Here is a 53,380-nt window from a genome sequence, read left to right on the forward strand (position 1 = left end):
ATGGAACACCCAGAAGGCGCGGTCATCGTCGGTCCACGCGATGATGTCAGTGAATCCCGCCGCGCGCAGCAGCGATTCAAACTCGTCGCGAGCGTACTTGTAGGAGTTTTCGGAATGAATGCGCTCGCCCGCCGTGAACACGCGCGGCACCCCGTCAATCATCACCGTCTGCGGAGTGAGTGCTTCAAGATGCATCTCGATTCGCCCGCGCGTTTCGTCATAGGCCCCGACGTGCTGCCAGTGCGTTTCTGAAAAGTTGCTGCCGATCAGACGATTGATGTGCCGAAGACCATTGCGATTGAACGCTGCGGTCACGCCGAGGGCGTCGGCGTAAGCCGCATCGAGCCGCGCCTTGTCCTTCTTGGCATCGACGCCGATCAACAAACCGCCACCACTGGTGTAGTGACGTATTTCGGCGAGGAATCGCGTCGCCTCCTCGGGAGTGAAATTGCCGATACTCGACCCCGGATAGAACACCGTGACACGATCGGTGAGCAACTCGGCGGGAATTTCCAGCGTACGCGAAAAATCGGTCAGCAGGCCGAGCAGAGCAATTTCCGGGAAGTCGCTCGCCATGGCGGCGAGCGCCGCCGCCAGCGCCGGACCGGCAATATCGACGGCGAGGTAGCGCTCGGGCGCGATCAAGGGTAACCAGGTGCGCGCCTTGCCGCAATCGCCGGCGCCCAGGTCGACAAACGTGCCATTCTGGCCGATGGCCGCGGCGATCTCGTGTCGATATTGGTGAAAGATCGCGCGCTCGCTGCGTGTCGGGTAGTACTCGTCGAGCTGACAGATTGCCGCGTACAAGGTGCAACCCAGTTCGTCGTAAAAGTACTTCGGCTCAATCGTCGCCGGGCTGGCGCGCAGCCCGGCGATCAGGCGTCGAACTTCCACCGCTTGATCAATGTGCAGTCGGTCAACAATGCGGTAGCCTGGTTCAGTCGCCATTCTTGTCGTCGTTGCGTCTCAGCTCAGGTTCAGCTCACAATCAGCGCGTCGGCAAGCGTACCACGACTTGGAGTCCGCCGCCGGGCGCCTCGTCGAGGATCACCTCACCGCCACAGCCGGCGGCGATTCGCCGCACGATCGCCAGACCGAGTCCGCAGCTACCGTCGTTTGCGCGTGCCGGTTCGAGCTGCGCGAAAGGCTCCAGCGCTCGCCCGCGATCGGCACCGGCGATGCCGCTGCCGTGATCACGAACGCTGAGCGCGGCGAGCGAATCGCCGGCCATGGTCAGCCCGATTTCGACCGGCGGTGCGCCGTGCTGAAGGGCATTGTCGATCAGATTGCCAAGCAGACGTCGCAGGTCGCCGGCGGCAATCGCCACCCGGCACTCTCCAGCGGCAGCGCTGACCGTCAATTCGACGGCTCGTCCAAGCTCGCGCTGACGCGCGATCTCGTCACCCAGCAGTGCAGCGATGGCCACCGGCGAGGGTGTCCCGACGAGGTTTTCGCTGCGCAGGAAAGCCAGGCACTGGCCGACGATACGCTCCATGTCGTCCACATCACGCGCCAGGCCAGCGCGCTCAGCATCGCTTTCCAGTAGCGCCAGGCGCAGACGCAAGCGGGCCAGTGGCGCGCGCAGATCGTGCGTCAGGCCGGCGAGCATCTCGCGCCGCTCGGCAGCGGCGCTGGCCAACTGGTCGAGCATGGTGTTGTGGCGCTCGGCCAGGCGCCGGACTTCGCGGGGGCCTTCCGGCGTCACCGTACGCGCAGCGCCGTCGCCGGTCGCGGCAACGGCCTCGCCGAGGCGTTCCAGCGGACCGACGATTCCTCTCACGAACAGCGCGGCGATCAGGAGCACCGCGGCCAGCGTGGCGGCCAGACCCAGCCACAGATCGGCCGGCAGTTCCTGCGGCTCGAAACGCGGCGGCGGCAGAACTAGCCACCAGCGTTCGTTGCCGGCCATGAATCCGATCCACAGGCCGGTACGCTGCCGAGGGCCGCCGTGTCTGAGCAGCACCGGCTCACCGAGGCGGTCGGCGAGGTCGTCGGCGAGGCGGCGGGCAAAACCGAATTGCGGCTCCTTGCTCGGTACGCCGTTGCCGTCTGGTCGCAATTGCAGGCCCTGCTCGCCGGCCTCGGTGGCACTCAAGTGGCGACGGCCTTCACTGTCGAGCCCTGGCAGGGCGATCTGCAGCAGACGTATCTGGCCGGCGATCAACTGAACCGTCTGGTTGACGTGCGAGATACGGCGAAAATGCCCGATCAACGAGAAGGTGGTCAGTTCGGCGACGGCGATGACGGCCACCACCAGCAATACGGTTCGTCCGGCAAGTGATGCCGGCAAGAGTTTCATGGTCTCGCGGCGTCGTCGCTCGCCGCGTCCGGAACGAAGACATAGCCGACGCCCCACACCGTTTGCAGATAGCGTGGGTGCGCGTGATCGACCTCGAGCAGGCGGCGCAGGCGGTGGATCTGCACGTCGATGGCGCGGTCGAACGACTCGCTTGCCTCACCGCGCGTCAGTTCGAGCAGACGCTCGCGCTTCATCGGTCGATTGGCATTGGCGACCAGCACGTTGAGCAGCGCGAATTCACCGCTGGTCAGCGCCACCACCTCCCCCTCTCGGGACAACTGGCGGGCGCCTCGATCAAGGAGCCATTCGCCAAAGCGCACGCTGCCACCCTCGGAGTCTGGCGCGGCCGCCGAGCGTGCGCCGCGGCGCAGGACGGCCTCGATGCGGGCGACCAGTTCGCGCGGATCGAAGGGCTTGCCGAGGTAGTCGTCGGCGCCCATTTCGAGACCAATCACGCGGTCGACCGGCTCGTCGCGGGCGGTCAGCATGATCACCGGCACCGTCTCGCCACGCGCCCGCAGGCGCCGGCAGGCCGCCAGACCATCTTCGCCGGGAAGCATCAGATCGAGGACCAGCAGATGCGGTTGGTAGCGCGCGAGAAAAGCATCGAGTTGACGGGTGTCGGGCAGCAGCAAGGTGTCGAAGCCATGGCGGCCGAGATAGGTGGCGAGCAGCGGACGCAGCTCGGCATCGTCGTCAATGAGGAGAATTTTTTTCATGGTCGTGGTCCAGGTGGGTACAGTCACCAGGGTATGGCCACCATTCTATGCCGCCACCGGCGCCAGGTTGGCCGTCGAAACAATTTGCAACGACCGACGCTGGCGCCGAAATCCTTTGCAACGAGCGGAAAGGGAGAATGGATGCATCGCGAGGGTGGCAGCCAGTGGCCTTCACGAGATCGATCAACCTGACAAAACGAACTAGAGGAGTCCTGAGATGAGCATGAAAGCGAAGTTTTCACCCCGTATTCTCGTTGCCGCATTGATCCTCGCCCTTGGCGTCGGCGGCACCGCCTTCGCCATGAATCGCGGCGAGCACTGCGGCCCTGCCGGCGGCAGGATGGAACAGCGGATGGCTTACGGCCTGAAGGAAATGTCGCGGCTGCACGACGAACTCAAGCTCGATGCGCAGCAGGAAGCGCTCTGGCAGCAGGCCGAACAGTCGAGCAAGGCGAGCATGAGCGCGATGCACGACCAGCGGCGCAAGCAACATGCGGAAGTGCTGGCCGCGGTCAGCAAGCCGGGCGCCGACCTGCGCGCTGTTCTGAAACAGATGGACGAACTCCGCGAAGCCGGGCGCAAGCAGCACGAAGCCAACCGCGACCGCTGGCTGACCGTCTACGACGTTCTGGACGCCACGCAAAAGGAGAAGGCGCGCCTGTTTTTCAAGAGCAAGTTCGAGCGCATGGAGCAAGGGGGCAGGTTCGGACCTGGTGGTCCGGCAAGCAACTGAGTGGTCCCGGCGCTGTCCACTGGCTTCCGGTAGACCAGTGGACCGGGCGCCGTGCTCATGGCTGACGCAGCCACGACCCCCAACCTTTCCCGGCGGGATTGCGTTGGGGTTTCTGTGTTACCCCAAGCGGCGGCACTTGTTGCATACTAACTGCTCACTGAGGCAAAGGACTTGACTATTACCCGAACGCCCAAGGGTGCCGCAGCGGCTGACAAAAGGTTTCACCGCTTCTGCCCGGCCAGCCCTGAATCAAACGAGGATTCGCCGACATGAAATCATTAGCTCCTTTCTTTGCTGCCGCGCTGCCCCTGCTGCTGCTCGCCGGCTGCGTCACGGCGCCGACCGGCCCCACCGTGATGGCCCTGCCGGGAGCCGGCAAGAGTTTCGAGCAGTTCCGCCTCGATGACGCCGAATGCCGCCAGTATGCCTACTATCAGCTCGGCGGTAGCGAAGCGAACCAGGCCGGTGTCGACGCCGCCGTACGTAGCGCCGCGATCGGCACGGCGATCGGCGCTATCGCCGGCGCCGCCATCGGTGGGCGCAGCGGAGCCGGCGTGGGCGCCGGCGTGGGCCTCGTGATGGGTAGCGCAGCCGGCACCGGCGCCGCTCAGAGTTCCGCCTATGGAATGCAGCGGGATTACGACAACACCTATACGCAGTGCATGTACGCGAGGGGAGAGCAGGTGCCGGTGGCAGCGCGGGTTTACCGCGTCCACGCCCCAGCCCCCGTTGATCGTCCCGTCCCACCCGGTGCGTACATTCCGCCGCCACCGTACGGTTCGCCACCGCGGCCTCCGGCGGGATACCCGCCGGGACCGCCGCCGGGATATCCGCCGCCGCCACCGGATTCCCCATTACGCTGAGCGGACAGGGGAGATGAGTGAACGCATGGCCAGTGCCTTGAGATGGCCAGCGAGCATGGCCAGGAAATACCCCGGAGCCTCCAGCGTTGTCCTCGCCGTGGTCGTGTTGTCCATCGACCTCGTTACGGGCAGCGAAACGCAATTTCCGCTGGTCTGTGTTCTGCCAGTCGGCCTGGCAGCCTGGCGGCACTTGCGATATCTGGCCTATGCCCTGGCCACGACACTGCCTGTACTGAGGATCGCTTTTGAGTTCCCGTGGGGAAGCAAAGCATCGCTGGCCATTGCCGGCGTCAACGCACTGGTCGAAGTAGCCGCCATGATCCTGTATGCGTACCTGGTCGGACGAAGCGCCGCACAGACCAGACGTTTGCAGACTACTGCCACGACCAAGGAACGAGAAGTCAGCCAACTGCGCGCCTTTACCAGGATGTCGAGTGCAGCACTGCAAGGCCGGGGCCTATCCCCTGGCCTTGCAGATGGCGTGGCGTGGATCTACCTGCCGACGGAAAGTGAGCTGACCGCTGCGCACCAGCCCATTGAGCAGCATGAGGTGGAAGCGGAGATCAGCCGGCTAGACAGTGCACTGGCGGCCGCGATCCGCGAGCTGGACAATACCCAGAGGCATCTTGCCGACGACATGGCGGCGGCGGAGACCGCCTTGCTGGACGTACACCTGGCCATGCTCAACGACGCCGAGTTCTGGGACTCCTGCAAGCGGCGCGTACGTGAGGACCTGGTCAAAGTCGAACAAGCGGTTGCGGAAGAAGTGCGGACGATGGCAGAGATGCTCGAAGGGTTGAAACAGGACGTCATGCGCGAACGCAGTGCCGACATCCGTGACATCGGTCGTCGGGTATTGCGCAATGTCGGTGCCTCCGGCGCTGGTGGCGAATCGCCAGCCGACCGTCTGGCGTCACTCCCGCCAGACACGATACTTGTCGCCCGGGAACTTCTGCCGTCGGACATATTCCGTCTGGATCGTGTCAATCTGGTCGCCCTGGTCACCGAAACCAACAGTCCCGCGTCGCATGTCGCCATCCTCGCGCGGACCAGAAAGATCCCGGCGATCAGCGACATCAAGGATGCGACGGTGCTGCTGGCCACGGGCGACCGCCTACTGGTGGATGCCGAAGCAGGCACGGTCACCGTGGCACCAACGAGGATTCAGTCTGAACTCTTCGCTGAGCGCCGGAACCGACATGCCATGCATGAGCCCGCTGCTGCGGTTGAGGACCCGCCGCAGGAGGCCGTGACGAAGGACGGCGTCCGCATCGGTCTGCACGCGAACATCAGCAGGCCGGATGAAGCGCACCTGGTCTCGGAGTATTGCCTCGATGGGGTGGGCCTCTTTCGGTCCGAGTTTCTCTTTCTCGATGTCGCGCAGCCGCCGACACTTGACGAGCAAGTGGCCGCCTATTCGGCCGTGGCGAGAACGCTCGATCCGTCGCCGGTGGTCATCCGCACCATGGATTTCGGCGGCGATAAAGTCCCCCGATTCGATCGCACCGAGAGTGACCTTGCTTTCCGGACGGGCAACCGCGGCCTGGCTTTCTCGCTGGCCGAGAAGACGCTGTTCCGCACTCAGCTTCAGGCCATCCTGCGGTCAGCGCCGGAGGGCGACGTCAGGGTCATGTTTCCCATGGTCACCGGCGTGGCCGATCTGAGGGAGGCGCGCCATCTGCTCGCCGAGATGATTGAGGCCGAGCAGCCCTCCGGGCGGGTCGCTGTCGGGGCCATGATCGAGACGCCAGCGGCAGTGATACAGATCCGCGAGATCGTCAAGATGGTCGATTTTGTTTCCATCGGGACCAACGATCTCGCTCACTTCATCCTGGCTACGGACCGCCAGGCACAGGATTCTCCTGGTGTACCTGCGTTCCTGCATCCCAGCGTGCTGCGCGCCACCGAACATGTGGTGCGCATGGCGCTGAACGGAGGGGTCGGCGTCTCGGTGTGCGGTGAAGCGGCTGGGAATCCCGCTGCCGTCTGCCTGTTGATCGGAATGGGCGTCAGGCACTTCAGCATGAATCCCTTTCAGAGCGAGCGCATCCGCAGGATCTTGCAGCAGATGACGCTCGAAGAGATGGAGACCCTCGCCAGGGATGTCCTGGGCGTCGCGACGCAGGCCGAGGTTCAGCAGATCCTCACCACCGCGCTGCCCGACGCCGGAGCGTAGGTGAGCGAACGGATGGCTGAATCGCGTCGACCGAATATCGGCCGCCGCACCGAGCCAGCACCAATCTTCACGCGACTGCGCTGACCACACTACCTACTGCGGCAGCGACCGGGGACTGGCCAGCCAGATTGTTGAGCAGGTTTTGCAGGAAGGATTGCAGCGTCGGCGACTGACTGGTGGTCGCGCTGCCGGCGGCGTTGCTGTTGCCGCCGGACTGTTTCTGTACCTCGGTCAACAGGGTCGCGAAATCGGTCTGCAGCGCTGACAGTGGGCCATTGGTCGACGTGGAGCCGCTTGCCAGTTGTTGAACGAGGCCCTGCAGGCCGGAGCTGAAGTTGGCATAGCCCGCGTTCACTGCCGAGCTGGGCGAGCGATCGTGGTCGCGGTCAGCGGCCGCTCCGGCGCTGCTCTGACCCTGGCGCAAAGCCGCAAAAAGGTCATGCATCAGTTGGTGCATATCCTGCGCAATGGCTTGGCTACCCGAAACAGAACCACCACTCGCCTGATTCTGCTGGCCCGAGCTTACGGCAGATGACGGTGTCGGCAGGTTGATGCCAATCTGGCTGAACGCCTGTTGAACGGCCTGCATGAACTCTTCACCATCCCGCTGACGGTGGCGCGGGCCGGCAACGCCCCCCGCGCTGGACGACGTATCGCCCGTGGCCGCACTTGTGCGACCGGTGGAGGCAATGGCGTTGGCAAAAAGCGAACTGCTGGTGATTGACGAGAGGTTCATCTGTGGCTCCTTTTCGTGTCTGGGAGAAAGGTAAGCTGGGCTGGTCACGCGTCACCTGGACGAGGTGAATCGGCGGTGCCCGGAAGCGGTCCGATCCGTGGACTTCGTAAAGCAATTTTCCGGCCAGCTTACAATGGTAAGGAATCATGCGCCCTCCTGTTGTTTTCACGGCGATTCGGCATCGCAATGGGTCTGGTTAACCCAGGATCAGGTTCGGCAGCCGCCGGGCCGGTTCGACAACTATCGCAGCGGCAAGTATTGCCGCTTCCGAAAATCTCATGGCATCAGTCTGTTAGCGCCTTGGCCAAGGCCCTATTCTGCGCCCATGGGCAGACCGGCGGCAACTCTTGCCAGGCCAACGATGGCTGTAGGGCAGACAAAGGTATTACCAGATATTCCGGAGCGCCGGGCGCACGCGAATTCTTTGTTATATTCCGCTGCTCCCTTGCCGTCGTGCGCCTTCGTGATTCCCCGCGAAGACTCCGCTACGGCCCGGCTCGCACACTGGAATGGCACAGCATGAAGAACAAGACTCTCTGGATCGTCGTCGGTGGCTTGCTTGCCGTTGGCGCGGCGGCGGCCTTTTTCGTGAGCAGAGGCGAAGCGCCGACGGCACCGGTAACGCGTCGCGGCAGCGACGGCGGCGGTCGGCCGGTGCCGGTGCTCACCGCTACCGCGCAGCTTGGCGACATCGACGTGGTGATCAACGCCTTGGGCACGGTCACCGCACGCAATACCGTGACCGTCACGCCGCGCGTCGACGGCCTGTTGCAGCGCGTCGCTTTTCAGGAAGGACAAATGGTGAAGGCCGGCGAGGTGCTGGCCGAGATCGATCCGCGGCCTTTCCAGGCCCAACTCGACCAGGCGCTGGGCCAGTTGGTTCGCGATCAGGCCTTGCTGGCCAACGCGCAGGTCGATGTCGCGCGCTATCGCGACCTGCTGGAGAAGGATTCGATCGCCCGCCAACTGGTCGATGCTCAGGAGGCGCTGGTCCGCCAGTATCAGGGCACCGTACAGGCGGACCGGGGCGCTGTCGACAATGCCCGCCTGCAACTCGCTTTCACCCGCATCAGTGCCCCGGTTGCCGGCCGCCTCGGCTTGCGCCAGGTGGACGTCGGCAACATGGTGCATGCCAGCGACGCCAATGGCCTCGTCGTCATCACGCAGACGCAACCGATCACGGTCATTTTCTCCATTCCGGCAGACAGTCTGACGGCCGTCGCGGCGCGCGTGCAGGCGGGGGAAAAGCTGCTTGTCGAGGCCTGGGATCGCGAGGGCAAGGTCAAACTGGCGAGCGGTCGCCTCTTGACGCTGGACAACCAGATCGACCCGACGACCGGCACCATCAAGCTCAAGGCCGAGTTCGCCAACGCCGACCAGGGCCTGTTTCCGAATCAGTTCGTCAATGCTCGCCTGCGCGTCGAAAGGCGCAGCGGCGCGACGCTGATCCCGATCGCGGCGATTCAGCGCGGCACGCTGGGCACCTTCGTGTACGCTGTCAACGGCGAAGACCAGACGGTGAGCACGCGTGCCGTCACGCTTGGGCCGAGCACTGCGGCGATGGTGGCGATTGAAAAAGGCCTGCAGCCGGGCGAACAGGTGGTCGTTGATGGCGCCGACAAGCTGCGCCAGGGCGCGAAGGTTGAACTCTCGACGCCTGCGACGCGGTCGGCCGGAGGCCAGGGGCAGCCGGGTGGCGACGGCAGTGGCGCCCGGCGCGGCGAGCGCAAAGGCAAAGCCGCCAGCGCGTCACCCGCCGCGAGTGCCGGTGCAGCGGCGGTAGCCGGACCGGCAGCGCCCGCCGAGGCCGCAGCGCCAGTCGGCACGGCTCGCCAATGAACCCGTCGCGCCTGTTCATCCTGCGGCCGGTGGCGACCTCGCTCCTGATGCTGGCGATTCTGCTCGCCGGGCTGCTCGCCTATCGCTTGCTGCCGGTCTCGGCGCTGCCCGAGGTCGACTATCCGACGATCCAGGTGACCACCCTTTACCCCGGCGGCAGCCCGGAGGTCATGACATCGTCGATTACAGCGCCGCTGGAACGTCAGTTCGGCCAGATGCCCGGCTTGAACCAGATGTCGTCGGCCAGCTCCGGTGGCGCTTCGGTCATCACCCTGCAGTTCGGGCTCGACTTGAGCCTTGACGTCGCCGAGCAGCAGGTTCAGGCGGCGATCAACGCCGCGGGCTCGTTCCTGCCGACCGACCTGCCGATGCCGCCGATCTACAGCAAGGTCAATCCAGCCGATGCGCCGGTCATCACGCTGGCGGTTACCTCCGAGACCTTGCCATTGCCGAAGGTCGAGGACTTGGTCGACACGCGGCTGGCGCAGAAGCTTTCGCAATTGCCCGGCGTCGGTCTGGTCAGCATCGGCGGCGGCCAGCGGCCGGCGGTGCGCGTGCAGGCGAACCCGAGAGCGCTGGCTGCCAACGGGCTCAACCTCGATGACCTGCGCACCGCGATCGGCAACGCCAACGTCAATTCGGCCAAGGGCAGCTTCGACGGCCCGACTCGCGCCTCGACGCTGGACGCCAACGACCAACTGAAATCGGCCGCCGAATACCAGCAATTGATCATTGCCTGGCGCAACGGCGCGCCGATCCGCATCAGTGACGTCGCCGACGTCATCGACGGCGCCGAGAATGTCCGTCTGGCGGCGTGGTCGGTGGTCGGCGGAGAGCAGCGACCGGCGGTCATCCTGAATATCCAGCGCCAACCCGGCGCCAATGTCATTGCCACGGTCGATCGCATCAAGAAGCTCCTGCCGCAACTACAGGCAGCCCTGCCGTCGGCGATCGACGTGCAGATCCTGACCGACCGTACGACGACCATCCGCGCGTCGATCGAAGACGTGCGTTTTGAACTGTTGCTCTCGGTGGCGCTGGTGGTGATGGTGATCTTCGTTTTTCTGCGCAACGTTGCGGCGACCCTCATCCCCAGCGTCGCCGTTCCGCTGTCGCTGGTCGGCACCTTCGGCGTCATGTACCTGGCCGGCTTTTCGATCAACAATCTGACGCTGATGGCGCTGACCATCGCCACCGGCTTTGTCGTCGATGACGCTATCGTCATGATCGAGAACGTCGCGCGTTATGTCGAAAAAGGCGACCCGCCCTTGCAGGCGGCGCTGCACGGCGCCGAGCAGATCGGTTTCACGATCATTTCGCTGACCGTGTCGCTGATCGCCGTGCTGATTCCGCTGCTCTTCATGAGCGACGTCGTTGGCCGCCTGTTTCGCGAGTTCGCCATCACGCTGGCGGTGGCCATCCTGATTTCGGCGATCGTCTCGCTGACGCTCACCCCAATGATGTGCGCCCGACTGCTCAAGCACACCCCGGTGGCCGAACAGAGCTGGTTCTTCCGCCGCAGCGGGGCGTTCTTCGACGCCGTCATCGCGCGTTACGGGCGCCTGCTGAACTGGGTTCTCGACCGCCAGTTGGTCACGCTACTGGTCGCCTTCGCCACGCTGGCACTGACCGTGCTGCTCTACATCGTCGTTCCCAAGGGTTTTTTCCCCGTGCAGGATACCGGCGTCATCCAGGGAATCAGCGAGGCGCCGCAGTCGATCTCTTTCGCCGCCATGGCCGAGCGGCAGCAGGCGCTGGTCGACGTCGTTCTGCACGACCCGGCGGTAGACAGCCTGTCGTCGTTCATCGGCGTCGATGGCGTCAATACCACGCTCAACAGCGGTCGCCTGCTGATCAACCTGAAAGCCAAGAGCGCGCGTGACCAGGATGCCAGCGCCGTCATTCGCCGCCTGCAGCCGAAACTGGAGCAGGTGGCCGGTATTTCGGTGTTCATGCAGCCGGTGCAGGATCTGACCATCGAGAATCGCGTCAGCCGCACGCAGTACCAGTTCAGCGTCGAGGATGCCAACCCGGACGAGCTCGCCGTCTGGGTGCCGAAACTGCTCGACCGCTTGCGCCAGTTGCCGCTCCTCGCCGACGTCGCCAGCGACGTGCAGGATCAGGGCCTGCAGGCCTATATTGACATCGATCGCGCCAGCGCCAGCCGCCTGGGAATCACTCCTGCGGCGATCGACAACGCGCTCTACAACGCCTTTGGTCAGCGACTGGTGTCGACCATCTTTACCCAGTCGAACACGTATCGCGTGGTGCTTGAAGTCAAGCCGGAATTCCGGCAGGGATTGGCGGCTCTCGACGCCATCCATATTGTGTCGACGGTAGCCGCCAACGGTGCCCAGGCGCAGGTGCCGCTGTCGTCGATCGCCCGCTTCTCCGAAAGAGCCATGCCGCTGTCGGTCAATCACCTCGGACAGTTTCCTGCCGCGACGCTGTCGTTCAATCTGGCGCCCGGCGCCTCGCTCGGCGACGCGGTCAAGGCGATCCATGCCGTTGAACTCGACCTTGGCCTGCCGGCCAGCGTCAAGACCAGCTTCCAGGGCGCAGCGCAGGCTTTCCAGGCCTCGCTCGACAACACGCTGCTGCTCATTCTGGCCGCCATCGTCGTCATGTACATCGTTCTCGGCGTGCTTTACGAGAGCTTCATCCATCCGGTGACCATCCTGTCCACGCTGCCCTCGGCCGGGCTCGGCGCGCTGCTGGCGCTGCTCGTCTCGCGTACCGACCTCGACGTGATCGCGGTCATCGGCATCGTTCTCCTGATTGGCATCGTCAAGAAAAACGCCATCATGATGATCGACTTTGCGCTGGAGGCCGAACGCGAGCACGGCAAAGCGCCGCGCGACGCCATTTTCGAGGCCTGCCTGCTGCGCTTCCGGCCGATCCTGATGACCACCATGGCCGCCCTGCTCGGTGCGCTGCCGCTGATGCTCGGCACTGGCGTCGGTTCCGAACTGCGCCACCCGCTCGGGCTGGTCATGGTCGGCGGGCTGCTGGTCAGCCAGGTCCTGACGCTGTTCACCACGCCGGTGATCTACCTCGCCTTCGACCGGCTGGCCAGGCGCTTCAAGGCGCCGGATGCGAACGCCGCGAGCGAGACGAACGCGGCCTGATCGATCATGCCTATCTCAGCGATCTTCATCTGGAGGCCGGTAGCGACCACTCGGCTGGCGCAGGCCATCGTCCTGTTGGGCGCGTCGCCTTCAGGCTGCTGCCGGTTTCACCGTTGCCGCAGGTCGATCTTACCGTCGCAGAACCGGCAGTGCAGTTCGGCGCACGATGGCGAGTCGCGCACTGTGGTATCTTTACGGTTAGCGTTCCCGCTCGGAGGCAATATGTCCATCCCCGCTCATGAGCTTGAGGCTGAAGTACTGGGCTTGCCGCCTGAGGATAGGGCGCGGCTGCTTGAACGTCTGATCGAGAGCTTCGAGCCTGAATCTCGTGTCCGAGATGCGTGGATCGCGCTGTCCCTCACACGTGAAGCTGAGGTTAAATCCGGTAAGGTTGCCTTGGTACCCGGTCCCGAAGCAGTAGCTCGCGTCCGCGCAAGAATCGCGTGAGCTACTGGCTTCACCCTGAAGCTGAGTCCGAGCTTGGCGACGCTGCCGTATACTATGCCCAGCAGGCAAGCAAGGTGATCGCATCCTCCTTTGTCACCGAGTTTGAGCGTTCTTGCATATCTCCGCAATCTTCATCTGCCGCCCGGTAGCTACCACGCTGCTGACGCTGGCCATCGCGCTCCTCGGCGCGGTCGCTTTCCGGTTGCTGCCGGTTTCACCGTTGCCGCAGGTCGATTTTCCAACCATCTCGGTACAGGCGTCGCTGCCCGGTGCCAGCCCCGAGACGATGGCGGCCACCGTGGCGACGCCGCTCGAACGTTCGCTCGGCGTTATCGCCGGCGTGACCGAGATCACCTCGAGCAGCTCGCTCGGCTCGACGCGCATCATCCTGCAGTTCAACCTCGACCGGAACATCAATGGCGCTGCGCGTGACGTGCAGGCGGCGTTGAATGCCGCGCGCAGCCTCTTGCCCAGCGGTCTGCCGAGCAATCCGACCTACCGCAAGGTCAATCCGGCCGATGCGCCGATCATGATCCTCTCGCTGACCTCGGACTCATTGACGCGCGGCCAGATGTACGATGCCGCTTCGACCATCCTGGCGCAGAAGATTGCGCAGGTCAAAGGAGTTGGCCAGGTCAGCGTCGGCGGCAGTTCGCTGCCGGCGGTGCGCGTCGAACTCAACCCCGGTGCGCTGTTCCGCGCCGGCATCGGCGCCGAGGCGGTGCGCACGGCGATCGCTGCCGCCAACGCCAACCGGCCCAAGGGAGCGCTCGAAGAGGGCGACCGGCAGTGGCAGATACTCGCCAACGACCAGGCGACGAAAGCGGTCGACTACCTGCCGCTGATCGTCGCCTGGCGTAACGGCGCTGCCGTCCGCCTGGCCGATGTCGCGCGCGTCGAAGACTCGGTACAGGATCTGCGCAATGCCGGCCTGGCCAACGGCAGGCCGGCGGTGATGCTGATCCTCAATCGCCAACCCGGCGCCAACATCATTGAAACCGTCGATCAGGTCAAAGCACTGCTGCCGCAGTTGCGTGCCTCGATACCCGCGGCCATCGACCTCAAGGTGGTCATGGACCGCACGCCGACCATCCGCGCCTCGCTGCGCGAAGTCGAGCGCACGCTGCTGATTTCGATCGTGCTGGTGGTGATGGTGGTTTTCCTCTTTCTGCGCAACGGCCGCGCCGCGCTGGTGCCGATCGTCGCCGTGCCGGTATCGCTGATCGGCACTTTCGGTGTCATGTACCTGGCCGGCTACAGCCTGAACAACCTGTCGCTGATGGCCTTGACCATCGCCACCGGCTTCGTCGTGGACGACGCCGTGGTGGTGCTGGAAAACGTCTCGCGCCACATTGAAGACGGCATGAAGCCTTTTGCTGCGGCCTTGCAGGGGGCGAGCGAAGTCGGCTTCACCGTGCTCTCGATGAGCCTTTCGCTGATCGCCGTGTTTATCCCCATTCTGCTCATGGGCGGCATCGTCGGGCGATTGTTTCGCGAGTTTGCCGTCACCCTGTCGGCAGCCATCCTGATCTCGCTGCTCGTCTCGCTGACCACCACGCCGATGATGTGCGCGCGCTTGCTGCGTGCCCAGCCAAAGGATGAACGGGGGCGACTGGCGGGCTTCGGCGAGCGCGTCTTCGCCAAACTGCTCGACGGCTATCGCCGCTCGCTCGACTGGGCGCTGGAGCACAACCGCATCACGCTGCTCGTCCTGCTGGCCACGGTGGCGTTCAATATCTACCTCTATGTCATCGTTCCCAAGGGCTTCTTCCCGCAGCAGGATACCGGCCGGCTGACCGGCAACATCCAGGCCGACCAGAGCATTTCCTTCCAGGCCATGCGCGACAAGCTCGGCGCCTTTGTCGACATCGTCCGTCAGGACCCGGCGGTAGACAATGTCATCGGCTTTACCGGCGGCGGCCAGATCAATTCCGGGCAGATGTTCGTCGCCCTGAAACCGCTCTCCGAACGTGATCTGTCGGCCGACCAGGTGATCGCCCGCTTGCGCAAGAAGCTGGTGCACGAACCGGGGGCGAGTCTCTTTCTGCAGCCGGTGCAGGACATCCGCGTCGGCGGCCGCGCGGCCAGCGCGCAATACCAATTCACGCTGCAAGCCGACGCGATCGACGAACTGCGCACCTGGGAGCCGCGCATTCGCCAGGCCCTGAGCCAGTTGCCCCAACTGACCGACGTCAATACCGATCAGCAGGACAAGGGACTGCAAACCTCGCTGATCGTCGATCACGACGCCGTCGCCCGCCTGGGCCTGAACCAGAAACTGATCGACGCGACCTTGAACGACCTCTTCGGCCAACGCCAGGTTTCAACGATCTACCATCCGCTCAACCAGTACCGCGTGGTCATGGAGGCCGCGCCGCAATACGGGCAAGGCCCGGACAGCCTGAAGGAGGTCTATGTGATTGGCAGCGATGCCAAGGGGGCGCCGACGCAGGTACCGCTGAGCGCGTTTGCCCGCTGGGAGGCGACGGCGACGCCGCTGACCGTCAACCACCAGGGCCAGTTCGCCGCGTCGACGATTTCCTTCAACCTGCCGGTCGGCGTCGCGCTGTCGGACGCCAGCGCGGCGGTCGCCGCGACGATGAAGAACCTCGGCGTGCCGGCGTCGGTGCATGGCAGCTTCCAGGGGACAGCCAAGGTCTTTCAGGACTCGCTCGCCAACCAGCCGCTGCTCATTCTGGCGGCGCTGGTCGCCGTGTATATCGTTCTCGGCGTCCTCTATGAAAGCCTGATCCATCCGATCACCATCCTCTCCACGCTGCCCTCGGCGGGTGTCGGCGCGATCCTCGCCTTGCTTGCCTGCCAGACCGACTTTTCGGTCATCGCGCTGATCGGCGTCATCCTCCTGATCGGCATTGTCAAGAAGAACGCCATCATGATGATCGACTTCGCCCTGCAGGCGCAGCGGCAACACGGGCGAGCGGCGCGCGAGGCGATCCGCGAAGCGTGCCTGCTGCGCTTTCGGCCGATCATGATGACCACCCTGGCGGCTTTGTTCGGCGCGCTGCCGCTGGCGCTGGGCAGTGGTGATGGCGCCGAACTGCGCCAGCCGCTGGGCATTTCGATCGTCGGCGGCCTCATCCTGAGCCAGTTGCTGACGCTCTACACGACGCCGGTGGTCTATCTGTATATGGATAGGCTCAGCGCGCTTGGCCGGCGCTGGCGTCAGCATCGGCGGCCAGCGTCTCCGCCCCCGGTCGCCGCAGGCAGCGTGCTGCGATGAGCATGAAACGAGAAGCGAGAGCTGCCATGACACCCACCCCACCCCGGCGAATCCCGTGCACCGTGCTTCTGTGCGCGCTATCGACGCTGGCCGGATGCGCCGTCGGCCCCGACTACCAGCGGCCCGCCGTCGCTGCGCCGGCCCAGTACAAGGAACTGTCGGCTTGGAAGGTCGCCGAACCGAGCGACGAAGCGCCACGCGGCAACTGGTGGGAGATCTATGGCGATGCGCAACTGAACGCGCTGGTAGCCCAGGTCGAGGTCGCCAATCAGAATGTCGCTGCCGCCGCAGCGCAATATCGGCAAGCCCGTGCGGTGGTCGCAGCGGCGCGCGCTGCCTGGTTCCCGGTCATCGCCACCGATTTCACGCTCAGTCGTGGACAGGGGACGGTCGGCACCTCGGCGACGGCAGCGAGCAATGCGGTCATCGTCGGCGCACCGATACGCAACACCGCTCGGCTGTCGCTAGACGCCAGTTGGGAAGCCGATGTCTGGGGTCGCATCGGACGTGGCGTCGAGTCTGATACGGCGGCCGCCCAGGCCAGCGCCGCCGATCTGCAGGCGGCACTGCTCAGCGCCCAGGCGGCACTGGTGCAAGCCTACATCGAGTTGCGCATCAACGATGCCCAGCAGCGCTTGCTCGACGAAACCGTGGTCGCTTACCAACGTTCGCTGCAGATCACGCGCCACCGCTACGCGGCCGGCGTCGCCGCTCGTCTCGATGTTGCCCAGGCCGAAACGCAACTGAAAGCCACCGAAGCGCAGGCCATCGACCTCGGCGTGCAGCGCGGCCAACTGGAGCACGCCATCGCCTTGCTGATGGGTCGGGCGCCGGCCGACTTTGCACTGCCGCCGACCGACACGCTGCCATTGTTGCCCCAGATCCCGGTCGGCCTGCCGTCGGCCCTGCTGGAACGTCGCCCCGACGTCGCTGCGGCGGAGCGGCGAGCCGCCGCCGCCAACGCGCAGATTGGCGTCGCTCAGGCGGCATTCTTCCCGGCGCTGACTTTCAGCGCTTCCGGCGGCTATCAGACTTCGAGTCTGTCGCAGTTGCTGACCCTGCCGAATCGCTTCTGGTCACTCGGGCCGGCACTGGCGCTGACGCTGTTCGATGCCGGCGCGCGCTCGGCGCGGAAGGAGCAGGCAATGGCCGCCTACGACCAGAGCGTCGCCGGCTATCGTCAGGCCGTTCTGACCGCTTTCCAGGATGTCGAGGACAATCTCGTCGCCTTGCGCATTCTCGCTGAGGAGGCCGTGGTACAGCGCGAGGCAGCGCAGTTTGCCGCCGAGTCGCTGCGTTTGACCGACAATCAGTACCGCTCGGGTACGGTCAGCTATCTCAACGTGGTGATTACGCAGGCGGCGGCGCTGGCGACACAACGTAACAGCCTCGATATCACCGGCCGCCGCCTGTTGGCCAGCGCTGCGCTGCAGAAGGCACTGGGCGGCGACTGGCGGGCGGCGGAGACGACGGAGCAAGAGACTTCGTTGATGGCAAGCCATCGCATCCGCGAGGGATTGTAGGCCCCCAACAGGGTCTCGAAGAGGGGAGCACAGTGGAGGCTTCGGTCGGCACGGCCTGCGGTGCCTTAATGCTCTTGCCCTCCCAGATCTTCAAAAACCACTTCCAGCGCTATCTGGATACCCAGGCTGTTGAGTACCAGGCCGCGCGGGCTATCGCTGGTCACCAGCAGCCAGTCATCGTTGGCCTGGCGGCGATAAACCTCGATCTGGTGACTGCTTGGATCGATGAGTGCGTATTCCTCAAGGCTCGGTAGCTTTCGGTAGGCCAGGAACTTGTCGCCCCGATCATAATTCGCCGTCGCGGGAGACAGGACTTCGATGATCACCTTGGGGTGGCGCATGGCGAGGTCGGCAGCCAGGTCTTCCGGGTGGCAGGTGACGAGGACATCGGGGTAGTAGCTGTGGTCTTGATCGACGAGCACCTTCATGTCGCTGATGAAGGCCTGGCAGGGACCGCCTCTCAGCCGCTCTTTCAGCGCGGCGAAACAGTTGCCGGCGGCAATCACATGCGTCCGCCTTGCGCCGACCATGCCGTAAACCTCATGCCGATAGACCTCGCCCGCGTGCAGTTCGTACTTTTCCGCCTGTTGCGCTTCCCAGGTCATAAATTCGGCAAGCGACATCTTGCTTCGTTCGGCAGGCAGGTTCATGGCTTTGGTCCGATGCTTGCAATGGCACAGCACTGATTCTAAGCGACTTCACTAGTCATGAGGCGAGCTTGCTGCCGAAGGACAGGAAATCCAACGGCACCATTCCCGGCGCTCGTGGCAGGCCACTGTTCGGCTGGCGTGGCGAAGGCTGACGAACTGGCAGCCGTACCGAGGGCGAGGCCCTGGTCTGCACACGGTCGTAGGGCGCAATAAGCAACGCGCATTGCGCCGGCTAGAGGCGCTGCCATGCGCTTCGCTAATTTCCGCGCGCGTCGTGGCTCGCACAAACAATCGTCTTGTCGCGCAGCAATGGGCTTTGACTGAGCGCCGCGCGGCGCAGCGAATCGATGTTGGCCATGGCTTCATCAAGCAGCAGGATAGGCTTTCCGGCAGCCAGCACACCGGTCAGCGCGATCAACTGGCGCTGACCGGCGGAGAAATTGCCGCCGCCTTGCGCGAGCAGAGTGTCGTAGCCCATCGGTAAACTCTCCACGAGTATCGCCAGGCCGGTCAACTCGGCGGCCGCCATCAGCGCTGCAATGGGCATGCCGCCGGAGAACAGCCGCAGGTTGTCGAGGATGCTGGCGTTGAACAACTGCACGGACTGGGGCAAGTAAGCCATCAATTCGCGCGCTTCGTGCGGGGTACGCCCGGCGATGGAGATGCTGCCACGTTGAGGCTGGTAGAAACCGGCAATCAGCCGCAGCAGGGTCGTCTTGCCGGATCCCGAGGGCCCGTCGAGGTGATGGAAGGTGCCACCTTCAACGGTGAGGTCCAGGCCGGAGAAGATCCACGGCGAGTCGGCGCGATGGCGAAACCAGAGCTCGCGGACTTCAATCGACCCGCCGCCCGCCGCAGTCCGAGTAATCGCGGGTGCACGTGGCAGCGGCGTCTGCGCCAACAAGGATTGCGTTTCGTGCAGTAGCGGCCGAACCGTGCAAAAGGTCACCACCGTGCGGCCGAGATTGCCGAGCGCGGTGTGGAACGCTCCCGCCATCAGCGTAAACGCGATCAACTCGCCGAGTTGCAGCGACCCTTGCAGCACACACCATCCGCCCCAGATCCAGAGTCCCTGGAACTGCAACTGGCCCAGCAGGTCGAGAATGACGTGCGAAACGAGCCCGAGGCGCTCCTCACGCAGTGCCAGCCCGCGTTCGCGCCGAAACTCCTGAAGCCAGCGATCGACGCCTCGATCCTGCGCGCCAGCGGCCTTGAACATCGCAATGTGAGTGAAGATCTCGGCCGCGTACTCACGCTCACGCGTCAGCGCTTCGACAAAATGCTGCTGCACGGCCTCCTGCCGCCGCCCGACGAGAATGGTGACTGCCATTGCCAGTCCTCCGACGGCGGCCACCAGGACCGTCGGCGCCGCCATCTGCCGCGCCATCAGCACCAGGAACGCGGTCGCGGTCATGCCGCCCAGAGCGGCGGTCAGTACTTCGCCGGTCAGCAAATCGCGCGCCGTGGCAATACCCTGAAATGCCTGCAACAACTGGCCGAAGGACTTCTTTTCCAGGAATTCGTATGGCATTTGCATGACGTGCGCGAGCATCCCACGTTCGAGCAGTGCATCGAGACGGGTCTGCAGTGACTGCGCGACCCGCCGCTCCAGCCAGTTCGTCCAAGCCTGCATCACCGCCACGAGCAGCATGCCGCAAACGATCGCCCACAACAGGTTCGTCGCGCCGTCTGGCAGCGCACGATCGACCAGCACCCGTGCCAGTTGCGGTACGACAAGGCTCAGACCCTGCGCGAGAAGCGCGAACAGCGCCGTCAGATAGAACGCTCGCCGGTGCGACCAGGCAAGGCGCAGCAGCCGCGACGACAAAGACGCGCCGGCCGGCAATTCAGTGATACGGTCGAGAGCGAGACCGTCAAAGATCTCTGCGAGGCGCTCACTCGACAGCGCACACGATGTTCCCCTTTCGTCCTCGACCACCCAACCCAGACCGCGCCGGCCGGTGAGCAGCAGCCAGCGCGCATCTTGCGCGCTCAACAGACAGGGTATTTCCACGTCTCGCAAGGCAGCGAATTCGACGTGAGCCAATCGCGCCTGTACGCCGTGTGCAGCGAGCAGGCGCAGCAGGAAGTCGGACGCTGAGCCGTCGCGCCGCGCAACGTCAGAACCTGTGGTCGACGCACCGATGTTCGCCAGCAGTCGGCGCGCTGCGTCTTCCGTGGATAGTGACGGCACGAGCGCCGCGTTAGTCACCGGCGCGATCCAGCGAGTCGAGCAGCGAGCGAAAGAGCCCCTGTCGATCGCTGAGTTCGGCGAACGTGCCCTGCTGCACGATGCGCCCGCCGTCGACCACTATGATGCGATCGGCGTCACGCACGGTAGCGAAGCGGTGGGCAATGACGATGCGCGTGCAGTCTAGCGCGCCGAGATTTGCGTGCACGCGCCGCTCGGTGGCGGCGTCGAGCGCGCTCGTCGCTTCGTCGAGCACGAGCACGGCCGGTGTGCGCACGAGCGCGCGCGCAAGACATAGTCGTTGGCGCTCGCCGCCGGAGAGCTGCATGCCATCTTCGCCGAGCAGCGTTCGATAGCCACGCGGCAGCGCGATGATGACGTCGTGTACGCACGCCAGCCGCGCTGCGGAGCGCACCTGCTCCGGCAGCAGGTCGGGGTCGCCGAAACCGATATTGTTATACACGGTATCGCGCAACAGGCTCGTCTCCTGGAGAACGGCGCCCATGCGCGCGCGAAGTTTCACCAGGTCGTAGCGGCGCATGTCGATGCCGTCGAAGGATAACGTGCCCTCGCTTGGCGCGAGCATGCCGAGCAGGATTCGCGCGAGCGTGGTCTTGCCGGCACCCGATGGGCCGACAATGGCGATCTTCTCACCGGGTCGGATGTCCAGGTGGATGCCGCGCAGTACCCACCGCCCGCCGGGCGCATAGCGAAAACCGACACCGTCAAGGCGGATTTCGCCGCGCAAGGAAGCGGCATCAAGGTCGCCGCTCGGCTCCGCAGCAGCGTCGGTGACGTCACCCAGCCGCGCGAGATACGAACCAAGGTATTGCCAGTTTGCCCAGCTCTCAATCAACGAGTTGAAGGGCGTCAGGTAGAGCCCCTGCAAGGTCAGGAACGCCGAGAACACGCCGAGCGACATCCGGCCATCGATGACTTCGTAAGCGGCCATTCCGTTGACCGCGGCAGAACTGACGGCGCTCAACAGTGCCGTCAGTGCCACAGCGGTGTTGTCGAGTTGCAGGCGCGGCAGGCTCGCGTTGGCGCGCTGCACCACGCGTTCGCTCCACCGCCGGATGGTCACCGACTCCGCCGACACCGCGCGGATCGTTTCCAGTCCGGTAAGCGATTCCACCAGCGTGCTGCCGACGCCGCTCAAGGCCGCCAGTTCCGCTGCGACCGCTTGCCGGTTTAGCCCGCGCAAGGCCAGTTGCAGCAACGCGCGTGCTGCGCCGATGCCGATCACCAGCAAACCGAGTGGCCAGTGATAGACGAGCATCAGCGCGCCGTAACTCAGGATAAGGAGGCTATCAAGCACCGCCGCGGCGATTTGCGCACTGAGGACGTTGCGCAAATAGGTATTGCTTTCGAGGCGCTGGAGCAGATCACCCGGATTGCGTTGCAGGAAAAAACCGATGGGCAGGCGAACAAGGTGACGCATGAAGCCCGACAGGAGGCGCAAATCGAGCGCGGTTTGCAGCGTACCAAGTACCCAGCCGCGCGTGAATTGCACCAAGCCCTGGATCAACACGGCCAGGCCGAGCGCGAGCGCCAGCACCCAGAGCCACGAATCCTGCTGCCTGGTGACCACGTCATCGATCAGGACCTGCTGGCCGACTGGAAACGCGAGGCCGGCGAGTTGAAGTACGAGCGAGAAAGCGACGAGCTGACCTATCGTTGCGGAATGCTCATGCACCAGTTCGCGGTAGCGATCGAGCTTGGGCGCGCGAGGCATTCGCGGACGCAAGCCCGGGCCGGGTGTAAATACCAGCACCGCTCCGGTGAACGACTTTGCCAAGGTGTCGCGACTCACTCTGAGCCGGCCGTGCGCGGGATCGACGAGGCGTGCGCCGCCGTCTCGCTCCAGTCGCTCGAGGACCACGAAGTGGCTGAACTCCCAATGCAGAATCGCAGGCAATGGCAGGTCCGCCAGCGCTTCGAGTTCGGCGCGATAGGCGCTGCTCTGCAAGCCGAAACTCTCGGCCGCCCGCAAGATCGCCAGTGCATTGACGCCGTCACGCGACACCGCGCAGGCTTCGCGCACTTCCGGCAGCGGCGCGTGGTGCGCATGGTACGCGAGGACCATGGCGAGACACGCTGCGCCGCATTCTACGGCTTCGAGCTGCGCGATGTACGGCACGCGCGCGGGCCAACCGGCAACGCGGCTGAAGAAGTTCATTGGCGCACGGTATCAAGCATATAGGCTACGAGTCGCCGGCGCCCTATGGTCGCCTGGACAGTGACCGGCGTGCCGCTCGACAAGCGCGTTGTGGTCAGCGAACCCTGGGGCGGCGAAAGCACTTCAACATCGACGCGCAGCAAGGCACCCCGCGCGCCCGCTTCGACGGCGACGATGCGTCCGTCCCAGGCGCCGGACACAGGGCGCGGGGATGCGCGCAACTCCAGGCGCACGCGATCGCCGATACGCAGCAAGAGCGCGTCGGCGGCAGCGAATTCGGCGCTCACGCGGATCGCACCCGAGTCCGCCGGCACGCGCACCCACCCTTCGGCGCGCTCGGTGACGTCGATTTCCGCCATTACGACGAATGTCGCCGCCAGGCCAATCACCACCGTGGAGACCAGCAAGACTGCCCACGTCCACGGCGGCGAGGCGTGCAGCAGAGCGCTGCTTTCGCGATCACGGAAATGATGCGCGATGGCTTCTTCGCGGAAGAGTCTTGAACGGGAAGGATCGTTGGCCATGTCGCGCGGCTACCGGAAAATTCAGGATCGCGGAGCTTCTTGGCCAACAGCGCCGGCACGCGCCAGCGCCGAGCCGTAGAGTCGCACCAGGAATTCGTAGAGCACGAACTCCTGCGTGCGCTGCGCGGAGCGCAGCAGGCGATTGACGAACATGTGGATCAGACTGTGTGCCACATTGTCCAGCGGCCGTGACAGGCTGCCCAGCGCTTCCCGTCCGGCCATCTCCGCGATCAGATCCGCGCCCCGGTGGCTGCGCAGCGCCAGTGCCTCAAGCCCGGCGCGCAGCGCCGGCGCATCGGGGTTGGCACGCTCGTCTACGAGCTGCTCAATCGATTTGCGTTCCTTGCGGAAACGTTCCGTGAGCCAGCCCTGGGTCGCTTTCCCTCCGCTGTGCAGTTCGCCAGCGTAGGCATCGCGTGCACAGCGAGCGAATTCGCTTCGCCGGGCAAGATCGAAACCGAAATCGCGCAGGTAGTGGTCGACGCCGGCGAGCGCGAGCTGCCAGCGGTGCGTAGCGCCCTCGTCGCCCGGACACTGGCGCATGATGTCGAGTGCAGCGTCGCTGTCGAACTCGAACAGCCGCTCCGCGTGGCCAATATAGAGCGGACCACCGTAGCGATCGGTTTCCCGCTGGTAAGTGCCGAGTTCGATTCGCCATAGCCGCCCGTTCTGCAGCATCGGATTCAGATGCCGGTAGAACTCGGGCAGTGCCTCTCCACACAAACGCAACGGATCGCCGCGCAACCGCACGCGCAGGTGCGGATCGGGGTCGCCGTAGCGGATGAAGAACCAGCCGCCGATGACCCCGCGCGCTTGTAAAGTCGCCACGCCGGGCGCTACACCTTCCAGCAACACCCGATCAGCCGTACCCTGACCGCCGTAGAGCTTGAAATACAACCATTCTGACCCCGGCGCGAAAGTTCCTGCCATCGCTGTCTCGCGGTCAACGCCGGCCAGCGCGGAAGTCCGAACGGGTTCTTTGTCATGGCGCACGCGCAACAGCGGCAGCACGACTTCGTGCGTAAAGCGGCCTTCTGGCCCGTGCACCGCGAGTTCGTCTGCACCCGGAAAGTTTTCCGCCAGAACGAACGACGAGCGTCGTTTCACGAGGTCGCAAAACGTTTCGATGCTCAGCACGTTGTCGAGATCGAGCAGGAGTTCGCTATGGTGATCGACGAGCAGGGTGAAACGGGGCAACGCGCGCTCCCTGCGCCATCGCTGCACGCGCCGAAATCGCTCCACGCCTGTCGCTGCGAGCAGCGGTTTGAGGTCATCACCGTCGACGGTCCATTGCGCCCGCGCCAACACCGCACGACCGTACGACACGCGCGGCAGGAATCGCTCGCCCGCCAGAGGGCCCCAACTCCAGCCGAGCCAGTTCTGCACCTGCTGGTCCTGCAGCGCGCCAAGGAACTGGCTCACTCCGAGGGTGGCGGCAAGATCCAGCGCGCTGCTGAAACTCGGCATTACCTCCCGGCCGTGTTTGACGGAATGGAGAATCACGCGCTCGCCCGAAACGGATAGTTCGAGGTCGGCAACCGTGATCTGCTTGTGCACATCGACGCCCGCGCGCCCGAGGAAAGCGATCTCGTGCTCGCGCAACACCGGCCGCATGAGCACGTTGCCGCTGCGACCCTGCGGAAGATGGACCAGTTCTGCGAAGATCACCTGGGAGCGATAGTCTTCTTCGGCGCGCATGTGTTCCCGCGTGCGCTCATGCAGATGTGCATCGCCGTGACAAAACCGTCCCAGCATGCGCGACCCAGGCGGTCCGTAACAGCCTCGGAACAACAACTTGTAGTCGCCGCGATCGACCGCTTCAGCGGAAGCAGCAGCGAGCGTCACCATGGCCGCCGCCGAATCGGGGACGGCGGTGGACCTGGTGGCGGCATCTGTTCCCAGAGCCTTGACGTCGGCATCGTCCAGCGCCCATTCATCGACGCCTGCGGCCAGAACCTGCTGCAGGCGTTTGAACAAGCGAACGTCGCGCGCACTCCAGCTATCCGCAGCGCCATTCACCGCACTTCCGCTGACAAAATCCTTGAGCAGCGGCGCGTCGGCGGCGTTCGACTCCGCTACCACGGGAAACCCGATGCCCGTTTCCGGATCGAGCGCTTCCATCAGCGGCACACGTCGTTCCTCATACCTTGCCACAAAGGCGGCACGAAACGCCGCCAACGCGTCACCTTCCGGTACCTGGACGATTCGCCGCAAGACAGTCGTGCAGCGCGCGATTTCGTCAGCAACACCCAAGCCGAGCATCAATCGCGGCGCCGGTTTGAACAGATCAACCTGCAGCAGGCGCGACAAATCGGGCGCTACCGGCAACGCCTCCAGTTCCTGGGCCAGCGAGCGGTAGCGCTCGGGCGCGTGGCCCATGCCGGCGCGATCGAGCGCGTGCAAGTGCGCTGAGCAAGTGCGCAGAATCCGGCCCGCGACTGCCGTTTCGGCACAGTTTTCCAAGCGCGCCGCCAAGTCATCGCTCGGGTCGCCCCCGGTAATCAGCGGTTCGAGATCGGACACGAGTATCTGACTGTCGATCAGTTCGTGTACAAACGCTTCCGCCTCGGTGAGCGACACCTCTGCTTCGCAAGCCAGCGGCTCGACCAGCTTAGTCATTGGCGCGCCGGCATGAGCGCGCTCCAGCGTACTCAGCAAATGCGGTGTCTCGGCGACGGCGACAAGCTTGTAGCGGCGATAGCCATTCTCGTCGACGGAATACTCCGTGTAGCGCAGGCGGCCAGCCGCGCGGTACAGGCTGGTATTCGGGCGCAGCGTCAGCGTGCGGCGGAGCATCGTTGACTTCTGGAATTCGTTCGCCAGCCGGGCAAGATAATCGCAATCCAGGCGCGTCATGCGGCGCGCGGTGGACAAGGGATCGAGGGTGAGCGTCGTCGACTCTCCGAAATGTCCCACGGAATGCCCGGCAAACAGGCCGAACGGCGTTGCGCGATGCGACATGCGTTGAAAGTAACGCACCAGCACCAGTTCGGCGCGCCCGCCTCGATCGCTATCCGGATCGCGCAGCCAGTATTCGAGGCTCTGGTCGAGTGTAGGCGAAGCGAGAAACAGCGCTTCACGGATTTCCGGCCGGCAAATCAACTGGCGCAAGTCGGCACGCAAGCGCTCCTTGTCGGCATCTAGCGCCGCGGCAAGCAGCGCCGCGTCTTCCCACACCGTCGGCGCCTCGAGCGCTCGCGCCCATCGCAAGTAGTCGCTGAAGGGCAGTGTTGGCGTGCGCAGCGCAAAAAAATCAGCGGCATGAAACAGCGGGGCCGGCTGCGTGTCACGCTTCGACATGGCTTACGTCACCACCGGAATATCGACCGACAACAATTCGTCCCAGGCCGGTTCGACGGGGTACAGGAAACCGAGTAGTACCAGCCCGATGCCACTTGCCCCTTCGAGCATACCGGCGAGCGGTTGCCAGGAGTCTGTCGGCGGGTCGTCTGACGACACCGGCAACCAGGCGCTGAAACCCGCCAACCCCTCTCCCTCTCTGCGCATCGCCAGTCCTTCGTTCACCCAACGATTGGCCGCAGCCAGGAAACAGGATTCGCCAGTCGCCGCGCGCAGGCGATTGAAGAGGTGCGCGTTGCCGAAAGCTCCGTGGCAGACGCCCGCATCGACGACGCCGGAATCGGCCAAGTGGCGCCCTGCAGCACGGCGCCCAAGCGCGCGCGCTGCTTCCTCCCAATCGGAGCGCCTCAGATGGCGCGCTGCTCGGAGCATGGCCGCGGCAATACCCAGGTCGCCGTAACACCAGGCGAGCCGCGAACCGTCGGACTGCTCCACCGGAGCATCGTGAAAGTGGTACGCGAAACGCGAGCCGTTCGCGTAGTCGCGCTGCTGCATCAAGAGCCACTCGCCGGCGTCGTTGGCAAGCGCGGCTGCTCCCGGCACGCCAAGCGCCGCAGCTTTCGCCAGGAAGGCGACGACGCCGGGTACGCCATGCGACAAACCGAGATTGAAACATCCCTCAGGCCGAGAATTCGACGACGCGTAAAGAAAACCGTCCGCTGAACTGAACCACGTTCGATGGTTCTGGTGAACGATTGCGCTGCGTCCCAGAGCCTCCACCGCCAGCGCAACGATCCGACGCCCAGCCGGCCATTGTCGGCGCGCAATACCATAGGCGCCGATTCCTGCCAGACCGCCGACGAGGTCGCCAAGCATTTCCTCCCCGTGACGTGCCAACCACTGCTCCAGCGCCGCATCGACGCTCGCGCCAAAATCGTCGTCGGTCAGCAAGAGGCAACGCTGCAACTGGCTCGCTGCCCACGCAATTCCGGTAAAGCCGCCAAACAGGTCAGGCCGCTGCGCGAGGCCGGACAATCCGTCAACAGCGGCTTGCAAGTGGGCGAGCGCACGAGTTGCATAACGATCGCTATCGCGCTCATCAAGTGACGAAATGCTGAGATAGGCAAAAAACACCGCGTAGCCGGACTCTCCGCCTGCCACCGACGCAGACGACGACGCGTCTCCCGGCAAAGGCAATGCCTCGACAATACCACGCAGCGCAAATTCACAGCCGGTGCGCAAGGCCTGATCAAGGCCGGGCGACCAGCCTTGAAACACCCTGCGGTTGATTGCCATCAACGCTTACCGGAGAGGCAAAAAAGACGCGGGGCGGTAAGCCTCGCCACGTCATTTCCGCCTGCCGGATAGCGCACTCGCGCTGCCAGACCCTACGCGAACGTCTGCCAAACTACCGCTGCGACGCCACCGGGCCATCTCGGACGTATGTTGACTACCTGGTCTTCTTCGGCTGCGTCGGCGTCGGCGTACAGTTCTTGGAGCCTTCCGTGCAGGCGCTCGTGCAGGGGTTCCCTTTGCTGCACCCCGAGTTGCCATCATCGGAAACGTTCTTCTTCATTCCCCCGTGAATCTGGGCGGAATCCGACGGGGTGAGGAGCTTCAACGTTTCCCGATCGAGGGTCAGTTTCTTCATCGATTCTTCTCCTGTTTGTTGGCAACTTCGGTTCAATCACCGAGGCGCTCAAGAAACACCGCTTTACTTGGATCATGCCTGCGGCCAAGAGCCACCCTGCACGCATCAAGGACGGGAAACTCGACAGCGCCCCCGGAAGTATCGCTGACCAGCACAGAAAGATAAAGCAGAGGAAAACCTGCGGTGTCAACGCGAATGAATGATAGGTTCCCAAATCAAGTGGTGTCAATCTCAAATTGGCTTCCAGAAGCCACCCAAAAGTCACCGGAGGCGCACTTCGCCCAGGCCGAAACGCAATTGAAAGCGACGCGAGCGCAGGCCAGCGACCTCGGTGTGCGGCGCGAGGCCGCGCAGTTGCCGCCGAGTCGCGCGCTTCCCTGCGATCAGCGCATCCTGCGGACCTACGGCCGCGGCAGCCGGCCGAGCAGAAAGAATTCGTCGTTGGGCCGCATCGAAGTCATGTTCGCCAGCCGGTTCGACATCGCGAAAAACGACGCCACCGCGCCGATATCCCAGATATCGTCGTCCGAGAAACCGTGCTGGCGCAGAGCGGCAAAGTCGGCATCACCGATCTCGGCCGAGTGGAGTGCGGTTTTCAACGCGAAGTCGAGCATTGCGTGCTGTCGCGGCGTCAGGTCGGCCTTGCGGTAATTGACGGCCACCTGGTCGGCGATCAACGGGTTTCTCGCACGCAGGCGGAGAATCGCACCATGCGCGACGACGCAATACTGGCACTGGTTGGCGCCGCTGGTGGCAACGACGATCATCTCGCGCTCGGCCTTGCTGAGGCCGCTTTCCTTTTCCATCAACGCATCGTGGTAGGCGAAGAAGGCGCGGAACTCGTCCGGGCGATGCGCCAGCGTAAGGAAGACATTGGGAACGAAACCGGACTTCTCCTGCACTTCGACGATGCGCTGGCGTACATCCTCCGGGAGTTGTTCGAGCGGCGGGACAGGGAAACGACTGATCGGCGGCGTCATGGCTCGCTCCCTGGCAATAGTGCACTACCGAGTCGACAGGTCTTCGCTGACCGGCTTGCCGTTGACCGTGCATGCCGAGTCCAGTCGCCAGATGAATTCATTGCTTTCTCCACGCGGTGAGGGTTTCAGATCATGGCATCATACACCCTGCCCACCAGAGAGCAGACGAGCAAGGCGCTCGCCGACGCCGCCAACCCGGCGAAGGCCTCGCAGATCCACTTTTATGCGCGGGCGCCGCCAGGAAGAACTCCAACACACCGAACACCCACTGCTCGGCAAAGGGCTGGCTTGCTCAGCGACCGGGCAACGTTCCGTCCAGCCGGTTTTCCGCAGCGGCCCCAGCGCGCTCAGGCGCGCGCTGGCCAGCGCAGCACGCCGGTGGCCAGCGCCGTTCCGAGCACGACGATGAGGCCGCCGACCAGCATGCCGGGATTCAGCCTTTCGCCGAGAAAGAGGCTACCCCAGAGGACGCCGAAGAGCGGGATCAGGAAGGTCACCGTCACCGCACGCGAGGCGCCGACGTGGGCGATCAGACGGAAGAACAGCAGAAAGGCGAGCGCCGTGCAGCCGACACCAAGGACGATGGCCGCAGCCCAGGCCATCAGGCCGGGCTGCGCGTTTGGCCAGAACCAGACGGCGAAGGGCAGCAGCAGTAGCGCGGCGACGATCTGCGAGCCGGCAGCACTGACCAGTGCCGGTACGCCGTCGAGCAGACGCCGCGTCAGGTTGGCGGCGAAGCCGTAGGACAGCGTCGCCAGCAGCATGGCGACGATTGCCCAGCCGCTGCCACCGGGCTTGAAATCGGCCTGGTCGGCGGCGAGTACGAGTACGCCGGTGAAACCAACGGCCAGGCCCGCTGCGCGCCAGGCGCCGAGGCGTTCGTGTAGCCAGAGCGCGCCGATCAGCGCGGTGAAGATCGGCACCGTGGCGTTGAGAATGGACGCCAGCCCGGCGGTGATCGAGAGCATTGCCCAGGCGATCAGGACGAACGGCAGCGCCGACCCGAAGAGTCCCATCAGTGCGATGCCCAAGGCGCGCTCGCGTAGCGCCCCGACCTGCCGGCGAATGATCAGCAAGGGCGCCAGGCACACCGCGGCAATCGCCACGCGCAGCCAGATCAGTGCCAGTGGACCGAAGGCCGGCGCGGCGTAGCGCATGAACAGGAAGGAGCCACCCCGCAACGCCGCCAGCAGAATCAGGTCGCTCAGATCGCGCAGTCTCATCGGCAGGCATTTCTCCGGCTGGCGCTGCGTCGTCGAGTGGCCATGGCTTGGCGGGTCAGCCGAGTCGAGTACGCTGCTGGTCCTTCGTCGCTGCTATGGGTCATCGCCGCGCCAGTACACCGCTCCCGACGCGTAGCTCGGCTACGGGCCGCTGCGAGCGAGCATTTCGATCAGCGAACTGGAATCAGTGACGGAAAGGCGTCAGTTCGGGCTTTGCACGACCAGCCGGAAACTGGTGGCCTTGAAAGAGGGAGACGAGACACTGATCGTCTGCCTACTGTTGCCATAGACGATCAGTGGCTTCCATGGCTCGTCATCCCAAACGGCCAGGCCCTGGTGATCCAACCATTCGAAACGGTAATACACCTGCCGCGTGTATGCCGAGGCGTTTTTCAGATCGGCCTGAACGCGTAACAACCGATCCTGCCTTGTCGCGCGAAGATCGCTGATGCCGATAGCGGCTGACACGTCCGGGGTCAGCGTGGCGTAGCCATGGCCGACCGACGAACTCGCCTGATTGGCGCCTGAGGCGAGCATGGGAGCGAGTGCCAGAAAGCAGGCTGCCAAAGGGATGGGTCTGAACGCGCCGAAAAGACCTTGCATGATGAATCCTCAGATGAAAGTGCGCCATTAGTCTTGCTGTCCGGACTCTCCAGGATCAGCCGGAAATCCGTCGCCTTGAAGGTCGGCGAAACAACGTGGCTGATCTGCTCTTGAGTCCCAATAAACAGTCATCTGTTCAGTGGACAGGAAAGCCAAGCTCGCAAGCGAGAGTATATGAGCCCCCACAAAGCGGCGTCAATCCCGCATGTGGCCCCGGGGGCCCCTGAAAGGTCATCGGAATCGCACTTGCTCAATCGTCACACGACGGGCAATGCAGTTCGTCATTCTCCTTCAGGTTTGCCGGTGACCTCAGGCGTCCCTCGGGATTTCCTCGTCAACTCATGATTCGCCATTGCTTTCCGCCGACGCCTTCGCGCCCGGAGGTCCAGCGGGGCCCTTGGGACCCACTGGGCCCGTGGTCCCTTTGGCACCGGCCGGACCCGTCGGACCGGCAGGACCGCTCGGCCCCATCGGCCCGCTAGCACCGGCATCGCCCTTCTTCCCGTCCTCTCCGGGATCGCCCTTGGGCCCGGCAGGTCCAGTCTCGCCCTGTGGCCCTTGCGGTCCTTGCGGTCCTTGCGGGCCCTCCTGCAGGGACCAGTGCGCGACTTGCCCCTCCAGCGCCGCGACGCGATCCTGAAGCGCCTGTAGCGGATCGACAGATGGCGTCAGCATCTTATTCTTGGCCGCCTTGGCGGACGTCTTTTTGACTTTTTTCTTCGACAATGTGGGTCTCCTCAAGTAATCAGCATGGGCGGAGTATTGCAGCATCATTACTCCACTGCCGACTGTTACACGAAATGGAAGCGTCAGTCAATGCGCGGGCGGGCTACTACCCGTGCTCACCGGTGAGCGCGCAGTTTTCGCACCCGTGTCATCCGCTTACGAGGGCCGCGACGGGAGGGCTCTGGCGCCGCCTTCGGCGCGCAACATGTCAGCGCGTGCTGACCGATCTCTATCTCAATCGACGCCTGATCCCCGCTTTCTCAGGCGAGCGACGGCTGCAACAGGAGGCGGTGTGGTGCTGAATAACAGTAAAAGTGCTTTCTGATGGCCCGCCCGACGGCACACAAGCCAATCCTTTGTGCCACTTCGAGGCCCATCTGCGTAACTCCGCTACGCGAAATCACGATCGGCACACCCATCTGCGCCGCTTTGATCACCATCTCGCTGGTCAGTCGCCCGGTGGTGTAAAAGACCTTGTCGCCACCGCGTCGCAAATCATCGTCCTGTAACCACATCCAGCCGGCGATGGTGTCGATCGCGTTGTGGCGGCCAATGTCCTCGATGAATATCAGCAACTCTTCACCGCGAAACAACGCACAGCCATGCACCGAACCGGCGGCCTTGTAAGTGCTGTCGCTGACGCGAATCGTATCGACGATGCCGTAGATCTGTTGTTGGCGCAGGACTGCCGGTGGCAGGACGATGTTGTCCACGTCGCCCATCAACTCTCCGAAGACGCTGCCCTGGCCGCAGCCGGTTGTCACCACTCGTTTGGCCGTGCGCGCAGGCAGGTCGGCGATGCCGCCACGGGTGTTGACCGCCGCCGCTCCCACCTCCCAGTCGACGGTGATCGATTCGATCTCGTTCGCTGACTCCAGCAGCCGCTGGTTGCGCAGGAATCCCAGCACCAGCCACTCCGGCTGCGCGCCGAGGGTCATCAGCGTCACCAGTTCGCGCTTGTCCACATACACCGTCAGCGCCCGTTCGGCGGGAATGGCGAGGCTGACCGTCTCGCCATGCTGGTTGATGACTTCGATTGCGCGGGTCAATGCGGCGCGCGCCTGGGTCAGGCGGGGCAGTTGGTTGGCCATACGTGTGTCTGTCGATCAGGATGGCATGGCACCGCTGCCGTAGCCGGCAGAGGGCAAGACCACGCCGCCCGCGGTGACGGCAACGGCGCAATACTTGAACTCGGGTATCTTGCCGACCGGGTCGAGTGCCGCGTTGGTCATCAGGTTGGCCGCCGCCTCGTGGTAAGCAAAGGGAATGAACACTGCGCCCCGAGGAGTGCCGTCGTCGCGGCGCAGATGGATCGCCACTTTGCCACGACGTGAGCGCACGCTGATCACGTCGCCCGGCGACACGCCCAGCGCGGCCATGTCGTCGCCACACATGGACGCGGTCGCCATCGGCTCGATCGCATCGAGTACGCCGGAGCGGCGCGTCATGCTGCCGGTGTGCCAGTGTTCGAGCTGGCGCCCGGTGATCAGGACAAACGGAAAGTCCGCATCGGGTCGTTCATTGGCAGGAATGATGTCGGCCGGCACCAGCCTGACGCGGCCGTCAGGAGTCGGGAAGGAGTCGATGAACAGCGTCGGCGAGCCCGGATCATCGGCACTCAGACAGGGGTAAGTGACGCTCGACTCGCGCTGCAGCCGTTCCCAGGTAATGCCTGAGATGGTGGCATGCATGGCCTGACGCATCTCTTCGTATACCGCGGCGACACCACTGTGTTCGCCTGGATAGTCCCATTGAAGGGCGTGGGGGCCGCTCCCGCCGCAGGGCCGCCCCAAGGCGGGGGCAGCCCCCTCGGGGGGCCGCGACGGCACGAAGTGCGGAGCGTGGGGGCCTACTCGCCGTGCGATTTGCTGGATGATCCACAAGTCGGGCCTCGCGTCGCCGGGCGGGTCGATGGCCTGCCGGCCCAGTTGCACCATGCGGTCGGTGTTGCTGACCGTGCCGGTCTTCTCGGGCCACGCGGTGGCCGGAAGCACCACGTCGGCGAGCCAGGCGGTCTCGGTCATGAAAATGTCCTGCACCACGAGATGTTCCAGCGATGCCAGCGCGTGACGGGAATGGTTCAGGTCCGGGTCGCTCATGGCCGGGTTTTCACCCATGATGTACATGCCGCGCACCTTGTGCGGGTCACTGTCGGGAGCCAGCGCCTGGTGCATGATCTCGATGACGGTGTAACCCGGCTGGTCGTCGAGCGGGCTATCCCAGAACTTTTCGAACCACGCATGCGCGCGGGTGTCGGTGACCCGCTGATAGTTGGGGAACATCATGGGAATCAGTCCCGCGTCGCTGGCGCCCTGCACGTTGTTCTGGCCGCGCAGGGGATGCAGGCCCGAACCCGGCTTGCCGATCTGGCCGGCCACCGCGGCCAGCGCGATGAGACAGCGCGCGTTGTCGGTGCCGTGCACGTGCTGGCTGATACCCATTCCCCACAGAATCATAGCTCCCCTGATCGCTCCGGGCAGCGACCCGGCGGGCCGCGCGTATGCACGCGCTACCTCGCGCAAGGTCGGCGCCGGTATGCCGCAGATCGGCGCCATCGCTTCCGGGCTGTAGCCCCTGACGTTTTCTTTCAGCGCCTCGTAGTTGCTGGCCCGCGTGCGGATGAACTCCTCATCGGCCAGGCCCTCGTCGATGATCGTGTGGATCAGCGCATTGAGCAGCGCGACGTCGGTGTCGGCCTTGAACTGCAAGGTGCGCCAGGCGTGCCTGCCGATGTCGGTGACGCGCGGGTCGGCGAGAACGATCGTCGCGCCCCGCCTGGCGGCGTTCTTGATCCAGGTCGCCGCCACCGGATGGTTGGCCGTCGGGTTGGCTCCGATGACCAGGATCAGTCCGGCATGCTGCACGTCGTTGACCTGGTTGCTGACCGCGCCCGAGCCGACGCCCTCGAGCAGCGCGGCGACGCTCGAGGCATGGCACAGCCGCGTGCAGTGGTCGACGTTGTTCGAGCCGAAACCGGTACGCACCAGCTTCTGGAAGAGGTAGGCTTCTTCGTTGCTGCCCTTGGCCGAGCCGAAACCCGCCAGCGCCTTTCTGCCATGGCGGTCACGCAGGCCTTTCAATTGACCCGCGGTGAACTCCAGTGCTTCCTCCCACGATGCTTCGCGGAACACTGCGCTCCAGTCGCCCGGATTCGGCGCCACGGCCGGGTTCTTGACCACATCCGGCCTGCGGATCAGGGGTTTGGTCAGCCGCTGCCCATGGTGGGCATAGTCGAAACCAAAACGCCCCTTGACGCACAGGCGGTCATGGTTCGCCGGACCGTTGCGTCCCGCCACGCTGATGATCCGGTTGTCCTTGACGTGATAGGTCAGCAGGCAGCCGACACCGCAAAAAGGACAGACCGAGTCGACCTTCTTGTCCACCGCCTGTGAGCCGATCTGCGTCTTGGGCATCAGCGCGCCCGTCGGGCAGGCCTGCACGCATTCGCCGCAGGCGACGCAACTGCTGTCGCCCATGGCGTCGCCCAGATCGAAGACGATTTCGCTGTGCGCACCGTGCATCGCGTAGCCGATCACGCCGTTGACCTGCTCCTCGCGGCAGGCGCGCACACAGCGCTTGCACTGGATGCAGGCGTCCAGATTGACCGCTATCGCCGGATGCGACAGATCCGCGGCGGGCTGCTCACGGCGCACTGCCCTGAGCGCGGGACGCACGTCGACCTGCAGGCGCGCCGCCCAGTCGCTCAGTTCGCCATGCTGGCCCACGGCCGCCGGGACGCCTTGCCCGTCGTTCTCCTGCCCGCCGTCGAGCCACTTGTAGCCCGTGTCGGGCAGGTCGGAGAGCAGCAGCTCGAGCACCATCTGCTGGCTCTTCAGCGCTCGTTCACTTTTCGCGTGCACCTCCATGCCGGCGGTCGCGCTGCGGCAGCAGCTCGGCGCCAGGGTGCGCTCGCCCTTGATCTCGACGACACAGGCGCGGCAATTACCGTCCGCCCGATACCCTTGCCGGTAGCAGAGGTGCGGGATGTCCACACCATGGCGCTGCGCCGCCTGGAGAATCGTTTCACCCGCGAAAGCGTCGATGATCTGCTGGTCGAGAGTGAATGCCACAGTCCCGGGCGTCGAGTCGGCCGGCTTGGCGGGCGCAGCCATCTAGCTGATCTCCCCCGGAAAATAGTCTTGCACACAACGCACCGGATTGGGCGCCGCCTGCCCGAGGGCACATATGGAAGCATCGCTCATGACCGCGTTCAGGTCTGCCAGCGTCTCGTTGTCCCACTCTGGCGACCCCATCAGACGAACGGCTTTGGCAGTACCCACACGGCAGGGCGTGCACTGGCCGCAGCTCTCGTGCGCAAAAAACTGCATCAAGTTGAGCGCAGCATCGCGCGCCTGGTCATGCTCGCTGAGCACGATGATCGCCGCCGAGCCGATGAAACAGCCATAAGGCTGCAGCGTGTCGAAGTCCAGCGCAAGGTGGTTCAGGCGGGCGGGCAGGATGCCGCCCGAAGCGCCGCCCGGCAGGTAGGCATAGAGGCTGTGTCCGTCGAGCATGCCGCCGCAGTATTCGTCAATCAGCTCCTGCACGGTGATGCCCGCGGGTGCGAGCTTGACGCCCGGCAGCTTGACCCGGCCGCTGACGCTGAAACTGCGCAATCCCTGGCGGCCGTGACGGCCAAAGCCGCTGAACCAGTCAGGGCCTCGCTCGACGATGTCGCGCACCCAGTACAGCGTCTCGAAGTTGTGCGCCAGGGTAGGGCGACCAAACAATCCGACCTCGGCAATATACGGTGGGCGCATGCGTGGTTCACCGCGCTTGCCCTCGATGCTTTCGATCATGGCCGACTCTTCGCCACAGATATACGCGCCGGCACCGCGGCGTAATTCGATGGCCGGCAGCCGACAAGGCGGGTCTGCCTGCAGCCGGGCAAGCTCCGCTGCCAGGAGTGCACGGCAGCCGTGGTATTCGTCGCGCAGGTAGAGGTAGCAGGCGTCGATGCCCACGACCTGGGCGGCGATCAGCAATCCCTCCAGAAAGCGGTGCGGGTCGCGCTCCAGGAACGTTCGGTCCTTGAACGTGCCCGGCTCGCCTTCATCGATGTTCACGGCCATGAGACGCGGCGCGGCTTGCTCGCGAACGATGCGCCACTTCTTCCCGGCCGGGAAGCCCGCGCCTCCCAGGCCACGCAGGCCGGAGGCTTCCATCGCCTTGAGGACGCGCTCGGGGTCGTCTTGGCCATTGACCAGCGCGGTGGCCAGCGCATAACCGCCCTGCTCGCGGTAGGTCTGGTAGCCCGCGTAGTCGGGCGACACCTGGATCAGGTCCGGGGCCGGCGAAACGCTCCCCTGCGCATGGTCGGCCGCAGCAAACGCCCCTGTTCCCCGCGCCATGGGCTGCTGGCCGGCGGCGGCAATGACCAGTGCCAATACACGTTCCGGGGTCGCCAGCGGCACCGGGTTCTGATGCACGATGACGACCGGCGCCTGCTCGCAACGCCCCACGCAGGGGGCCGCGATGACGCGCACCTGCGGCGTTCCCAGCAAGGCCGGCAGGCGTGCCAGCAGGTCACGGGCTCCGGCCAGCTCGCAGCTCAGGCCATCACACACGCGTACCGTCAGTTCGGCGGCGGGCGCATCGCCCTTGAGAACCTCGAAGTGGTGGTAGAAGGTGGCCACCTCATAGACTTCAGCCAGGGGAATATTCATCTCGCTGGCCAGCGCCACCAGATGGCGGTCATGCAGGCAGCGGTAAGCGTCGTTAAGCTTGTGCAGGTGTTCGATCAGCAAATCACGGCGGTGGCCGGCCGTGGGCGGCACGCCCAGCAGCGAACGCACTTCACTGAGCGACGTCGCGTCGGTCTGACGCCCCTTGAGCTGGCGCTGGCGGCGAATGCGCTCACGCAGCTCATCCCCGGTGGTCAGCGCCACCTAATACTCCGGCTTCGGCAACCTCTGAACGAGGTCGTTCCAGCAAACGGAAACACCCGGCAACACGCCCACCGCGGTTTCGCCGGTCAACTCCAGGACTTCCGGCTGCAAAACCGTGTCCACCTGTTCGTCGCTCTCGTCGGCCTTCGGGAAGCGGACATTTACCGGCGCCACGAAGACGCGGCAGGACTTCCCTGCCAGCGCCTGCCGGAGTTGGAAATAGATTTCACCGACGACTTCCTGATGTTCCAGCGTGGGTGCAGGCGCCATCAGGCAGGCCATGCCGTCGATCAGCTCGTAACGAAGGTCTTCCGGCCACGAGAGGTAGTCGCCGTAAGTGTGGTAACACTGATCGCGAAGTGCCAGGCCCATGCGAGATCTCCTGAATGGGGACGCAGAGTGGTCGAGTATACCCTGATCGATACTCCGGGCCTGGTCGATGGCCCAGCGCCGGTATGTGGCAGGTCATTGCTGTAAATCGCCTTCGCACGCTTGCCCTCCCAGATTTCACCAGTCATCTCAGAACGACTCCACCTCCAAGGAATCGCCGTAGGTTTCGATCCCCAGCCGTTCGGCGACCTTTCGCGCCCGCGGGTCGATCATCGGCGAGACCACGATCAGGCGGTCGGCCTGGCGCTGGTGTCGTCGCTCGTAGAAGCGGGCCTTGCGCTCGAAGATGTACATCCCGGCCTTGTCGATCGACGATTTCAGCTCGCAAATCAGCAGCAGGCCGTTCTTGACGATGACGTCGATTTCGACCTGATCGGGTTTTCCGAATACGACGCCTTCATCGTCGTATTCGTTGACATTCACCACCTGCACGCCGAAGGTCTGCTCGAGGATCGCGGCCAGTGCATCGCGGAATGCCCTTTCCGACTGCGTTCCCCAGCGCGATCCCAGCGCTCCGATGCTGCGATCGAACTTGCGGGCCTGCGCCATGATCTCCTCGTGCAGCCGGTCAAAGCGCTCTCCCGATTCCTCCCATCTGCGGTTCTGCTCATCCCGATGACGCGATTGCTCATCCCACCTGCGGTTCTGCTCATCCCAATGGCTCGATTGCTCGTCCCACCTGCGGTTGCGCTCATCCCACTTGCGCGTTTCCTCGTCCCACTTGCGCGACCGTTCCTCGCGGTCGCGGCGCAATTCGCTCAGCATTTCATGGAAGCGGTCCTGCGTTTCTGCCCGGTCCGCGGATTGCTCGCGAGTCAGTTCAAGGATGTAGGCGCGCAAAGCCGGATCGTCCCGTAGCCAACCGGGCAACTCCCGCTTGATCGCTTCCTTCAGAGATTCCGCGTTCACCAGTCAATATCCTCAACGTGTCGCCACAAGGCAATGCCGATCGTGCAATCGCAGCACGCGAAACAGGCTACTCGGCGACGGAAGAGTCAGTATAGGTTCGCCCCGCAAAACCCGTCAATCGGCGAGTTCATTGATCCCTGTCGAGCTGGCGGCCAGGCGCCACCGTTGGCGATCAGACGGAAGGGCAGCAGGCGTCGGCCTCGAAAGTGCCTCCGATGACGATGCAGTGGAAATGCACGAGCCCGGGAGCCGAAGACTGCGCGCGTGCCTTGCGAGTGCAAGCGTACAACGGTCGGTCACCCACAGCTCACGATGCGAGCTTCCCACTGCAAGCTGCGCGATAATGGCCATCGGCCGAGCCGCCAGGGGAGTGCGGTCGCTGCCGGCAAGCACATAGCCAACAGGCCACCCAGGAGAGAACAATGGAATTGATCGAGCCAGCCAGCCATGTCCAGGTGAGATCCGGCGGCTTGCTGTTTTATTCGGACTCCAACCTCGCCGAGACCGACGTATCCGAACTTGCTGTCGAATACCTCTGCGAGCTGGCGGTCCTGGATGAGGGAGTCACCCTGTGTGATATCCTGCTGCTCCTGAAAAGTAACCCGCCTCTGTTGCAGACCCTTCGCCGTTTTTGGGCAGTGGAATTGGTCGAGGAAGCGTTTGCGGGGGAGGCAAGTTCCGACACTGCCGCCGACGACCCGGAAGAAGTGGAATATCTGCTTCTGGCTCGCCCTTGCGGAGTTGCCCTGCGCACCAAGGCCTATGATGTGATGACGCGCCTGATGCTGTTGGGCATTGGGTTCCCTGAGCGTGACCCTGGTTCGAATGGTCGCAGCGTCGGTGACCGGCAAGAGTGGAGCATGTGCGGCGTTAGTGTTCGGACATGCCTGCACTATCCACTCCGACTGGAGCGGACTTCAAAGGTATTCGTTCATGGCCGGGATCAGAAAGCGACGGCTGGCCGGGCACTCTCCATGGAGGAGATCAATTTCGGCCCACCAACCCTCCTCCAGATTCTTCACAGCATTTGCTACGACCTGTCATTTTTTGGGCTTGGCGATCGCAAGAGCGAGGTAATCGACTCTCTGAAAAACGCGGAGTTTTCGGAAATGTCGGCGGCGGATTTTGACAAACTGTGAAGACTCGGAAATGCTCAAGAGCAGTGCCGCCCCCGCAGTGCGTTCCGCAAAAAAGACCAAGAAAGGGAAGCGCAAGTCCGGCTGAACAAACGGCAGCCGTTCACCTGTTCGCCACCCTTGTATCGAGTCGTCGACGTGTCGGCGATCGCCGCTTGTGCATCGGCGCGATGGAGGTCGCCGTCAGGTGTGCTGCCACGTTTCGGGTGCCCGTCCATTGGCCGGAGGGCTCTCTTTGTGGATCAGACGCGAAGAGGTAACGCTACTCCCTCGCATTTGGCGGCTTCACCGTCGAGCGTGATCAGACTCGCCCAGGTGGCGCTCAAGGTTGGTGTGCTTTCGATCCACAGGTGGGTGGCGGAACAGAGCGCCTTGTTGATCCAGTTCACGAACGGCAGGAAGAGATGGTCTTCCCAGAGACTGTCCAGTGTGGGAAACAGCGCGGCTTCGGAGTGGTCCTCACAGCACAGCTGGCAGCGATAGCCGCCTTCGACCGCTTCGCCCACGGCATCCAGGCTGAGCAGCATGTCCCAGCATTGGCCTTGCCACTCGACTGTCACGCTGAGGCTGTCGTTGCCGACAAACACGGACACGTGATGAGTAATCCCGACCAGCCCATAGATCCCGTACTCCTCGGTACGTTCAAGCTGCCGAAGCGGAAAAGGAAAGCGTGCTGAGTTGGCTGCCACCCAGACCTCGAAATGGCTGACCAGCGAATGCTCTATTCGTCCCATGTGCACGGGTCGCCATGCTTGGCCAGGAGACGCTCATCTTCAGCAAAGGGGGAGCGATAGCAGTGAAATCGTGAGTCGACGGAACTGCCGTGCGGCTCGCCGACAGCTTCACAGGCTGTCGCGCCATCGGTGAAGTGCACGAGGTAGATGTCGTGGCTCATGATCTGGGGTATCTCGAGAAGTCATGACCGTTTGGGTCGAGGGCTCGGAGGATGCGCAAGAAGGTTTCCGTATCTCCTACGGCATCTCACCGGCACAGCTTGAGAAGAATCGCTGCAACGTAGGAATGTACCGTTCTTCCCGGCGGGCAGCGACCTTGCGAGCATGTCCCGTAGCGACCGGCATTCGCCAGGCCGCTTGGCAGCCCGTTTTGGCCCTACAATCGCGCTGCTCGGAAGAACTTCCGGCATTTCCCATCGACGGCTGACCTGACGGAGAAACGGATGAACAAACTGTCGCTCGACTGGCCGCAAGGCGCCGCTTCATTGTTGTCCCAGGCCCGGCAGGTGAGCGCCAGTGATGGTGAATTGCTGCGACTTATCCTGGCAGAAACCCACAACCTCGATTCCTGGTTGATTGAAAACAGAATTCTTCCAGCGTTGCGCGAGAAAGGGTTCCCCATGCTCCGTTTCACTCTGCGCATCGAGAATCAGGAGGCGCGTTCGGCAAAGCTGCTGCCGCTGCCGGATGGCAGCGCCCTTGCTTGCACTGCGGACGGATTGTGGTCAGCGTTCGAAGTACGCGAAGCGGTGCACGAAATCGCTTACATTGGCTACCGTTATGCTCCGAGCAAGCACTGGCAGGATGCATTCCAGGCGATGCTACAGTTGGCGAACGGCAGCGAGCGCCCGCTCACGCCAGCCGAGGTGGCAGGAGTCTGGCGGGAAGCCACCGGAGGAGACCCGGCCGGTTACGCGTCAGGCGCCATAGACCACCTGCAGGCATTGGCTTCCGAGTTGCTCGACAAAGCGTTCAATACGCAGGGGCGGCTTGGCCTCTAGGGACAGCAAGGCGCACCCTTGTGGAGGATAGCTCCGTCGGCGCCATCGTCGGCGGGACGATGAACCAGAAGGGAAGATTGCGTGACCGGTTGCGAGGATCAGAAATGAGAAACATGAGTGGGCTGGAGGGTACGTTTCTGCACCTGGAAACGCCGGCGACGCCGATGCATGTCGCTGCGCTGTATCTGCTCGATCCGCCGACTGACCGGAAGGCGGATCTCGCCAGCGAGATCAGGCGCCACCTGATGCCGCGGCTGGCTCTGTCGCCGTTTCTTCGTGCCCGGTTGGCGCCGATGCCGCTGCAGTTCGCCAATCCGGTCTGGATTGACGGCGGTGTCCCTGATTTTTCGCATCATCTGCGCCATATCGTCCTGTCGAAAGCGGCCGCCTTCGCCGAACTCGAGGCCTGCGTCAGTGGGCTGCATTCGACGCTGCTCGACCGTCGCTACCCGCTGTGGGAGTTGACGATCATCGAAGGACTGGCGAGTGGCGAGATCGGCCTGTACCTGAAGATCCATCATGCCGCGCTTGACGGGGTGTCGGGAATGGCCTTGGCGGGTCAACTATTCGACTCTACCGCCGAGCCGGCAGAAGTCCCGGACGACTGGCGCGAGCGGGTCGGCGAGGTCGAAAGTCCAGGTCTGGGAGATCGCCTGGGTGCTGCTTTCCGCCATACGGCGACCCAGTGTGCCAGCCTGCTTCGGCAGTTGCCCGGAGGGCTGCACCTGGTGGCCGGCATGTTCAAGCCGGAGGGCAAGGGCAAGGCAGCCGCTATGCGCCAGAACCTCGCCTTTGGCCCGAAGACGGCACTGAATGTTCCGATCTCGGGTGAGCGGGGCTTCGCTGCGGTCTCGCTATCGCTCGCCGGGGTAAAGGAGATTGCCCGCCGGCAAGACGCGACGCTCAACGACGTCGTCCTGACGCTTTGCAGCGGTGCTTTGCGTCTCTATTTGCAGGAACACGGCGGCGTGCCGCGCAAGTCGTTGATTGCCACCATGCCGGTTTCGCTGCGCGAGACCGGCGACACCGACACCAGCATTCAGGCGACGCTGACGCTGGTCAAGCTGGCCACCCATCTGGCCGATCCGCTACGCCGACTGCACGCGGTCCGCGCCGCCGCGGACGCAGCCAAGGCCTTGACCGCCCACGCCAGGTCGGTCATTCCGACCGACTTCCCGTCGCTGGGCGTGCCCTGGATCGTGCGTGCGTTGGCTACGCTCTATGGCCGTTCGGGTTTGGCTAAAGTCATCCCGCCGCTGGCCAATCTGGCGATTTCAAATGTGCCTGGCCCGCGGCAGCCACTCTACCTGGCCGGCGCACGGGTTAGTGCCTGCTGGCCTCTGAGCATCGTCGAGCACGGTCTGGGGCTGAACATCACGGTGTTCAGCTACTGTGATTCTCTGGATTTCGGTTTGACGGTCGCCCACGATGCCGTTCCGGACGTGCATGGGTTGGCACGGGCATTGACCAGCGCCTATGCGGAGCTTGAGCAACTGCCAAGAGCCGCCTCGGTTGGGCCGGAGACAGTGAAACGGCCGCTGCGTCGACGCGCAGCGGTGCGCAAGCCGAGTGCTGACGCGCAGGCAACGGCGGCAAGCACGCACGCCCTTGGTGCGCAGGATGTGCTGAGTCCGTAGGATTTTGGGGAAGATAGAACAGAATGAGAAGTCTTGGATCAAGAACCCTGGCGCTAGGGCTGATTCTGGCGTTCCCTTGGGCCTTTGCGGCTCCCGGCTTCACTCCTGAGGCCATGCAAGCTCGCTCCGTGGGCGGCGGGGCCGATTTTATCGCCGGATACGATGGCCGCCGGGTGCTTGTGCTACCAGACGGCAGGCCGATTCTCGACGATCGCTTCACGTCATTTCGTTATCGTGACGGGACGAACCGACGGGTCATCGAGCGGGCGCGCCACGAGCGCTGGCGGCCGGGCACGCCGGAATATGCAGCGATACCGGTACATCAGTACACCGTGGTTCAGACTCACGGTGCTCCGTTCGCCCTGCTCGGGGATCTGCAGATCGCGTCTGGTTATAGGGACGTGAATGCCTACTTGATGCCTTATGGCGCAGCCCCTGTCCATGACGGACCTCGATCGGTGGCGCGTCATGGCCCCGTGGCGACCACACAGCCGCGGAAAGCCACGCCGCCGCAGAAAGCCACACAGCCGCGCAAGGCCACGCAGCCCCAGAAAGCCACCCAGCCGCGCAAGGCCACGCCGCCGCGCAAAAGCAGCAAGGTTCCGGGCAACACGGCGCCCAAGAAGCCATTGGCCTGGGGCGATGGTCAAGCGGCTTCGTCGAAGGTCCAGCAGGCGGTGCTCAGCGCGGTGCCGACACAGGTGTCCGAGGACGTTCGGCAGCAGGTGCGCAAACAGGTACGCCTCAGTATCGCCATGCACCAGAACGGCCGGCGACTGCTCCTGGCCGATGTGCTGGTCTACGGCTATGGAAGAATCTACCTGTTCCAGATTGCGCAACCCCTCAAGGTGGGCACTGCGTCGGCGGGCCGAGAGTGCTTCCTGAACCCAGGTGATCTGCTCGGTTTCGCCAGTCTACCAGCCAGCCCCGTCGCCGAAATGAAGGTCGTTGCCAGTGGGGCGAACAGTTGCCTGCCGGGCGAACTGGTGCAGGTTCACCTGACAGACTTGCAGGGGATGCTCGATGGATTCAGTGTGCGGGTGAAGGACAACATGACGCGGGTCAGTGCCTGTGCTGCGCCGGGTCGATGTTAAGAGTCTCGCGCATACAGGTGACAGTACGATTTGCAGCTTGGGGAGATACAACATGATTTGCACGAGTTGCGCCAAGGCCATTGAGGCGGATGTGAAATTCTGCCCGCACTGTGGCGCGCGTCAGACTGCTGACTTGTCCTCACCGGCGGCGGAGCAGCCGACGGCACCGGACCCATCGGAACCATCGGAGCAACTGGCTCCGATAGCGCAATCCGACGCACCGGCGGTGGAGGCCTCGCGTGGGCTGGACGTGCCCTCGTCGCCCCCGCCAGCACCGCCGCCTGCTGGCAAGCGGATGGCATCGGCTGGCGCTATCGCGCTGGTTCTGGCCCTGGCGAGCGGTGTCGGCTATTGGGGCTGGCGGACGACGAGTGAGGAAAGCGCCCGCAAGTTGGCCGTCGAGGAGCAGCGTCGGGTCGCCGCCGAGAAAGTGGCCGAGGCCGCGGAGATCACGGCAGCCCAGGCCTTGCTGGACAAGCACATCGCTGAGGAGGAAGCCAGGGCGCAGGCGCGAGCGGTGGCCGGCGTTCAGGGTCCGAGCAAGAGCGCGACGGGTAAGCATTGACGCCTCTGCCGGCAGGCCCTCGATGGGCGTGCCGCGACAGATGCAAGGAGGACAGGAATGTACGAACCCGACCGATGGTACGAACTCGGTTTGTTGCGCTCGCCCGGTTGGGTCAGGCTGGCGCTCGAGATGCGCGCCGGCTGGGAATACGGCGCGAGCCTCGCGGTGACTCCTCTGCTGAGTCTCGCGCCGCGCGGCGATGGCCATCCGGTCCTCGTTTTCCCTGGCCTGATCACGGGTGACTTCTCGACGCTGCCCCTGCGCAACTATCTCCGCAGTCGAGGCTATGCCACCTACCCATGGGGACTGGGAATCAACCGCGGGCCACGCGAAGGAGTGGTTGATGCCTGCTTCGCGCTGCTGGACAAGCTATCAGATGAGCACGGTCGGGCGGTCAGCCTGATTGGCTGGAGCCTCGGCGGCATCTATGCGCGCGAGTTGGCCAAGGCCAGGCCCGCCAGCGTCCGCCAGGTGATCACCATGGGTACGCCATTCACCGGCCACCCGAAAGCCACCAACGCCTGGCGCATCTACGAGTGGGCCACCGGTCACAAGATCGGCGCGCCCGACCTCCACGAGCCGCTGCGGTCGCCGCCACCGGTGCCGACGACGTCGATCTTCAGCCGCAGCGATGGCGTTGTCGCCTGGCAGTGCAGCCTGGAGTGCGAGAGTCCGCAGACCGACAATATCGAAGTTCAGGCCAGCCATCTGGGCATGGGTCTCAATCCCTTGACGCTGTATGCGATTGCCGATCGCCTGAGCCAGGCTGAAGGTGATTGGCGCCCTTTCGATCGCTCCGGTTTCAGGAGCTACCTCTATCCCGACCCTCGCCGCCAGGCCAGCTTTTGAGCGGCGGGGATTAGGTCAGGTCCGTACGATGTGCTGAGGAACGAAGCGCATCAATCGCGACTGATCCGCTTTCCTTCGGTCAGCACATCCTGCGGCCCCGCCATTTTCCTGGTGGAAAAGAAGTACAGTGAAGAGCGCCTCCGCACGGTTCTTGAGTGCTTGCGTCTTGTCATGTTGCTTTCGAGGTACACGGAATGAAAAGTCTTGGATCAAAAACACTGGCTCTAGGCCTGATTCTCGCGGTCCCCTGGGCCTGCGCGGCTCCCGGCTCCACTGCTGAGGTCATGCCTTTGGCGCTGAAATGCCCGCACGGCAACACCGACCCCAACTGCTCGAACCACGTACCGGAAGGTGGAAAAAACGCGGCGCCACCGTCCCGGGAACAGGAGCAGCACGAACGTGCCAAGCAGCAGGCGCAGCAGCAAGACCAGCAGCGTGCGCAGCAGGAAGCGCAGAAGCAGGAACAGCAACGCGTCAAGCAGCAGGCGCAGCAGCAAGACCAGCAGCAAGACCAGCAGCAAGACCAGCAGCGTGCGCAGCAGGAAGCGCAGAAACAGGAGCAGCAACGCGCCAAGCAGCAGGCGCAGCAGCAAGATCAGCAGCGTGCGCAGCAGGAAGCTCAGAAGCAGGAACAGCAGCGCGTCAAGCAGCAGGCGCAGCAGCAAGATCAGCAGCGTGCGCAGCAGGAAGCGCAGAAACAGGAGCAGCAACGCGCCAAGCAGCAGGCGCAGCAGCAAGACCAGCAGCGTGTGCAGCAGGAAGCGCAGAAACAGGAGCAGCAACGCGTCAAACAGCAGGCGCAACAGCAAGACCAGCAGCATGTGCAGCAGGAAGCGCAGAAACAGGAGCAGCAACGCGTCAAGCAGCAGGCGCAACAGCAAGAGCAGCAGCGTGCGCAGCAGGAAGCGCAGAAGCAGGAACAGCAGCGCGTCAAGCAGCAGGTGCAGCAGCAAGACCAGCAGCATGTGCAGCAGGAAGCGCAGAGACAGGAGCAGCAACGCGTCAAGCAGCAGGCGCAGCAGCAAGAACAGCAGCGTGCGCAGCAGGAAGCGCAGAAACAGGAGCAGCAACGCGCCAAGCAGCAGGCGCAGCAGCAAGACCAGCAGCGTGTGCAGCAGGAAGCGCAGAAACAGGAGCAGCAACGCGTCAAACAGCAGGCGCAACAGCAAGACCAGCAGCGTGCGCAGCAGGAAGCGCAGAAACAGGAGCAGCAACGCGTCCAGCAGCAGGCGCAGCAGCAAGAGCAGCAGCGTGCGCAGCAGGAAGCCCAGAAGCAGGAACAGCAGCGCGTCAAGCAGCAGGCGCAGCAGCAAGAGCAGCAGCGTGCGCAGCAGGATGCACAGAAGCAGGAGCAGCAACGCGTCAAGCAGCAGGCGCAGCAGCAAGACCAACAGCATGCGCAGCAGGAAGCGCAGAAGCAGGAACAGCAGCGCGGCGGTCAATCAGGCCCTTCAGGGCGGCCGGTGCCGGATGGCCGCCGGCTACCACCGGTCGCTGTCGATGCTGCGACCAGCGTGTTACCGCGTGGGGATCACAAGAGCTTCGATATTCGGCACAAGAACGCTGACGGGTCGCAAATCGTGTTGTCGCAGAGGTTCCTGCCCAACGGGACGAAGCAGGTGACCGGCTTCAAACAGACCGAGGATACGCGCGATGGGACCGTCACGCGTTTCTATGCGGATGGCCGCCGTGTGACGCAGGGGCGTGACTTTGAACGTCGCTCCGTAGGCAACGGGCCGGACTTCGTCACTTGGCACAATGGCCTCCGTGAGGCTGTGCTACCGGATGGAAAACCGATTTTCGAGGATCGCTTCACTTCATTTCGTGATCGGGATGGTCGTGACCGTCGGGTGATCGAGCGGACGCGCTACGCACGCTGGTGGCAGGGGCGGCCGGAATATGAACCGAGGCCGGTGGTTCGTCAGTACGACGTGGGTCAGATCCACGGTGCGCCGGTAGCCCAGTACCGCCCGTCGCGTTTTGCTCAGGATGACTACCGCAGCTATTACTCGCGCTTCGCGGTGCCGGTGGTGGTCGTGGGGTCGGCAGCCGCCTGGGTCGCATACAGTTCGCCGGTGACCGGCTACAACGACCCGGTGGCCCTGATGGGCGACCTGCAGATCTCGTCTGGGTTTGAAGAAGGTTATGCATATTCCATGCCTTACGGAGAGATCCCGGTCTATGACGCGCCTGAAGCAGTGGCCCTTCGCGGCCAGATGGCGACCGTCCAGCAGCAGGTCAGCAGCAAGGTTCAGGGTGACACCGCGCTGAAGAACCAATTGGGATGGGTTGATGGTCAAGCCGCTTCTTCGCAGGTCCAGCAGGCGGTGGGCAACGCGGTGCCGGTACAGGTTTCCGAGGACGTTCGGCAGCAGGTGCGCAAGCAGGTACGCCTCAGTGTGGCCATGCATCAGAACGGCCGTGCACTGGTCCTGGCCGATGTGCTGGCCTCCGGTTATGCCAGCATCTACTTGTTTCAGACCGCACAGCCGCTCAACGTGGCCGATGTGTCAGCGGGCGGGGAGTGCTTCCTGTATACGGGTGATCTGCTTGGTTTCGCGAAGCTGCCAGCCGGGAACAGTTCTTTCGCCGAAATGAAGGTCGTTGCCAGTGGTGCAAACAGTTGCCTGCCGGGCGAAGTGGTGCAGGTTCGCCTGACCGATCTGCAGGAGATGCTCAACGGCTTCAGTGAGCGTGTGGAGGACAACATGAAGCGGGTCAGTGCCTGTGCTGCATCGGGTCGATGCTGACCGCCGCTGACCCGCCCTCCGGTGAAGCGATGGCGCACGCCAACGGCATCGATATCTGCTACCAGAGCATGGGCGATCCGGGAGCGCCCACAATACTGCTGATCATGGGACTCGGAATGCAACTGATCTCCTGGCCCGACGCTTTCTGTGCGGGGCTGGTCGACAGCGGTTTTCGCGTCATCCGCTTCGACAACCGCGACGCCGGCCATTCGACGCGCATCGCCTGGGGGCAGCGGCCCCGACTGTTGCTGGCCATCGCTCGCGGCGTCGTCGGGCTGCGGGTCCGCTCGCCCTACCGCTTGAGCGACATGGCCGACGACGCGCTTGGTCTGCTCGACGTCTTGCGGGTTGAACGGGCGCATCTGGTTGGCGTCTCGATGGGCGGCATGATTGCCCAGTGCGTGGCGGCGCGTCATGCGCAGCGCCTGCTGAGCCTGACGTCGATCATGTCGGCCAGCGGCAACTGGCGTGTCGCTTGCGGCCGGCCGGCGGTCTTGTGGCAACTGATGCGGCGGCCGGAAAGGCCGGATGACCCGGCAAGTCAGCTTGATCACTTGATGCACCTGTTCGCGGTCATCGGCAGCCCGGCTTTTCAAACAGACCGGGAGGAACTGCGCCGGGAGTTGGCCCGCTCGATCAGCCGTGCACACTACCCGACGGGCCTCTATCAACAGTTGCTGGCAATCATCGCCTCCGGTGATCGACGTCGCGAACTGGCGAAAATACGCGCGCCGACCCTGGTCATTCACGGTGCCGACGATCCGCTGGTGCCAGTGGCCGCCGGACGCGACACCGCACAGCACATTCCCGGCGCCAGGCTGCAGATCATCGAGGGGATGGGGCACGACCTGCCACGGGCGGTGCAGGAACTGTTGCTCAAGGCCATCGTCCGGCACTGCCGGGATGCTTCCAGGATCAGCGCGATTCCTTGATCATGCGGGCAAAGTTCGCCTGCACCGGCCGGGCGTTCTGCCGGTACAGGCGCGCGAAAATGGCCAGTTGTTCGGCTGAGATCGGCTGCGGCTGCCTGAGAACCAGCCAGAGGACGCCTTCGGTGCACGGCGGTGTGGTCAGCGAACCCATGTAGGTGTAGTAACTCTGGTCGGCCGGCAGCAACTGGGCGACGTCGATGCTCAGTGCCGGCGGCGTCACGTACTCGTTCTTCTCCAGCGGCAGGTTGTTCCACACGTTCTGGATCAGCGGATTCTCTAGTCCCTTTTCGAGCAGGACGGCCACCACAGCGATCTTGCCGTCTTCTGCCTTGTGGACCAGATGGACGACCATGTCGAAGGCCGCGCCGTTCACGCGTTCTTCGGAAGGACGGTGAAAATGGAACTGGGCGAGTTGGTAAGTCTTGCCGAGCAGGCTGATGCTGCTGCCGCTGACCTCGACCTGTACGGTGTGCCCATTGTCGACGACGCGAAACTGTGACGGCCGATAGGCGAACTGAATCGGTTCCAGGTCGACGCGAAGGCCGTCACGAATATCAATCGGAGATTGTCGTTTGCCGGTGGCGCAGGTCGCATATTCCGGCTTCAGTTGGCCCCAGTGGTCCGGCCCGCTATCGCCTTCGTACGCCCAGTGCGCTTGTGCATGCGTGCGCGCGTGGCCCTCGCCGGCCGGCGGATGCGGTTTGCCGGCGTGGTGCTTCTCCGGCGCGGTGGCCAGCAGGGCGGGAGGCGATACGTCTGGGACGCGTGCCGGCGGTCTGGTCGCCAGAGCCTGTCGTGCCTGCGCCTCGACTTTCTCGGGTGCCGGTGTCTGCAGGTTGGCTCGTTTGACTTCCTTCTGCAATAAAGCCTCGTTGGCCTTGCGCAGTTCGCCGGCGGCCTGGCTGACCTTGTCGGCGGTCTTGCTCGCTGCCGTAGCCGCTTCGGGCCCCGGTTTCGGTCGGCACACTTCGCGCAGCAGCTTGTCGTCGAGCATGCCCGAGCGAACCGGCATTTCGATCGCCAGCTTGACCTCCTCTTCCCGCAGCAGGTCGCCTTCGTCCTTGAAATAGCTTCTTTTTAGCGTGCTGTAGCTGCGCGACGCGCAGTCGTAACGGTTGAGGGCCTGGACAATCCGGTAAGACGACGACGTTTTGGGGTCGACGATCGGTTTGTCGAGAACGATGCGTCCTAGCGCCACAGACTTGCCGTTTTCATCCTTCCGAATGCTGCTACGGTCGATCTCAACGCGCTTGCCCGTCTCTGCCGAAACCACCTGCCAGGCGGAGTTGGCCACTGCCGGCATGACGGCGAGCAGGAAAGCGGCAAGAAGCCTGAGCTGTGACGGCATGCGAGGAATTCCTGTGGTGTGTGGCTACTGATCAACTCTTTCACGGGAATTTGGCCGGAAACTTTAGCCAGGAACAAGTTTCACCGTGGACCGGGCGGTCGCAGGGTTGCGGCAACCAGTGCGCTGGGGTGCTCAGCCAACGGCGACCGGCCATGTCCGTCGCTGGGTGCGGGGAGATGGCCGGCGCTTGATGCTCCTGACGGGTGTATGCCCCGTCAGGATTTCCTTCTTGCCGTGAGAGCGCTCAGTGGCTGGCGCCCGAGGCACCGAAACCGGTTTGCGCGCGCACGTACTGGTCTTCAAACGCTTCCTTTTCCAGCTTGGAGCGGGGTCCGGTGTCGCTCTTGGAGAAGACGTAGGCGAAGATGAAGGCGATCGGCATGGCGAACAGCGCCGGCTGCGTGTAGGGGAACAAGGCAGCCTTGTTGCCCAGTACGTCAACCCATACCGACTTCGACAAGACCACGAACATGACCGCAGAAATGACGCCGCCGTAACCTCCCCACAAGGCCCCACGAGTGGTCAGACCCTGCCAGTACATCGACAGAATCAGCACCGGGAAGTTGGCCGCAGCGGCGACGCCGAAGGCCAGGCCGACCATGAAGGCGATGTTCATTTTCTCGAACAGGATGCCCAGAACGATGGCCAGCAGGCCGAGGCCGATCGTCGCGTAACGCGAAACGCGGATCTCCTCTTTCTCGGTCGCCTCTCCCTTGCGGATCACGCGTGCGTAGATGTCATGCGAGATCGCCGAGGCGCCGGCAAGAGCAAGACCCGAGACGACGGCCAGGATGGTCGCGAAGGCCACCGCTGCCAGGAAACCCAGCAGCATGTTGCCACCGACGGCTTTGGCCAGGTGCATGGCGACCATGTTGCCGCCACCGATGATCTTGCCACCGACGACACCCCCTTCGAAGAACTCGGGGTTCTGACCAACGATGATGATCGCGCACAGTCCCAACAGAAAGATCACGTTGAAGAAGAAGCCGACGAAACCGGAAGCGTAGAGCACTGATTTGCGCGCTTCCTTGGCGTTGCCGACGGTGAAGAAGCGCATCAGGATGTGCGGCAGACCGGCCGTACCGAACATCAGACCAAGACCGAGCGAGAGGGCGGTGATCGGGTCGGCGAGCAGGCTGCCCGGCGCCATCAGCTTGGGACCAAGCTTATGCACCGCTTCGGCCTTTTCGAGCAGCGTGGTCAGCGAAAACCCAAACTGGCTGTAGGCCAGGAGCAGCGTCAGCGTGCCGCCGAAGAGCAGCATGCAGGCTTTGATGATCTGTACCCAGGTCGTTGCCACCATGCCGCCGAGCGTGACGTAGACCATCATCAGGATGCCAACGACGAAGATCGCAATGTTGTAGTCGAGGCCGAAGAGCAGCTTGATCAACTGTCCGGCACCGACCATCTGGGCGATCAGGTAGAAGACGACGACGACCAACGACGAGATCGCCGCCATCGTCCGTACCTTGCCCTGGTCGAGCCGATACGAGGTGATGTCGGCAAAAGTGAAGCGGCCCAGGTTGCGCAGCCGCTCGGCCATCAGGAAGAGGATGATCGGCCAGCCGGCGAAGAACGCCAGCATGTAGATGTAGCCGTCGTAGCCCGAGGTGTAGGTCATCGCCGTCAGACCGAGCAGGGTTGCCGCCGACATGTAGTCGCCGGCAATGGCCAGTCCATTCTGGAAGCCGGTGATGCCGCCGCCAGCGGTATAGAAGTCGGCGGTGGACTTGGTGCGGCCCGACGCCCAGTAGGTGATCCCCATGGTCATCGCGACGAAGATCAGGAACATGATGATCGCGTGCCAGTTGGTCGGCTGCTTGACCCCGCTGGCGTCCATGGCAGGACCGGCACAAGCCAGACCTGACAGGAGGAGCAGGGTGAGTGCCGATGTCAGTCGACGGGTCATAGTCTCTCCTTCTGGGCTTCTTTGATCAGTTCCGCGGTCAGGTCATCGAATTCACCGTTTGCGCGGCGAACATAAACCACCGTCAGCAGCCAGAAAAAAACGAACATGCACAGCTCGACGGTGTAGCCGATGGCCCACATCGATCCTTCGGCAATCGGTTGGCCGAGAAGCCCTGGCTTGAAGGCGACCAGCATGAAGAACCCGTAGAACAGGACCAGCACAATGGTTGCCAGGGTCCAGGCAAAGCGTCCTCGCTCGTGAACCAGTTTCTGGAACTTGGGATTGACCCGCATTCGCTCGTAAATGACACTACTCATGATTTCTCATCCTCCACTCTTGTTATGTTTACACGATCACACAGTTTTACAGCCAATTGACCAGGTGTTGACAAGACCTCCCCTCGTCGCGTGGAATACTAACTCAGATCAATGGCTTGTTCAATGCCGCAGCCCTGACGCATGACCCAGTCGAATCGGGCCCGTTTGCCGGTAACGCCTGCTTTGGCCG

General features: G+C 63.9%; 41 protein-coding genes. 16 read left to right on the top strand and 25 right to left on the bottom strand.

Going from position 1 to position 53,380, the window contains the following annotated elements; genetic code table 11:
• From egtD to ACCAA_RS21390, 3 genes are all read right to left on the bottom strand, one after another.
• Positions 1 to 948: L-histidine N(alpha)-methyltransferase (egtD, locus tag ACCAA_RS21380; RefSeq protein WP_186409268.1), on the bottom strand; the 948-nt coding region annotated here is incomplete at its 3' end.
• Between the two features lie 40 nt (positions 949 to 988).
• Positions 989 to 2,299, bottom strand: a complete 1,311-nt coding sequence (locus ACCAA_RS21385) for an ATP-binding protein (RefSeq protein WP_186409269.1) — start codon at positions 2,297 to 2,299, stop codon at positions 989 to 991.
• Positions 2,296 to 3,018 (bottom strand): response regulator, encoded by a 723-nt coding sequence (locus ACCAA_RS21390; protein ID WP_186409270.1) that lies wholly within the window; start codon positions 3,016 to 3,018, stop codon positions 2,296 to 2,298. The genes ACCAA_RS21385 and ACCAA_RS21390 overlap by 4 nt, the downstream gene beginning before the upstream one ends.
• A 217-nt stretch (positions 3,019 to 3,235) precedes the next feature.
• Between ACCAA_RS21390 and ACCAA_RS21395 the strand changes: the two genes are divergently transcribed.
• From ACCAA_RS21395 to ptsP, 3 genes are all read left to right on the top strand, one after another.
• Positions 3,236 to 3,751 carry a Spy/CpxP family protein refolding chaperone gene (locus tag ACCAA_RS21395; protein ID WP_186409271.1) on the top strand — a complete coding sequence of 172 codons (516 nt, stop codon included), beginning with the start codon at positions 3,236 to 3,238 and terminating at the stop codon, positions 3,749 to 3,751.
• 269 nt (positions 3,752 to 4,020) lie between these two features.
• Positions 4,021 to 4,614, top strand: a complete 594-nt coding sequence (locus ACCAA_RS21400) for a glycine zipper family protein (protein ID WP_186409272.1) — start codon at positions 4,021 to 4,023, stop codon at positions 4,612 to 4,614.
• A 13-nt stretch (positions 4,615 to 4,627) separates the two neighbouring features.
• Positions 4,628 to 6,790, top strand: coding sequence for a phosphoenolpyruvate--protein phosphotransferase (gene ptsP, locus ACCAA_RS21405; RefSeq protein ID WP_186409273.1), 2,163 nt, complete (start codon positions 4,628 to 4,630; stop codon positions 6,788 to 6,790).
• A 67-nt stretch (positions 6,791 to 6,857) separates the two neighbouring features.
• Here ptsP and ACCAA_RS21410 read toward each other — a convergent pair whose 3' ends face one another.
• Complete coding sequence (locus ACCAA_RS21410; RefSeq protein ID WP_186409274.1) at positions 6,858 to 7,526, bottom strand: hypothetical protein; 669 nt, start codon at positions 7,524 to 7,526, stop codon at positions 6,858 to 6,860.
• A 519-nt stretch (positions 7,527 to 8,045) separates the two neighbouring features.
• Here ACCAA_RS21410 and ACCAA_RS21415 point away from each other — a divergent pair.
• The 5 genes from ACCAA_RS21415 to ACCAA_RS21435 all read left to right on the top strand — a co-directional run bounded on the left by ACCAA_RS21415 (position 8,046) and on the right by ACCAA_RS21435 (position 17,704).
• Positions 8,046 to 9,365 carry an MdtA/MuxA family multidrug efflux RND transporter periplasmic adaptor subunit gene (locus tag ACCAA_RS21415; protein WP_186409275.1) on the top strand — a complete coding sequence of 440 codons (1,320 nt, stop codon included), beginning with the start codon at positions 8,046 to 8,048 and terminating at the stop codon, positions 9,363 to 9,365.
• The gene (locus ACCAA_RS21420; protein WP_186409276.1) at positions 9,362 to 12,493 is read left to right on the top strand and encodes an MdtB/MuxB family multidrug efflux RND transporter permease subunit; all 3,132 of its coding nucleotides are present in this window, start codon (positions 9,362 to 9,364) and stop codon (positions 12,491 to 12,493) included. The genes ACCAA_RS21415 and ACCAA_RS21420 overlap by 4 nt, the downstream gene beginning before the upstream one ends.
• A gap of 222 nt (positions 12,494 to 12,715) precedes the next feature.
• Entirely contained in the window at positions 12,716 to 12,940 is a 225-nt protein-coding gene (locus ACCAA_RS21425) for an addiction module protein (protein ID WP_186409277.1), read from the top strand.
• A 112-nt stretch (positions 12,941 to 13,052) separates the two neighbouring features.
• Positions 13,053 to 16,181: a multidrug efflux RND transporter permease subunit gene (locus ACCAA_RS21430; RefSeq protein WP_186409278.1), complete on the top strand. Its 3,129-nt coding sequence runs from the start codon at positions 13,053 to 13,055 to the stop codon at positions 16,179 to 16,181.
• Between the two features lie 26 nt (positions 16,182 to 16,207).
• Complete coding sequence (locus ACCAA_RS21435; protein WP_186409279.1) at positions 16,208 to 17,704, top strand: efflux transporter outer membrane subunit; 1,497 nt, start codon at positions 16,208 to 16,210, stop codon at positions 17,702 to 17,704.
• A 65-nt stretch (positions 17,705 to 17,769) separates the two neighbouring features.
• On the opposite strand, the gene ACCAA_RS21440 is transcribed toward ACCAA_RS21435, so the two are convergent.
• From ACCAA_RS21440 to ACCAA_RS21515, 15 genes are all read right to left on the bottom strand, one after another.
• The gene (locus tag ACCAA_RS21440) at positions 17,770 to 18,354 is read right to left on the bottom strand and encodes a Uma2 family endonuclease (protein ID WP_186409280.1); all 585 of its coding nucleotides are present in this window, start codon (positions 18,352 to 18,354) and stop codon (positions 17,770 to 17,772) included.
• A 256-nt stretch (positions 18,355 to 18,610) separates the two neighbouring features.
• Positions 18,611 to 20,566 (bottom strand): peptidase domain-containing ABC transporter, encoded by a 1,956-nt coding sequence (locus ACCAA_RS21445; RefSeq protein ID WP_186409281.1) that lies wholly within the window; start codon positions 20,564 to 20,566, stop codon positions 18,611 to 18,613.
• A complete protein-coding gene (locus tag ACCAA_RS21450; protein WP_186409282.1) occupies positions 20,559 to 22,724 on the bottom strand; it encodes a peptidase domain-containing ABC transporter in 2,166 nt (721 codons plus the stop codon). Before ACCAA_RS21450 ends, ACCAA_RS21445 begins: the two co-directional genes overlap by 8 nt.
• Complete coding sequence (locus tag ACCAA_RS21455; protein WP_186409283.1) at positions 22,721 to 23,248, bottom strand: hypothetical protein; 528 nt, start codon at positions 23,246 to 23,248, stop codon at positions 22,721 to 22,723. Before ACCAA_RS21455 ends, ACCAA_RS21450 begins: the two co-directional genes overlap by 4 nt.
• 21 nt (positions 23,249 to 23,269) lie before the next feature.
• Positions 23,270 to 26,548 carry a lantibiotic dehydratase gene (locus tag ACCAA_RS21460; RefSeq protein ID WP_186409284.1) on the bottom strand — a complete coding sequence of 1,093 codons (3,279 nt, stop codon included), beginning with the start codon at positions 26,546 to 26,548 and terminating at the stop codon, positions 23,270 to 23,272.
• Between the two features lie 3 nt (positions 26,549 to 26,551).
• Positions 26,552 to 27,844 (bottom strand): lanthionine synthetase C family protein, encoded by a 1,293-nt coding sequence (locus ACCAA_RS21465; protein ID WP_186409285.1) that lies wholly within the window; start codon positions 27,842 to 27,844, stop codon positions 26,552 to 26,554.
• 154 nt (positions 27,845 to 27,998) lie between these two features.
• Positions 27,999 to 28,199, bottom strand: a complete 201-nt coding sequence (locus ACCAA_RS21470) for a hypothetical protein (protein ID WP_186409286.1) — start codon at positions 28,197 to 28,199, stop codon at positions 27,999 to 28,001.
• 401 nt (positions 28,200 to 28,600) lie between these two features.
• Positions 28,601 to 29,179, bottom strand: coding sequence for a peroxidase-related enzyme (locus tag ACCAA_RS21475; protein ID WP_186409287.1), 579 nt, complete (start codon positions 29,177 to 29,179; stop codon positions 28,601 to 28,603).
• A 347-nt stretch (positions 29,180 to 29,526) separates the two neighbouring features.
• Positions 29,527 to 30,402, bottom strand: coding sequence for a DMT family transporter (locus ACCAA_RS21480; protein ID WP_186409288.1), 876 nt, complete (start codon positions 30,400 to 30,402; stop codon positions 29,527 to 29,529).
• A gap of 201 nt (positions 30,403 to 30,603) precedes the next feature.
• Positions 30,604 to 31,005: a YcfL family putative periplasmic lipoprotein gene (locus tag ACCAA_RS21485; RefSeq protein ID WP_186409289.1), complete on the bottom strand. Its 402-nt coding sequence runs from the start codon at positions 31,003 to 31,005 to the stop codon at positions 30,604 to 30,606.
• Positions 31,006 to 31,991: 986 nt separating this feature from the next.
• Positions 31,992 to 32,822 (bottom strand): formate dehydrogenase accessory sulfurtransferase FdhD, encoded by an 831-nt coding sequence (locus tag ACCAA_RS21495; protein WP_186409290.1) that lies wholly within the window; start codon positions 32,820 to 32,822, stop codon positions 31,992 to 31,994.
• A gap of 15 nt (positions 32,823 to 32,837) precedes the next feature.
• Positions 32,838 to 35,843: a molybdopterin-dependent oxidoreductase gene (locus tag ACCAA_RS21500; protein ID WP_186409291.1), complete on the bottom strand. Its 3,006-nt coding sequence runs from the start codon at positions 35,841 to 35,843 to the stop codon at positions 32,838 to 32,840.
• On the bottom strand, positions 35,844 to 37,619 hold the full coding sequence (locus ACCAA_RS21505; protein ID WP_245754733.1) for an NAD(P)H-dependent oxidoreductase subunit E: 1,776 nt from the start codon (positions 37,617 to 37,619) through the stop codon (positions 35,844 to 35,846).
• Positions 37,620 to 37,991, bottom strand: a complete 372-nt coding sequence (locus ACCAA_RS21510; RefSeq protein WP_186409292.1) for a Uma2 family endonuclease — start codon at positions 37,989 to 37,991, stop codon at positions 37,620 to 37,622. It abuts the gene before it with no gap.
• Between the two features lie 147 nt (positions 37,992 to 38,138).
• Positions 38,139 to 38,918, bottom strand: coding sequence for a PD-(D/E)XK nuclease family protein (locus tag ACCAA_RS21515; RefSeq protein ID WP_186409293.1), 780 nt, complete (start codon positions 38,916 to 38,918; stop codon positions 38,139 to 38,141).
• 422 nt (positions 38,919 to 39,340) lie between these two features.
• On the opposite strand from ACCAA_RS21515, the gene ACCAA_RS21520 reads away from it, so the two are divergent.
• Entirely contained in the window at positions 39,341 to 40,057 is a 717-nt protein-coding gene (locus tag ACCAA_RS21520) for a hypothetical protein (RefSeq protein ID WP_186409294.1), read from the top strand.
• Between the two features lie 239 nt (positions 40,058 to 40,296).
• Here the strand turns inward: ACCAA_RS21520 and ACCAA_RS21525 are convergent, their stop codons facing one another.
• The gene (locus ACCAA_RS21525) at positions 40,297 to 40,788 is read right to left on the bottom strand and encodes a hypothetical protein (protein WP_186409295.1); all 492 of its coding nucleotides are present in this window, start codon (positions 40,786 to 40,788) and stop codon (positions 40,297 to 40,299) included.
• The gene (locus ACCAA_RS21530) at positions 40,776 to 40,949 is read right to left on the bottom strand and encodes a hypothetical protein (RefSeq protein WP_186409296.1); all 174 of its coding nucleotides are present in this window, start codon (positions 40,947 to 40,949) and stop codon (positions 40,776 to 40,778) included. The genes ACCAA_RS21525 and ACCAA_RS21530 overlap by 13 nt, the downstream gene beginning before the upstream one ends.
• Positions 40,950 to 41,231: 282 nt before the next feature.
• On the opposite strand from ACCAA_RS21530, the gene ACCAA_RS21535 reads away from it, so the two are divergent.
• The 5 genes from ACCAA_RS21535 (at position 41,232) to ACCAA_RS21555 (ending at position 45,934) form a co-directional block, all read left to right on the top strand.
• On the top strand, positions 41,232 to 41,789 hold the full coding sequence (locus ACCAA_RS21535) for a hypothetical protein (RefSeq protein ID WP_186409297.1): 558 nt from the start codon (positions 41,232 to 41,234) through the stop codon (positions 41,787 to 41,789).
• 104 nt (positions 41,790 to 41,893) lie between these two features.
• Positions 41,894 to 43,426 (top strand): wax ester/triacylglycerol synthase family O-acyltransferase, encoded by a 1,533-nt coding sequence (locus tag ACCAA_RS21540; protein ID WP_186409298.1) that lies wholly within the window; start codon positions 41,894 to 41,896, stop codon positions 43,424 to 43,426.
• Positions 43,427 to 43,599: 173 nt separating this feature from the next.
• The gene (locus tag ACCAA_RS21545) at positions 43,600 to 44,520 is read left to right on the top strand and encodes a hypothetical protein (RefSeq protein WP_186409299.1); all 921 of its coding nucleotides are present in this window, start codon (positions 43,600 to 43,602) and stop codon (positions 44,518 to 44,520) included.
• Positions 44,521 to 44,572: 52 nt separating this feature from the next.
• The gene (locus ACCAA_RS21550; protein ID WP_186409300.1) at positions 44,573 to 45,085 is read left to right on the top strand and encodes a zinc-ribbon domain-containing protein; all 513 of its coding nucleotides are present in this window, start codon (positions 44,573 to 44,575) and stop codon (positions 45,083 to 45,085) included.
• A gap of 57 nt (positions 45,086 to 45,142) precedes the next feature.
• The gene (locus ACCAA_RS21555) at positions 45,143 to 45,934 is read left to right on the top strand and encodes an alpha/beta fold hydrolase (RefSeq protein WP_186409301.1); all 792 of its coding nucleotides are present in this window, start codon (positions 45,143 to 45,145) and stop codon (positions 45,932 to 45,934) included.
• 224 nt (positions 45,935 to 46,158) lie between these two features.
• Here ACCAA_RS21555 and ACCAA_RS21560 read toward each other — a convergent pair whose 3' ends face one another.
• A complete protein-coding gene (locus ACCAA_RS21560; protein WP_186409302.1) occupies positions 46,159 to 47,376 on the bottom strand; it encodes a hypothetical protein in 1,218 nt (405 codons plus the stop codon).
• Between the two features lie 177 nt (positions 47,377 to 47,553).
• Here ACCAA_RS21560 and ACCAA_RS21565 point away from each other — a divergent pair, with 177 nt between their 5' ends.
• Complete coding sequence (locus ACCAA_RS21565; protein WP_186409303.1) at positions 47,554 to 48,684, top strand: hypothetical protein; 1,131 nt, start codon at positions 47,554 to 47,556, stop codon at positions 48,682 to 48,684.
• On the top strand, positions 48,678 to 49,616 hold the full coding sequence (locus ACCAA_RS21570; protein WP_245754734.1) for an alpha/beta fold hydrolase: 939 nt from the start codon (positions 48,678 to 48,680) through the stop codon (positions 49,614 to 49,616). Before ACCAA_RS21565 ends, ACCAA_RS21570 begins: the two co-directional genes overlap by 7 nt.
• On the opposite strand, the gene ACCAA_RS21575 is transcribed toward ACCAA_RS21570, so the two are convergent.
• The 3 genes from ACCAA_RS21575 to ACCAA_RS21585 all read right to left on the bottom strand — a co-directional run bounded on the left by ACCAA_RS21575 (position 49,600) and on the right by ACCAA_RS21585 (position 53,190).
• Complete coding sequence (locus ACCAA_RS21575; protein WP_186409304.1) at positions 49,600 to 50,964, bottom strand: carbonic anhydrase; 1,365 nt, start codon at positions 50,962 to 50,964, stop codon at positions 49,600 to 49,602. The genes ACCAA_RS21570 and ACCAA_RS21575 overlap by 17 nt on opposite strands.
• A gap of 244 nt (positions 50,965 to 51,208) precedes the next feature.
• Positions 51,209 to 52,873, bottom strand: coding sequence for a cation acetate symporter (locus tag ACCAA_RS21580; protein WP_186409305.1), 1,665 nt, complete (start codon positions 52,871 to 52,873; stop codon positions 51,209 to 51,211).
• Positions 52,870 to 53,190 carry a DUF485 domain-containing protein gene (locus tag ACCAA_RS21585; RefSeq protein WP_186409306.1) on the bottom strand — a complete coding sequence of 107 codons (321 nt, stop codon included), beginning with the start codon at positions 53,188 to 53,190 and terminating at the stop codon, positions 52,870 to 52,872. Before ACCAA_RS21585 ends, ACCAA_RS21580 begins: the two co-directional genes overlap by 4 nt.
• Positions 53,191 to 53,380 lie beyond the last annotated feature (190 nt).

This window comes from Candidatus Accumulibacter aalborgensis (genome assembly GCF_900089955.1).
GTDB classification, from domain to species: Bacteria; Pseudomonadota; Gammaproteobacteria; order Burkholderiales; family Rhodocyclaceae; genus Accumulibacter; species Accumulibacter aalborgensis.

Excerpts from the sequence above, each read along its gene's own strand:
- ACCAA_RS21385 (WP_186409269.1), bottom strand. The coding sequence starts at position 2,299 with ATGAAACTCTTGCCGGCATCACTTGCCGGACGAACCGTATTGCTGGTG.
- ACCAA_RS21390 (WP_186409270.1), bottom strand. The coding sequence starts at position 3,018 with ATGAAAAAAATTCTCCTCATTGACGACGATGCCGAGCTGCGTCCGCTG.
- ACCAA_RS21395 (WP_186409271.1), top strand. The coding sequence starts at position 3,236 with ATGAGCATGAAAGCGAAGTTTTCACCCCGTATTCTCGTTGCCGCATTG.
- ACCAA_RS21400 (WP_186409272.1), top strand. The coding sequence starts at position 4,021 with ATGAAATCATTAGCTCCTTTCTTTGCTGCCGCGCTGCCCCTGCTGCTG.
- ptsP (WP_186409273.1), top strand. The coding sequence starts at position 4,628 with ATGAGTGAACGCATGGCCAGTGCCTTGAGATGGCCAGCGAGCATGGCC.
- ACCAA_RS21410 (WP_186409274.1), bottom strand. The coding sequence starts at position 7,526 with ATGAACCTCTCGTCAATCACCAGCAGTTCGCTTTTTGCCAACGCCATT.
- ACCAA_RS21415 (WP_186409275.1), top strand. The coding sequence starts at position 8,046 with ATGAAGAACAAGACTCTCTGGATCGTCGTCGGTGGCTTGCTTGCCGTT.
- ACCAA_RS21420 (WP_186409276.1), top strand. The coding sequence starts at position 9,362 with ATGAACCCGTCGCGCCTGTTCATCCTGCGGCCGGTGGCGACCTCGCTC.
- ACCAA_RS21425 (WP_186409277.1), top strand. The coding sequence starts at position 12,716 with ATGTCCATCCCCGCTCATGAGCTTGAGGCTGAAGTACTGGGCTTGCCG.
- ACCAA_RS21435 (WP_186409279.1), top strand. The coding sequence starts at position 16,208 with ATGACACCCACCCCACCCCGGCGAATCCCGTGCACCGTGCTTCTGTGC.
- ACCAA_RS21440 (WP_186409280.1), bottom strand. The coding sequence starts at position 18,354 with ATGAACCTGCCTGCCGAACGAAGCAAGATGTCGCTTGCCGAATTTATG.
- ACCAA_RS21450 (WP_186409282.1), bottom strand. The coding sequence starts at position 22,724 with ATGAACTTCTTCAGCCGCGTTGCCGGTTGGCCCGCGCGCGTGCCGTAC.
- ACCAA_RS21455 (WP_186409283.1), bottom strand. The coding sequence starts at position 23,248 with ATGGCCAACGATCCTTCCCGTTCAAGACTCTTCCGCGAAGAAGCCATC.
- ACCAA_RS21460 (WP_186409284.1), bottom strand. The coding sequence starts at position 26,548 with ATGTCGAAGCGTGACACGCAGCCGGCCCCGCTGTTTCATGCCGCTGAT.
- ACCAA_RS21465 (WP_186409285.1), bottom strand. The coding sequence starts at position 27,844 with ATGGCAATCAACCGCAGGGTGTTTCAAGGCTGGTCGCCCGGCCTTGAT.
- ACCAA_RS21470 (WP_186409286.1), bottom strand. The coding sequence starts at position 28,199 with ATGAAGAAACTGACCCTCGATCGGGAAACGTTGAAGCTCCTCACCCCG.
- ACCAA_RS21475 (WP_186409287.1), bottom strand. The coding sequence starts at position 29,179 with ATGACGCCGCCGATCAGTCGTTTCCCTGTCCCGCCGCTCGAACAACTC.
- ACCAA_RS21480 (WP_186409288.1), bottom strand. The coding sequence starts at position 30,402 with ATGAGACTGCGCGATCTGAGCGACCTGATTCTGCTGGCGGCGTTGCGG.
- ACCAA_RS21485 (WP_186409289.1), bottom strand. The coding sequence starts at position 31,005 with ATGCAAGGTCTTTTCGGCGCGTTCAGACCCATCCCTTTGGCAGCCTGC.
- ACCAA_RS21495 (WP_186409290.1), bottom strand. The coding sequence starts at position 32,822 with ATGGCCAACCAACTGCCCCGCCTGACCCAGGCGCGCGCCGCATTGACC.
- ACCAA_RS21500 (WP_186409291.1), bottom strand. The coding sequence starts at position 35,843 with ATGGCTGCGCCCGCCAAGCCGGCCGACTCGACGCCCGGGACTGTGGCA.
- ACCAA_RS21510 (WP_186409292.1), bottom strand. The coding sequence starts at position 37,991 with ATGGGCCTGGCACTTCGCGATCAGTGTTACCACACTTACGGCGACTAC.
- ACCAA_RS21520 (WP_186409294.1), top strand. The coding sequence starts at position 39,341 with ATGGAATTGATCGAGCCAGCCAGCCATGTCCAGGTGAGATCCGGCGGC.
- ACCAA_RS21525 (WP_186409295.1), bottom strand. The coding sequence starts at position 40,788 with ATGGGACGAATAGAGCATTCGCTGGTCAGCCATTTCGAGGTCTGGGTG.
- ACCAA_RS21530 (WP_186409296.1), bottom strand. The coding sequence starts at position 40,949 with ATGAGCCACGACATCTACCTCGTGCACTTCACCGATGGCGCGACAGCC.
- ACCAA_RS21535 (WP_186409297.1), top strand. The coding sequence starts at position 41,232 with ATGAACAAACTGTCGCTCGACTGGCCGCAAGGCGCCGCTTCATTGTTG.
- ACCAA_RS21540 (WP_186409298.1), top strand. The coding sequence starts at position 41,894 with ATGAGAAACATGAGTGGGCTGGAGGGTACGTTTCTGCACCTGGAAACG.
- ACCAA_RS21550 (WP_186409300.1), top strand. The coding sequence starts at position 44,573 with ATGATTTGCACGAGTTGCGCCAAGGCCATTGAGGCGGATGTGAAATTC.
- ACCAA_RS21555 (WP_186409301.1), top strand. The coding sequence starts at position 45,143 with ATGTACGAACCCGACCGATGGTACGAACTCGGTTTGTTGCGCTCGCCC.
- ACCAA_RS21570 (WP_245754734.1), top strand. The coding sequence starts at position 48,678 with ATGCTGACCGCCGCTGACCCGCCCTCCGGTGAAGCGATGGCGCACGCC.
- ACCAA_RS21575 (WP_186409304.1), bottom strand. The coding sequence starts at position 50,964 with ATGCCGTCACAGCTCAGGCTTCTTGCCGCTTTCCTGCTCGCCGTCATG.
- ACCAA_RS21580 (WP_186409305.1), bottom strand. The coding sequence starts at position 52,873 with ATGACCCGTCGACTGACATCGGCACTCACCCTGCTCCTCCTGTCAGGT.
- ACCAA_RS21585 (WP_186409306.1), bottom strand. The coding sequence starts at position 53,190 with ATGAGTAGTGTCATTTACGAGCGAATGCGGGTCAATCCCAAGTTCCAG.